General features: G+C 42.0%; 46 protein-coding genes, 2 pseudogenes and 1 riboswitch (1 of these 49 running past the window's edge). Of the genes and pseudogenes, 21 read left to right on the top strand and 27 right to left on the bottom strand.

Annotated elements, in window-relative coordinates; translation table 11 throughout:
• From GEZ84_RS01335 to GEZ84_RS01300, 8 genes and pseudogenes are all read left to right on the top strand, one after another.
• On the top strand, nt 1–73 hold the 3' portion of the coding sequence (locus tag GEZ84_RS01335) for a nucleotidyltransferase family protein (RefSeq protein ID WP_153223045.1). The gene continues 500 nt to the left of window position 1, outside the view; the window shows 73 of its 573 coding nt (coding positions 501–573); its start codon lies off the left edge, out of view; it ends in the stop codon at nt 71–73.
• 343 nt (nt 74–416) lie between these two features.
• A complete protein-coding gene (locus tag GEZ84_RS01330; RefSeq protein ID WP_153223044.1) occupies nt 417–1175 on the top strand; it encodes an isoprenyl transferase in 759 nt (252 codons plus the stop codon).
• A gap of 8 nt (nt 1176–1183) precedes the next feature.
• Nucleotides 1184–1987 carry a phosphatidate cytidylyltransferase gene (locus GEZ84_RS01325; RefSeq protein WP_000189860.1) on the top strand — a complete coding sequence of 268 codons (804 nt, stop codon included), beginning with the start codon at nt 1184–1186 and terminating at the stop codon, nt 1985–1987.
• 21 nt (nt 1988–2008) lie between these two features.
• The gene (rseP, locus tag GEZ84_RS01320) at nt 2009–3268 is read left to right on the top strand and encodes an RIP metalloprotease RseP (protein ID WP_153223043.1); all 1260 of its coding nucleotides are present in this window, start codon (nt 2009–2011) and stop codon (nt 3266–3268) included.
• A gap of 12 nt (nt 3269–3280) precedes the next feature.
• On the top strand, nt 3281–5134 hold the full coding sequence (locus GEZ84_RS01315; protein ID WP_153223041.1) for a proline--tRNA ligase: 1854 nt from the start codon (nt 3281–3283) through the stop codon (nt 5132–5134).
• A 98-nt stretch (nt 5135–5232) separates the two neighbouring features.
• Complete coding sequence (gene bglA / locus GEZ84_RS01310; protein ID WP_153223039.1) at nt 5233–6612, top strand: 6-phospho-beta-glucosidase; 1380 nt, start codon at nt 5233–5235, stop codon at nt 6610–6612.
• A gap of 192 nt (nt 6613–6804) precedes the next feature.
• The gene (gene glmS, locus GEZ84_RS01305; RefSeq protein WP_153223037.1) at nt 6805–8613 is read left to right on the top strand and encodes a glutamine--fructose-6-phosphate transaminase (isomerizing); all 1809 of its coding nucleotides are present in this window, start codon (nt 6805–6807) and stop codon (nt 8611–8613) included.
• A 294-nt stretch (nt 8614–8907) separates the two neighbouring features.
• Nucleotides 8908–9681: pseudogene (locus tag GEZ84_RS01300) on the top strand (LLM class flavin-dependent oxidoreductase); the annotation flags it as partial.
• A gap of 97 nt (nt 9682–9778) precedes the next feature.
• Here GEZ84_RS01300 and GEZ84_RS01295 read toward each other — a convergent pair.
• Both GEZ84_RS01295 and GEZ84_RS01290 read right to left on the bottom strand, forming a co-directional pair.
• Nucleotides 9779–13483 carry a pullulanase gene (locus GEZ84_RS01295; protein ID WP_153223034.1) on the bottom strand — a complete coding sequence of 1235 codons (3705 nt, stop codon included), beginning with the start codon at nt 13481–13483 and terminating at the stop codon, nt 9779–9781.
• Nucleotides 13484–13589: 106 nt separating this feature from the next.
• On the bottom strand, nt 13590–15074 hold the full coding sequence (locus tag GEZ84_RS01290; protein WP_153223032.1) for a M protein trans-acting positive regulator PRD domain-containing protein: 1485 nt from the start codon (nt 15072–15074) through the stop codon (nt 13590–13592).
• A 506-nt stretch (nt 15075–15580) separates the two neighbouring features.
• Between GEZ84_RS01290 and rpoB the strand changes: the two genes are divergently transcribed.
• From rpoB to GEZ84_RS01270, 4 genes are all read left to right on the top strand, one after another.
• Entirely contained in the window at nt 15581–19186 is a 3606-nt protein-coding gene (gene rpoB / locus GEZ84_RS01285; RefSeq protein ID WP_153223030.1) for a DNA-directed RNA polymerase subunit beta, read from the top strand.
• Nucleotides 19187–19224: 38 nt separating this feature from the next.
• Nucleotides 19225–22902, top strand: coding sequence for a DNA-directed RNA polymerase subunit beta' (rpoC, locus tag GEZ84_RS01280; RefSeq protein ID WP_000228740.1), 3678 nt, complete (start codon nt 19225–19227; stop codon nt 22900–22902).
• A gap of 259 nt (nt 22903–23161) precedes the next feature.
• Nucleotides 23162–23575, top strand: a complete 414-nt coding sequence (gene ndk / locus GEZ84_RS01275; protein WP_153223029.1) for a nucleoside-diphosphate kinase — start codon at nt 23162–23164, stop codon at nt 23573–23575.
• A gap of 233 nt (nt 23576–23808) precedes the next feature.
• Complete coding sequence (locus GEZ84_RS01270; protein ID WP_153223027.1) at nt 23809–24429, top strand: hypothetical protein; 621 nt, start codon at nt 23809–23811, stop codon at nt 24427–24429.
• A gap of 392 nt (nt 24430–24821) precedes the next feature.
• Here the strand turns inward: GEZ84_RS01270 and GEZ84_RS01265 are convergent, their stop codons facing one another.
• Nucleotides 24822–25988, bottom strand: a complete 1167-nt coding sequence (locus GEZ84_RS01265; RefSeq protein WP_153223026.1) for an IS30 family transposase — start codon at nt 25986–25988, stop codon at nt 24822–24824.
• 210 nt (nt 25989–26198) lie between these two features.
• Here GEZ84_RS01265 and efp point away from each other — a divergent pair, with 210 nt between their 5' ends.
• From efp to nusB, 3 genes are read left to right on the top strand one after another with little or no spacing between them, the layout of a single operon-like run.
• Nucleotides 26199–26759 (top strand): elongation factor P, encoded by a 561-nt coding sequence (gene efp / locus GEZ84_RS01260; RefSeq protein WP_000568643.1) that lies wholly within the window; start codon nt 26199–26201, stop codon nt 26757–26759.
• Between the two features lie 21 nt (nt 26760–26780).
• Nucleotides 26781–27170, top strand: a complete 390-nt coding sequence (locus GEZ84_RS01255) for an Asp23/Gls24 family envelope stress response protein (protein WP_023938546.1) — start codon at nt 26781–26783, stop codon at nt 27168–27170.
• Nucleotides 27163–27582 (top strand): transcription antitermination factor NusB, encoded by a 420-nt coding sequence (gene nusB, locus GEZ84_RS01250; protein ID WP_153223024.1) that lies wholly within the window; start codon nt 27163–27165, stop codon nt 27580–27582. Before GEZ84_RS01255 ends, nusB begins: the two co-directional genes overlap by 8 nt.
• Before the next feature lie 52 nt (nt 27583–27634).
• Here nusB and GEZ84_RS01245 read toward each other — a convergent pair whose 3' ends face one another.
• The 15 genes from GEZ84_RS01245 to GEZ84_RS01175 all read right to left on the bottom strand — a co-directional run bounded on the left by GEZ84_RS01245 (nt 27635) and on the right by GEZ84_RS01175 (nt 39278).
• Nucleotides 27635–28360 carry a CPBP family intramembrane glutamic endopeptidase gene (locus GEZ84_RS01245; RefSeq protein WP_153223022.1) on the bottom strand — a complete coding sequence of 242 codons (726 nt, stop codon included), beginning with the start codon at nt 28358–28360 and terminating at the stop codon, nt 27635–27637.
• Nucleotides 28361–28378: 18 nt separating this feature from the next.
• Nucleotides 28379–28561, bottom strand: a complete 183-nt coding sequence (locus tag GEZ84_RS01240) for a hypothetical protein (protein ID WP_153223020.1) — start codon at nt 28559–28561, stop codon at nt 28379–28381.
• Nucleotides 28562–28718: 157 nt separating this feature from the next.
• A complete protein-coding gene (locus GEZ84_RS01235) occupies nt 28719–29486 on the bottom strand; it encodes an acetyl-CoA carboxylase carboxyl transferase subunit alpha (protein ID WP_153223018.1) in 768 nt (255 codons plus the stop codon).
• On the bottom strand, nt 29483–30349 hold the full coding sequence (gene accD / locus GEZ84_RS01230; protein WP_153223016.1) for an acetyl-CoA carboxylase, carboxyltransferase subunit beta: 867 nt from the start codon (nt 30347–30349) through the stop codon (nt 29483–29485). The genes GEZ84_RS01235 and accD overlap by 4 nt, the downstream gene beginning before the upstream one ends.
• 36 nt (nt 30350–30385) lie before the next feature.
• The gene (gene accC, locus GEZ84_RS01225; RefSeq protein WP_153223014.1) at nt 30386–31753 is read right to left on the bottom strand and encodes an acetyl-CoA carboxylase biotin carboxylase subunit; all 1368 of its coding nucleotides are present in this window, start codon (nt 31751–31753) and stop codon (nt 30386–30388) included.
• An 11-nt stretch (nt 31754–31764) separates the two neighbouring features.
• A complete protein-coding gene (fabZ, locus tag GEZ84_RS01220; protein WP_049532125.1) occupies nt 31765–32187 on the bottom strand; it encodes a 3-hydroxyacyl-ACP dehydratase FabZ in 423 nt (140 codons plus the stop codon).
• Entirely contained in the window at nt 32184–32669 is a 486-nt protein-coding gene (gene accB, locus GEZ84_RS01215) for an acetyl-CoA carboxylase biotin carboxyl carrier protein (RefSeq protein ID WP_153223012.1), read from the bottom strand. The genes fabZ and accB overlap by 4 nt, the downstream gene beginning before the upstream one ends.
• A 2-nt stretch (nt 32670–32671) precedes the next feature.
• Complete coding sequence (gene fabF, locus GEZ84_RS01210; RefSeq protein ID WP_153223010.1) at nt 32672–33907, bottom strand: beta-ketoacyl-ACP synthase II; 1236 nt, start codon at nt 33905–33907, stop codon at nt 32672–32674.
• Nucleotides 33908–33928: 21 nt separating this feature from the next.
• Nucleotides 33929–34660 carry a 3-oxoacyl-[acyl-carrier-protein] reductase gene (gene fabG / locus GEZ84_RS01205; RefSeq protein ID WP_153223007.1) on the bottom strand — a complete coding sequence of 244 codons (732 nt, stop codon included), beginning with the start codon at nt 34658–34660 and terminating at the stop codon, nt 33929–33931.
• Between the two features lie 40 nt (nt 34661–34700).
• Nucleotides 34701–35624 (bottom strand): ACP S-malonyltransferase, encoded by a 924-nt coding sequence (fabD, locus tag GEZ84_RS01200; protein ID WP_153223005.1) that lies wholly within the window; start codon nt 35622–35624, stop codon nt 34701–34703.
• A complete protein-coding gene (fabK, locus tag GEZ84_RS01195; protein ID WP_000857446.1) occupies nt 35617–36591 on the bottom strand; it encodes an enoyl-[acyl-carrier-protein] reductase FabK in 975 nt (324 codons plus the stop codon). Before fabK ends, fabD begins: the two co-directional genes overlap by 8 nt.
• Before the next feature lie 116 nt (nt 36592–36707).
• Nucleotides 36708–36932, bottom strand: coding sequence for an acyl carrier protein (locus tag GEZ84_RS01190; protein ID WP_000257838.1), 225 nt, complete (start codon nt 36930–36932; stop codon nt 36708–36710).
• Nucleotides 36933–36990: 58 nt separating this feature from the next.
• Nucleotides 36991–37965 carry a beta-ketoacyl-ACP synthase III gene (locus GEZ84_RS01185; protein ID WP_153223003.1) on the bottom strand — a complete coding sequence of 325 codons (975 nt, stop codon included), beginning with the start codon at nt 37963–37965 and terminating at the stop codon, nt 36991–36993.
• Nucleotides 37965–38399 (bottom strand): MarR family winged helix-turn-helix transcriptional regulator, encoded by a 435-nt coding sequence (locus tag GEZ84_RS01180; RefSeq protein ID WP_000386355.1) that lies wholly within the window; start codon nt 38397–38399, stop codon nt 37965–37967. Before GEZ84_RS01180 ends, GEZ84_RS01185 begins: the two co-directional genes overlap by 1 nt.
• 93 nt (nt 38400–38492) lie before the next feature.
• Nucleotides 38493–39278: an enoyl-CoA hydratase gene (locus GEZ84_RS01175; RefSeq protein ID WP_153223001.1), complete on the bottom strand. Its 786-nt coding sequence runs from the start codon at nt 39276–39278 to the stop codon at nt 38493–38495.
• 209 nt (nt 39279–39487) lie between these two features.
• Here GEZ84_RS01175 and GEZ84_RS01170 point away from each other — a divergent pair, with 209 nt between their 5' ends.
• From GEZ84_RS01170 to serS, 3 genes are all read left to right on the top strand, one after another.
• A complete protein-coding gene (locus GEZ84_RS01170; RefSeq protein ID WP_153222999.1) occupies nt 39488–40852 on the top strand; it encodes an aspartate kinase in 1365 nt (454 codons plus the stop codon).
• Between the two features lie 2 nt (nt 40853–40854).
• Nucleotides 40855–41226 carry a DUF956 family protein gene (locus GEZ84_RS01165; protein WP_000079349.1) on the top strand — a complete coding sequence of 124 codons (372 nt, stop codon included), beginning with the start codon at nt 40855–40857 and terminating at the stop codon, nt 41224–41226.
• 213 nt (nt 41227–41439) lie between these two features.
• On the top strand, nt 41440–42714 hold the full coding sequence (gene serS / locus GEZ84_RS01160) for a serine--tRNA ligase (RefSeq protein WP_153222997.1): 1275 nt from the start codon (nt 41440–41442) through the stop codon (nt 42712–42714).
• A gap of 24 nt (nt 42715–42738) precedes the next feature.
• On the opposite strand, the gene GEZ84_RS01155 is transcribed toward serS, so the two are convergent.
• The 8 genes and pseudogenes from GEZ84_RS01155 to zapA form a co-directional block, all read right to left on the bottom strand.
• Nucleotides 42739–43638: a TDT family transporter gene (locus GEZ84_RS01155; RefSeq protein WP_153222994.1), complete on the bottom strand. Its 900-nt coding sequence runs from the start codon at nt 43636–43638 to the stop codon at nt 42739–42741.
• Nucleotides 43639–43748: 110 nt separating this feature from the next.
• The gene (locus tag GEZ84_RS01150) at nt 43749–44297 is read right to left on the bottom strand and encodes a carboxymuconolactone decarboxylase family protein (protein ID WP_004256949.1); all 549 of its coding nucleotides are present in this window, start codon (nt 44295–44297) and stop codon (nt 43749–43751) included.
• Between the two features lie 131 nt (nt 44298–44428).
• Entirely contained in the window at nt 44429–45751 is a 1323-nt protein-coding gene (locus GEZ84_RS01145) for an alanine/glycine:cation symporter family protein (RefSeq protein WP_153222992.1), read from the bottom strand.
• A 90-nt stretch (nt 45752–45841) separates the two neighbouring features.
• Nucleotides 45842–45930: riboswitch (glycine riboswitch) on the bottom strand.
• Between the two features lie 231 nt (nt 45931–46161).
• Nucleotides 46162–47396: pseudogene (locus GEZ84_RS01140) on the bottom strand (glycosyltransferase).
• Nucleotides 47393–48277: an acyltransferase gene (locus tag GEZ84_RS01135; protein WP_194252003.1), complete on the bottom strand. Its 885-nt coding sequence runs from the start codon at nt 48275–48277 to the stop codon at nt 47393–47395. The pseudogene GEZ84_RS01140 and the gene GEZ84_RS01135 overlap by 4 nt, the downstream one beginning before the upstream one ends.
• A 50-nt stretch (nt 48278–48327) precedes the next feature.
• Nucleotides 48328–50664: an endonuclease MutS2 gene (locus GEZ84_RS01130; protein ID WP_153222990.1), complete on the bottom strand. Its 2337-nt coding sequence runs from the start codon at nt 50662–50664 to the stop codon at nt 48328–48330.
• 298 nt (nt 50665–50962) lie between these two features.
• Entirely contained in the window at nt 50963–51511 is a 549-nt protein-coding gene (locus GEZ84_RS01120) for a CvpA family protein (RefSeq protein ID WP_153222986.1), read from the bottom strand.
• A complete protein-coding gene (gene zapA / locus GEZ84_RS01115; RefSeq protein WP_000002019.1) occupies nt 51508–51810 on the bottom strand; it encodes a cell division protein ZapA in 303 nt (100 codons plus the stop codon). Before zapA ends, GEZ84_RS01120 begins: the two co-directional genes overlap by 4 nt.
• A gap of 86 nt (nt 51811–51896) precedes the next feature.
• On the opposite strand from zapA, the gene rnhC reads away from it, so the two are divergent.
• From rnhC to GEZ84_RS01100, 3 genes are all read left to right on the top strand, one after another.
• Complete coding sequence (gene rnhC, locus GEZ84_RS01110; protein ID WP_153222984.1) at nt 51897–52778, top strand: ribonuclease HIII; 882 nt, start codon at nt 51897–51899, stop codon at nt 52776–52778.
• Between the two features lie 3 nt (nt 52779–52781).
• A complete protein-coding gene (gene lepB, locus GEZ84_RS01105; RefSeq protein ID WP_049523793.1) occupies nt 52782–53396 on the top strand; it encodes a signal peptidase I in 615 nt (204 codons plus the stop codon).
• A 243-nt stretch (nt 53397–53639) separates the two neighbouring features.
• Nucleotides 53640–56006, top strand: a complete 2367-nt coding sequence (locus tag GEZ84_RS01100; RefSeq protein ID WP_153222982.1) for an ATP-dependent RecD-like DNA helicase — start codon at nt 53640–53642, stop codon at nt 56004–56006.
• A 152-nt stretch (nt 56007–56158) separates the two neighbouring features.
• On the opposite strand, the gene tig is transcribed toward GEZ84_RS01100, so the two are convergent.
• Nucleotides 56159–57442, bottom strand: a complete 1284-nt coding sequence (gene tig / locus GEZ84_RS01095) for a trigger factor (protein ID WP_153222980.1) — start codon at nt 57440–57442, stop codon at nt 56159–56161.
• Nucleotides 57443–57671 lie beyond the last annotated feature (229 nt).

Genomic DNA, 57671 nt, shown 5'->3' with positions numbered 1-57671 from the left:
ACTCTATCAAGCACGTCTATCCAAGAAAAATTGGCAGGAAAAATGGAAAAATTTGATTTTTAAAAATACTTAAGGAAACTTTAAGCTAGGGAGTGTATACTAAGTTCATAAGTTAAGAAGATTTTAACTTAAACTCCTAAAACTTTTTCATAATAATCTCCCTATAAAAATAGAGTCGCCCAATCAGGCGGCTTATTTTTTTGGAAATGGGCTTTGTGCCTGAGAATAATACTCAATGAAAATCAAAGTGCAAACTAGGAAGCTAACTGCAGGTTGCTCAAAACACTGTTTTGAGGTTGCAGATAGAACTGACGTGGTTTGAAGAGATTTTCGAAGAGTATAAATAGCTTAGTGATAGAAGAAAATAGGGAAATATGGTATAATGAAACGATAGATTTTTGAATAGGAATAAGATCATGTTTGGATTTTTTAAGAAAGATAAGGCTGTGGAAGTAGAGGTTCCGACGCAGGTTCCTGCTCATATAGGCATCATCATGGATGGGAATGGTCGTTGGGCTAAAAAACGTATGCAACCACGGGTCTTCGGACACAAGGCGGGCATGGAAGCATTGCAAACTGTGACCAAGGCAGCCAACAAACTGGGCGTCAAGGTGATTACGGTCTATGCTTTTTCTACGGAAAATTGGACCCGTCCATATCAGGAAGTCAAGTTTATCATGAACTTGCCAGTAGAATTTTATGACAATTATGTCCCTGAATTGCATGCGAATAATGTTAAGATTCAAATGATTGGGGAGACAGACCGCCTGCCTAAGCAAACTTTTGAAGCTTTAACCAAGGCTGGGGAATTGACTAAGAACAACACGGGTTTGATTCTTAATTTTGCCCTCAACTATGGTGGACGAGCTGAGATTACACAGGCTCTTAAGTTGATTTCACAGGATGTTTTAGATGCCAAAATCAACCCAGGTGACATCACAGAGGAATTAATTGGCAACTATCTCTTCACCCAGCATTTGCCTAAGGACTTACGAGACCCAGACTTGATTATCCGTACTAGTGGAGAATTACGTTTGAGCAATTTCCTTCCATGGCAGGGAGCCTACAGTGAGCTCTATTTTACGGACACCTTGTGGCCTGATTTTGACGAGGCGGCCTTGCAGGAAGCCATTCTTGCCTACAATCGTCGTCATCGCCGATTTGGAGGAGTTTAGGAGGAAATATGACACAGGATTTACAGAAAAGAACCTTGTTTGCAGGGATTGCTCTGGCTATTTTCCTACCGATTTTAATGATTGGGGGACTCTTGCTTCAGATAGCAATTGGAATCATAGCCATGCTAGCCATGCATGAACTTTTGAAGATGAGAGGTCTAGAGACCATGACGATGGAGGGCCTCTTAACCCTCTTTGCAACCTTTGCCTTGACCATTCCCTTGGAGAATTATCTGACTTTTTTACCAGTTGATGGGAATGTGGTTGCTTATAGTGTGTTGATTTCAATCATGTTAGGAACGACTGTTTTTAGCAAGTCTTATACGATTGAGGACGCTGTTTTCCCTCTTGCTATGAGTTTTTATGTTGGCTTTGGATTTAATGCTTTACTAGATGCTCGCGTTGCAGGTTTAGATAAGGCTCTCTTGGCCTTGTGTATTGTTTGGGCGACAGACAGTGGTGCCTATCTTGTTGGGATGAACTATGGTAAACGAAAATTAGCTCCGACAGTTTCTCCAAATAAAACCTTTGAGGGTGCCTTGGGTGGTATTTTAGGTGCGATTTTAGTAACCATCATCTTTATGATAGTTGACAGTACAGTTGCTCTTCCCTATGGAATTTACAAGATGTCAGTCTTTGCTATTTTCTTTAGTATTGCTGGACAATTTGGTGATTTACTAGAAAGTTCGATCAAGCGTCACTTTGGTGTCAAGGATTCTGGGAAATTTATCCCTGGACATGGTGGTGTTTTGGATCGTTTCGACAGTATGTTGCTTGTATTTCCAATCATGCACTTGTTTGGACTCTTTTAATCAAAAGACGGAGGAAATACTATGCTCGGAATTTTAACCTTTATTCTGGTTTTCGGGATTATTGTGGTGGTGCACGAGTTCGGGCACTTCTACTTTGCCAAGAAATCAGGAATTCTAGTGCGTGAATTTGCCATCGGTATGGGACCCAAAATCTTTGCTCACATTGGCAAGGATGGGACGGCCTATACCATTCGAATCTTGCCTCTGGGTGGCTATGTTCGCATGGCCGGTTGGGGTGATGATACAACTGAAATCAAGACGGGAACTCCTGTCAGTTTGACACTTGCTGAGGACGGTAAGGTTAAACGTATCAATCTTTCAGGTAAAAAATTGGATCAAACAGCTCTTCCTATGCAGGTGACCCAGTTTGACTTTGAAGACAAGCTCTTTATCAAAGGCTTGGTTTTGGAAGAAGAAAAAACATTTGCAGTGGATCATGATGCAACGGTTGTGGAAGCAGATGGAACAGAAGTTCGGATTGCACCTTTAGATGTTCAATATCAAAATGCGACTATCTGGGGCAAACTGATTACCAACTTTGCAGGACCTATGAACAACTTTATCTTAGGGGTTGTTGTTTTCTGGATTTTAATCTTCATGCAGGGTGGTGTTAGAGATGTTGCTACCAATCAGTTCCATGTCATGCCTCAAGGGGCTTTGGCTAAGGTAGGAGTGCCAGAAACGGCACAGATTACTAAAATTGGTTCACATGAGATTATCAACTGGGAAAGCTTGATTCAGGCTGTTGAAGCAGAAACCAAAGATAAGACGGCCCCGACCTTGGATGTGACTATCTCTGAAAATGGTAGTGACAAACAAGTAACGGTTACCCCAGAAGAAAATCAAGGTCGTTACCTTCTAGGTGTTCAACCGGGAATTAAGTCAGATTTTCTATCCATGTTTGTAGGTGGTTTTACAACCGCTGCCGACTCAGCTCTCCGAATTCTCTCAGCTCTGAAAAATCTGATTTTCCAACCGGATTTGAACAAGCTAGGTGGACCTGTTGCCATCTTTAAGGCAAGTAGTGATGCTGCTAAAAATGGAATTGAAAATGTCTTGTACTTCTTGGCAATGATTTCCATCAATATCGGGATTTTTAATCTTATTCCGATTCCAGCCCTGGATGGTGGTAAGATTGTGCTCAATATCCTAGAAGCTATCCGCCGCAAACCATTGAAACAAGAAATTGAAACCTATGTCACCTTGGTCGGAGTGGTCATCATGGTTGTCTTGATGATTGCTGTGACTTGGAATGACATTATGCGACTCTTTTTTAGATAATCGAGGAATATTATGAAACAAAGTAAAATGCCTATCCCAACGCTTCGCGAAATGCCAAGCGATGCTCAAGTTATCAGCCACGCTCTTATGTTGCGTGCTGGTTATGTTCGCCAAGTATCTGCAGGTGTTTATTCTTACCTACCACTTGCCAACCGTGTGATTGAAAAAGCCAAAAATATCATGCGCCAAGAATTCGACAAGATTGGTGCTGTTGAGATGTTGGCTCCTGCCCTTCTTAGTGCAGAATTGTGGCGTGAATCAGGTCGTTACGAAACTTATGGTGAAGACCTTTACAAACTAAAAAACCGTGAAAAATCAGACTTTATCCTAGGTCCAACTCACGAAGAAACATTTACAGCTATTGTCCGTGATTCTGTTAAGTCTTACAAGCAATTGCCACTTAACCTTTATCAAATCCAGCCTAAGTATCGTGATGAAAAACGTCCGCGTAATGGACTGCTCCGTACACGTGAGTTCATAATGAAGGATGCTTACAGTTTCCACGCTAACTATGATAGCTTGGACAGTGTTTACGATGAGTACAAGGCTGCTTATGAGCGTATTTTCACTCGTAGTGGTTTAGATTTCAAGGCTATCATCGGTGACGGTGGAGCCATGGGTGGTAAGGACAGCCAAGAATTTATGGCCATTACACCTGCTCGTACAGACCTTGACCGCTGGGTTGTCTTGGACAAGTCAGTTGCCTCATTTGACGAAATTCCTGCAGAAGTGCAAGAAGAAATCAAGGCAGAATTGCTTAAATGGATGGTCTCTGGTGAAGATACCATTGCTTACTCAAGTGAGTCTAGCTATGCGGCTAACTTGGAAATGGCAACAAACGAGTACAAACCAAGCAACCGTGTTGTCGCTGAAGAAGAAGTGACTTGTGTTGCAACACCAGATGTTAAATCAATCGATGAAGTTGCCGCCTTCCTCAACGTTCCAGAAGAACAAACGATTAAAACCCTCTTCTACATGGCAGACGGTGAGCTTGTTGCCGCCCTTCTAGTTGGAAATGATCAGCTTAATGAAGTTAAGTTGAAAAACCACTTGGGAGCAGATTTCTTTGACGTTGCTAGCGAAGAAGAAGTGGCAAATGTTGTTCAAGCAGGATTTGGTTCACTTGGCCCAGTTGGTTTGCCAGAGAATGTTAAAATCATTGCAGATCGTAAAGTGCAAGATGTTCGTAATGCAGTTGTGGGTGCTAACGAAGATGGCTACCACTTGACTGGTGTGAACCCAGGTCGTGATTTTACTGCAGAATATGTGGATATCCGTGAAGTTCGTGAGGGTGAAATTTCACCAGATGGACAAGGTGTCCTTAACTTTGCGCGTGGTATTGAAATTGGTCACATCTTCAAACTCGGCACTCGCTACTCAGCAAGCATGGGAGCAGATGTTTTGGATGAAAATGGCCGTGCTGTGCCAATTATCATGGGATGTTACGGTATCGGTGTCAGCCGTCTCCTTTCAGCAGTGATGGAGCAACACGCTCGCCTCTTTGTTAATAAAACGCCAAAAGGTGAATACCGTTACGCTTGGGGAATCAACTTCCCTAAAGAATTGGCACCATTTGATGTGCACTTGATTACTGTCAATGTTAAGGATGAAGAAGCGCAAGCCTTGACAGAAAAGCTTGAAGCAAGCTTGATGGGAGCTGGTTACGAAGTCTTGACAGACGACCGTAATGAACGTGTCGGAGTTAAATTCAGCGATAGTGACTTGATTGGATTGCCAATCCGTATCACTGTTGGGAAGAAAGCAGCCGATGGCATCGTAGAAGTGAAGATTAAAGCGACTGGTGACACCATCGAAGTTCATGCAGATAACTTGCTTGAAACGCTTGAAATTCTCAGCAAGAAATAAAAACTATAATCAGAAGAAAAACAAGGAAAAAATGTAACTAGTTTTTACCTTGTTTTTTCTGTATAATGGGAAAAATGAGTAGATAAAGAGGTAAATGTATGCTAAGATTTCCAAAGGATTTTGTCTGGGGATCCTCTACTTCTGGACCACAGACAGAAGGGCGTGTAGCTGGTGACGGTAAAGGAGATAATCTCTGGGATTATTGGTATCAAGTGGAGCCAAATCGTTACTATAATGGAATTGGTCCAGATAAGACATCGACCTTTTATGAAAATTGGGAAAAGGATATCGAGCTACTGGTAGAAACTGGTCATACAGCCTTTCGGACTTCTATTCAATGGTCACGGATTTTTCCACAAGGGCGTGGAAAAGTCAATGCTCAAGGTGTGGATTTCTATCGTAAGGTTTTTGAGGCTATTAAGGCTAAAGGAATTCGTCTTTTAGTCAATCTCTATCATTTTGATCTGCCTTTTGCTCTTCAAGAAGATGGTGATGGTTGGGAAAATAAGGCGACTGTCTCAGCCTATGAAGACTATGCTCGTTTTTGTTTTGAGACTTATGGAGATTTAGTAGATCAGTGGATTACCTTTAACGAGCCAATCGTTCCTGTAGAATTTGGCTATTTTTACGATGCCCATTATCCACATAAGGTGGATGCAGAGGTGGCAGTTAAAGTAGCCTATCATACACAATTGGCTAGCAGTCGTGCGATCAAGGCCTGTCATGAACTCTTGCCTGATTCCAAGATTGGGATTGTCCTCAACTTGACACCAGCTTATCCACGTAGCCAGCATCCTGCTGATGTCAAGGCTGCTCGTATTGCGGACCTTTTTCAGACCCAATCTTTCTTAGATCCGTCTGTTTTGGGGACTTATCCACAGGAGTTGGTAGAAATCTTGCATGAACACGGGCTCTTGCCTGATGCTACAGATGCAGAGTTGGAACTCATTCGTGACAATACAGTGGACTTCCTCGGTGTCAACTACTATCAACCTTTGCGTGTTATGGCGCCTCGATTTGCTAAGCATCCAGAGAGTCCACTCTTACCAGAACATTTTTACGAGCCTTATGTGATGCCTGGACGTAAAATTAATCCTCACCGTGGCTGGGAGATTTATGAGCAGGGGATTTATGACATTGCCCAAAATATCAAGGAAAATTATGGCAATATTGAGTGGATGTTGACAGAGAATGGTATGGGTGTTGAGGGGGAAGAAAAATTCCGTCAAGATGGAATAATTCAAGATGATTATCGTATTGACTTTGTAAAAGGTCATCTTGGTGAACTTCACCGTGCTATTGAAGATGGAGCCAATTGTAAGGGTTACTTGATTTGGACCTTTATCGATTGCTGGTCATGGCTCAATAGTTATAAAAATCGCTATGGTTTGGTCGAATTAGACTTGGAAACGCAAGAACGTCGTCTGAAGAAATCAGGGTACTGGTTCAAGGAATTAAGCGATAATAATGGATTTTAAAAAGGACTCTGACTGATTATCCTAATTGGTCAGAGTTTTTTGGTTACAAAAAAGTTAATTTGAACTATACCAATTTTTACTATTGACAAGTGAAAGAAACAAGTATATACTGTTTTTGCTAATTCTACAAAAGAGGAATTAGACTATACCAATTTTAAGGAGAAAGCACAGCTGGTCTGTGTCGTATATACTATGTGTGGAATTGTTGGTGTTGTTGGAAACACAAATGCAACTGATATTTTGATTCAAGGGCTTGAAAAGCTCGAATACCGTGGCTATGATTCTGCGGGGATTTTTGTCCTAGGTGGTGCTGAAAACCATCTAGTCAAGGCGGTTGGTCGTATTGCAGAATTGTCTGCCAAGACAGCTGGTGTTGAGGGAACAACTGGTATCGGACATACTCGTTGGGCAACTCACGGGAAACCAACTGAGGACAATGCTCACCCACATCGCTCTGAGACAGAACGTTTTATCTTGGTTCACAATGGAGTGATTGAAAACTATCTTGAAATCAAGGAAGAATACCTTGCAGGTCACCACTTCAAGGGGCAAACAGATACGGAAATCGCCGTTCACTTGATTGGAAAATTTGCGGAAGAAGAAGGTTTGTCAGTTCTTGAAGCCTTCAAAAAAGCCCTTCACATCATCCGTGGTTCTTATGCTTTTGCCTTGGTAGATTCACAAAATCCTGAAGTTATCTACGTGGCTAAGAATAAATCACCACTTTTGATTGGTCTTGGACAAGGCTATAACATGGTCTGCTCAGACGCCATGGCTATGATTCGTGAAACCAACCAATACATGGAAATTCATGACCAAGAGTTGGTCATCGTCAAGGCTGATAGCGTGGAAGTTCGAGACTATGATGGTAACAGTCGTGAACGTGCTAGCTATACTGCTGAGCTTGATTTGTCAGATATCGGTAAGGGAACTTACCCTTACTACATGCTTAAGGAAATTGATGAGCAACCAACGGTTATGCGTAAACTCATCCAAGCCTACACAGATGAGGCTGGTCAAGTAGTGGTAGATCCAGCTATCATCCAGGCTGTTCAAGACGCAGACCGTATCTACATCCTTGCAGCTGGAACATCTTACCATGCAGGATTTGCTTCTAAGAAGATGCTGGAAGAATTGACTGATACACCAGTGGAACTGGGAATTTCATCTGAGTGGGGCTATGGTATGCCACTTCTCAGCAAAAAACCACTTTTCATCTTTATCAGTCAATCTGGTGAAACAGCGGATAGCCGTCAGGTTTTGGTTAAGGCTAATGAAATGGGAATCCCAAGCTTGACAGTGACAAACGTACCAGGTTCAACTCTTTCACGTGAAGCCAATCATACCATGCTTCTTCATGCAGGTCCTGAAATTGCCGTGGCATCAACCAAGGCTTATACAGCACAAATTGCAGCCCTTGCCTTTCTTGCAAAAGCAGTAGGAGAAGCAAATGGCAATGTCAAAGCGCAAGACTTTGATTTGGTTCATGAGTTGTCAATCGTAGCTCAGTCTATCGAATCAACTCTTTCAGAGAAAGAAGACATTGAAGCTAAGGTTCGTGAGCTTCTTGAAACAACTCGCAACGCCTTTTATATCGGGCGTGGTCAAGATTACTATGTAGCTATGGAAGCAAGCCTTAAACTCAAAGAGATTTCTTACATCCAGTGTGAAGGCTTTGCGGCAGGAGAACTTAAGCACGGAACTATTGCCTTGATTGAAGAAGGAACGCCTGTCTTGGCTCTCTTGTCAGATCCAGTCCTTGCCAACCACACTCGTGGAAATATCCAAGAGGTCGCAGCTCGTGGTGCCAAAGTCCTCACTATAGCAGAAGAAAATGTTGCCAAAGATACAGACGACATCGTTCTTACGACCGTCCACCCTTACCTCTCACCAATTTCAATGGTTGTGCCAACGCAATTGGTCGCTTACTTTGCAACCCTCCACCGTGGGCTTGATGTGGACAAACCACGTAACCTTGCTAAGTCAGTAACGGTAGAATAAGCTAAAAAAGTCTAGTTATATAGGCTTTTTCCTGTGAGCAGATTGGTTGCTTGTACTCAAGTTTCGTGTTATACTCTTCGAAAATCTCTTCAAACCACGTCAGCTTCCATCTGCAGCCTCAAAACAGTATTTTGAGCTGACTTCGTCAGTTCTATCCACAACCTCAAAACACTGTTTTGAGCAGCCTGCGGCTAGCTTCCTAGTTTGCTCTTTGATTTTCATTGAGTATTAGAATAATTTTTCAAATTGCAGGAAAGAAATAGACGGGAAGAATCACAATGGTAGAATTGGGAATTTCAACAATATGCGACCATCGATGCTTTGTCAAATGGACGAGCGGAGATTATGGCTGGAAGGGGTTCTTTCACGGAATCATTTCCCTTGTTTGGCTATGATTTAAAGAACTACGAAGCCCTCTTTGATGAGAAATTGGACTTGCTCCAGTTAGTCAATGAGAAGACCAAGATAGACTGGCAAGGTCGCTTGACCCAAACAATCTCTAGCAAAGAAGTTTATCCTCGTCCAGTTCAGGACAAATTGCCCTTGTGGATAGCGACAGGTGGTCATGTCGAATCAACAGTGAAGATTGCTCAGGCAGGCTTACCGATTGTCTATGCCATTATTGGCGGTAACCCTTGTTATTTTAAAAAGTTGATTCAGGCTTATCGTGAGATTGGGAGCGAAGCGGGCTATGCCAGTCATGAACTAAAGGTTGGAGCCCATTCTTGGGATTGGATTGCTGAAGATGGCGAGCAGGCTGTGAAAGATTATTTCCATCCGACCAAGCAAGTAGTGGATGCTATTTCCAAAGATCGGCCGCATTGGCAGGAATTACGTTATGAGCAATATTTGGAGCAGGTAGAACCAAATGGCGCCATGTTTGTGGGTAATCCAGATCAGGTGGCAGAAAAATTGATTCGCATGATTGAGGATTTAGATTTGGACCGCTTTATGCTCCATCTACCGCTTGGCTCCATGCCTCATGACCAGGTTCTGAGAGCTATTGAACTCTTCGGCACACAAGTGGCACCAAAAGTACGGGCGTACTTTGCCATGAAAGAGGCTTAATAAAAAACTACTCAAGTTTATTATGACGACAAATGTTGTACAAAAATCAATCCCCCGAGCGTCAAGGCTTGGGGGATTGTTCTATAGGAGGGCTAGATTAGTTCTCTTTTTTGTTTTTCAGTAAGAACCCGAGACCTAGGAGAGCAAGGAGACTAATTCCTGCAAGAGTAAGAAGAGATTTGCTCTCAGTTCCTGTGTTTGGAAGGACTTTCTGAGAGAGAGTCTCTGTAGCAGTTTCTTGGGTTTCAGGATTTGCTGCTAGGTTTTGGGCTTGACCTTGTTCTTGTTCGACATTCAAGCTAGAAAGATCAAATTCTGTTCTTTCTTCCATAGCTGGGGCAACGATGGCACCACCTTGAGCGATTCGAAGAACAGTAGCTGTAAGGGCATTTAATTTCAAGCCTTTTTCAGTCCATTCAAGGCCTTGAGGGTTGGCAATTCCGACTGGTCCTGCTTGGTTCTCATCTGCCAAAACTTCAGCATTTCTGAGATATGCAAAGGCAGTTCCCAAATTAAATTCGCGAGCTTTTTCATCCGCATTGACAAAGACTGCGTAGATATCTCCGTTTGGAGCAGTAATTTGGTAGCCAATCACTACATCCTCTTTTTCCACGCCATTTTGTCCTGGAACAGTGATGAGGTGGACACGGTCTTTGATATCTTGGAGACTCTTAAGTCGGAAGGCATCTGTAGATTGACGAAGGGCAATCAAACCTTTCATATAGTCACGGCTCTTGACATTTTCAGGATATGCTTTTCTATCTGTAGCTTTAGTCCAGTCAAATTTATTGACAGCATCGCTAGAATCGTAAGAGTCATGGATGAAGTAAGGATAGTCAAACGGATTGCCATCCTTATCACGCAACAAGTGAGATTTGTTTGGTTGTTTGTCCTCTGCTACAGGAGTCTTGTAGGCTGGGTCACGGAATTGTTTGGTACGTCCATATTCCTGACCAGAGTGGATAAACGGAGTTCCTTGAGCAGTCAAGACCATGAGATTTCCAAGTCGCAAACGACGGTGGATTTCAGCATAGTTCTCGGCCTTGCTTGGGTCTTTTTTGATAGATTGGGCGATGATGTCAAAGAGGGTCAAGTTATCATGGGCTGCGATGTATTGGATGACATCTCCAGGACTGTCTGCTTCAAAGTTGGTTGGTTGAGCAATGAGGTTTTTGAAGATAGTGTTGATATCACGCTTGCCACCTGTGATAAAGGCAGGTTGACCTTCGTTTGGATAACCAGACTTGAGGTTGTTACGGATGTCATCTGAGAAGACAGCAACCGTATCGGTATGTTTCATCCAATCTTGGTCAGCAGCTCTGGTAGGCATATTTTCATCACCAGCATAGGTTCTCCAACCTTCACCCAGCATGATGAGGTTAGGATTGAGGGCGCGTGCAGCCTTGTAAGCTTCTTCGATAGAAGCTGCATCGTGGTCTCCCATCATATCGAAACGGAAACCATCCACTTTGTAGGTATCAACTAGATATTTGATAGAATCAACTAGGAGGCGTTTGGTCATATGGTGAGTTGTCCCCAAACGTCCACCACCAAAGCTAGTTCGAGGTGTTCCATCAGCATCCATAAAGTGGTAGTAGTTTGGTTCTAAAACTTCAAAGATATCGACTTTGGCTGTATGGTTATAAACTACGTCCAGGATAGCTCCCATACCACGTTTGTGGATTTCATTGATGAGGTTTTTGAATTCTGCGATTCGTTTTTCTGGATTCTTCGGATCGCTTGAGTACATACCAGTCAATGAGAAGTAGTTTTGAGGGTCATATCCCCAGTTGTAGTTGCTGTTGCTTGAAGCATAGTCAGATAAGCGTTCATGGTTCTTCAATTCATTGACAAAGTAGTAAGACAAGACTGGAAGGAGCTGGATGTGGGTTACACCCAAGTCTTTGAGGTAGTCTAGTTTTTCGATAAAGGCTTCAAAAGTACCAAATGGCTTAGTCAAATCTTTTGCAATGGCAGGATCTGAAGTGAAGTCACGCACATGAGCTTCATAGATGACAGCATCTTCACGAGTCTTGAAGTTGCGAATCTTACCATAAGTCAAGTCTTGAGGTCCTAGTTTAGCTGGATTTACAAAGGCGGCTTTAGCCACTTTATGGGCATCGTCAATCTTAGCATCGTCACTATTCCAAGCAGCGAGGGATTTAGCGTAAGGATCGAGTGCAAGAACAGTTTTACCTTGACGCTCGATTTGGTATTGATAATAGTAGCCAGTGTAGTTGCTGATTCCAAGACCTGAGTTTGCATCCAAAGTTTGTTTCCAGGTTCCTCTTTCCCCTTTTTCAAGAGCGACAGTTCCAACCACTTTTTCAGGGTCATTTTTGTCGTAGACAACAACAGAAACCTTATCAGCACTTGGTGACCAAAGAGTTAAATCAACCTGTTTTCCTTCTTTTTTTAGGTCAGCTCCCAGTTTGCCATCATAACTGTAAGTCTCATCTTTCAGACGCCAGCTTGTTTTGGTAGTGAATTGGTCGGAATTGTAGCTAACAGTATAAGGATGTTTTGTGTCCGAGAAATCTCCACTGTAGGTCACTTTCTTGCCAGCCTCATCGATTGTAACATCAGTGATAGTTACTTTGTTTCCTAGATGATTAGTGATGTTGGAGTGTTTGAGGATATCTTCTTTTTTAGCACCGACAAGTGTTGAAAAACTGCTTTCAATGCTAGAAGTTCCTACGTGTTGGGCTCCTGTCATACGTATATCATGGACATAGTATGGATTTGTGTAAATAGATTCGTCATCGTCTTTTAGGAAAATTTGGCTATGATTTTTCAAATCGGTGAACTTATAATCTTCTTTACGGATTTTCACGTCGTCTCCTTGTTTGCTCTCATCTAGTAATAAAAAGCCGAATTCTTTTGCGGCATCCTTAAGAGGAATGTCAATATAGCGACCGTATTTACCTGTAGCCGTAAAGTCTGTTCCGTCAGGCCATTGAGCGCTACTTGGATTTTTCACATCTCCCCAGTACCAGAGTGATTTCTTGTCATAGTTGCCATCCGTGCGGTAGTAGTTGACACGAATAGTTCCTGCAGGTTGTGGTTCGTAAGAGAAAACCTTGTAATCTTGGTCCAACCAAGCCTCGTTCATTTTTGGAGCTAGTTTTTCTGCCGATTTATCACCAGTTAGATTTTTTCCAGCTGTATTATTGATGAGGAAGCTAATTTTCTTGGCTTGTTCTCCCTTTAATTTGACATCTAGGTAATAGCCATAGTCATCTTTTTTGGCATCCTTAAAGGACAAGGCTCCGTTAGGCCAGTTTTCAGAAGGTTTTTCAACATCGTCCCAAGTCCATAGTCCTTGAGCATCCTTGTTTTCTTCAGGCAGCTTTTTGACATGGATACGGAAGTAGTTGTCTTCGATTGGCTCTTCTGCCTTAGTTTCAGTTGTTGTTGGACTCGTAGAAGTAGTTGACTCATTTGAACGATCTTGTCCAGTTTGTGGTGCTGAATCAGCAGGGCTTGCAGCAGGAGTGGTTGCCTCTGTTGCAGGTTTTTCTTCTTTTTTCTCTAGGGAAGCGTTTGCATTTTTAAGTGAAGAAATATCGCTTTCCTTCTTATCAGAGTTAACTGCTGTATCAGTAAGAGGTTGGGCAAGGACAGTAGTAGTTTCATTACTAGTTCCCTTATTGCTTGTAGTATTTTCGTTGGCTGAGATAGTTGGTGTAGCCATAGCAAGCAGGACAAGGCTTGCACCGATAAGGACAGAACCAGTTCCATTTTTGAGGGAACGGATGCTGTAGACCATTTTTTTCTCAGTGTGAGATGGTGTTTTTCTCATAATCATTCTCCTATAAATGAATTTCTCTATCAGTATAGCATGTAGTAAAAAAATATGCAAGCGTTTTCTTGAGATTGAAACAAAAGAAAAATCGCAACAGATTTTGTTACGATTTGGTCAGCTTTTCTTTATGAATTTGAGAAGCCAGAAGGTGGAGATGGTGGAATAATTTTGACGTAGAGAAGTTACGACTGTAGATAAGTGGTTTCGGAGAGTTGGTGACAGGAAAGGTAGTGATAACAATATCGTGTGGGATTTGATTGAGAATTGAGAATGAAATAGTAGATTCTTCCCAAGAATCAAAGAGATAGAGATTATTGCCGTAGTGAGCAAGGGTGTCGATAAGGTTTTGTGCGTGATGGCTATCCAAATGACTAATGACTAAAACACGTATTTTGGGAAGTTTTTGAAGTAATTGGACTAAAATTCGTTGCCCTTGGATAGAAAAGGTGTAGACCATCTCTTGTTGCTTACTTGGCTTACTGTTTAGTCCCATCTCAGTCAGATAAGATTGAAATTTGTGTTGACTTACTTCAAATAGCTTTGGAAATTCCACTTGATAACTGCTTAAAATTTGGGATTTCTGTCTGTCGAGAGACTGGTTACTGAGTAGATGAAAGAAATCAGATTGGGCAGTGTAGTGAAGGAGCCAAATTAATTCCTCGCGATTTTCAATCTGTAGGTGAAATTCTTTAGCCAGTTCTTCTAGAATTTGGCTCAATAAACGATAGGATTTTTGGATATGATTAATGTCTCCTAACGCTCCACTACTAGGATTAGTTACGATTTGAGAAGACTTTACTGGTTTTGAAAATAGCTGTTCCAGTGTTTCCATTGTCGGTTCAAAGCAGAGTTTTTTAGCCATCTTCTTAATATTTTCTTCAAACTGTGTAATTTGCATGAGAGAACTGTAGTGACTGGTTAAAAGGGGAGTAGGATTTTCAATGAAGTGACTTTTATTAAACCGCTCTAGATTGATAGCTAGGATATATTTGATTTGCCGTAAGCTACTGAGGTTGGGTGAAACTTGTTGGGCGTCCAAAAATAGCTGAATCAAGTGAGTGAGTGATTCTTCAGAAATAGAAGGGAAGGGCCAATCTAGAAAGTCGTAACTTTGGCTAAAGTAGTCTAGATAAAAGGCACGAATGTCCTCTTCTGTTCCATCCATGACTAAAGGGGAAGGTTGGATGCTGATGCCATAGTGTTGGGGAAGCTTCGTATTTAGATGCTGGATGATTTCCTGAACTCGTTCGTAACTAATCACAAGTTCTTGACACATTTGGTCAAGTGATTGTTCCTCATTGAAAAACAGACGGTTCAAAAAAGAGTAAGTTTCAGACTGTTTAAAAATCGCAATCCTGGGATCCAAGGTATTTTGAAAGTCAAACTGCAACTGAATACCTTCTTTTGTTGATCGAATAAGGAGTTTCGGAAATAATTGTTCAAGCTTAAAAAGGTGCTCTTGCAATTCTTCTATTGAATAATTCAGCTTTTCAGCCAAGACTGAGAGTTCTGTCCAATCATGGTGTTTGGTTAACTCTTCCAGTAAGAATAGCAAATCTTGTTCAGTCTTAGAAAGCAAGATATTCATCATAATCCTCCATATATATTTATACATATATATTAAAAGAAAAGACTAGTAAAGTCAAGAAAAACAACCTATGCTAAAATAGCAAAACAGAGATTTATTATATTTTTTATAAAATAGGTATAGGAAAAATGCCATTTACAAAGAGCAAATGGAACTCATCACATTTTTAAAAGTAAAACTCAGTTTTCTATAGGAAAAGATTTTGTCAAAAAATCGTCAATCCTCTTGAAAAATCTAGCTAAATAGGGTATAATATGAGTAATCATTTGTCGTAGGTTTTGTCTGAAATATTGTCCAGACAAGGCTCACAGCAGTTAAATCTTCTGAAAAAGTCAGATTTAGCTGCTCTTTTTGTGCTTTTTTTCAGGATTTCGAGTATTTGTAACAAAGACTTAAAGATTCTGAAAATTCATCAAGAGGACACGGTGATAGGGGTTTTACAACCATATGACGATTAGAAAGCCTGATTGATAAGGCTTGGAACTTATTTACAAAGGAGAATCATCTTGGCAGGACATGACGTTCAATACGGGAAACATCGTACCCGTCGTAGTTTTTCAAGAATCAAAGAAGTTCTTGACTTACCAAATTTGATTGAAATTCAAACTGATTCATTCAAAGCTTTCCTAGACCATGGTCTTAAGGAAGTGTTTGAAGATGTATTGCCGATTTCAAACTTCACAGACACCATGGAGTTGGAATTTGTTGGATATGAAATCAAGGAACCAAAATACACGCTAGAAGAAGCTCGTATCCACGATGCTAGCTACTCAGCACCAATTTTTGTAACCTTCCGCTTGATCAATAAAGAAACAGGCGAAATCAAGACCCAAGAAGTTTTCTTTGGTGATTTCCCAATCATGACAGAAATGGGGACTTTCATCATCAATGGTGGTGAACGTATCATCGTATCTCAGTTGGTCCGCTCACCAGGTGTTTACTTTAACGACAAAGTAGATAAAAACGGTAAAGTGGGCTACGGTTCAACGGTTATCCCTAACCGTGGAGCTTGGTTGGAACTTGAAAGCGACTCAAAAGATATCGCCTACACTCGTATCGACCGTACTCGTAAGATTCCATTTACGACCTTGGTTCGTGCGCTTGGTTTCTCAGGTGATGATGAAATCTTTGATATCTTTGGTGACAGCGAATTGGTTCGCAACACTGTTGAAAAAGATATCCACAAGAATCCAATGGACTCTCGTACCGACGAAGCCTTGAAAGAAATTTACGAACGCCTTCGTCCGGGTGAACCTAAGACTGCTGAAAGCTCACGTAGCTTGCTTGTAGCTCGTTTCTTTGACCCACGTCGCTATGACCTAGCAGCAGTTGGTCGTTACAAAATCAATAAAAAACTCAATGTTAAGACACGCTTGCTTAACCAAACTATTGCTGAGCCATTGGTAGACCCTGAAACAGGCGAAATCTTGGTAGAAACTGGAACAATCATGACTCGTAGCGTGATTGAAAGCATTGAAAGCCATTTGGATGGCGATTTGAACAAGATTGTCTACATTCCAAATGATGCAGCGGTTGTGACTGAGCCAGTTGTTCTTCAAAAATTCAAGGTTGTTGCTCCAACTGATCCAGATCGTGTTGTAACGATTATCGGTAATGCTAATCCAGATGACAAGGTTCGTATCGTCACTCCAGCAGATATCCTTGCTGAGATGAGCTACTTCCTCAACTTGGCTGAAGGACTTGGACGTGTAGATGATATCGATCACCTTGGAAACCGTCGTATCCGTGCGGTTGGTGAATTGCTTGCCAACCAAGTACGTCTTGGACTTTCTCGTATGGAACGTAATGTCCGCGAACGTATGTCTGTTCAGGACAATGAAGTCTTGACGCCACAACAAATCATCAATATCCGTCCTGTAACAGCTGCTGTTAAAGAATTCTTTGGTTCATCACAGTTGTCACAGTTCATGGACCAACACAACCCACTTTCTGAGTTGTCTCACAAACGCCGTTTGTCAGCCTTAGGACCTGGTGGTTTGACACGTGACCGTGCTGGATATGAAGTGCGTGACGTGCACTACACTCACTACGGACGTATGTGTCCAATCGAGACACCTGAAGGACCTAACATCGGTTTGATTAACAACTTGTCATCTTACGGGCACTTGAATAAATATGGTTTTGTTCAAACACCATACCGTAAGGTTGACCGTGAAACGGGTGTTGTCACCAATGAAATCGTTTGGTTGACAGCTGATGAAGAAGATGAATTTACTGTAGCACAGGCTAATTCTCGTCTGAATGAAGATGGAACCTTTGCTGAGAAAGTTGTCATGGGACGTCACCAAGGGGTCAACCAAGAGTATCCAGCTAATGTTGTTGACTACATGGACGTATCACCAAAACAGGTAGTTGCCGTTGCGACAGCATGTATTCCTTTCTTGGAAAACGATGACTCCAACCGTGCCCTCATGGGAGCCAACATGCAACGTCAGGCTGTTCCATTGATTAATCCTAAAGCACCTTACGTTGGTACTGGTATGGAATACCAAGCAGCCCACGATTCAGGAGCTGCTGTGATTGCTCAGTATGACGGTAAAGTTACCTATGCAGATGCTGACAAGGTAGAAGTTCGTCGTGAAGATGGTTCATTGGACGTTTACCACATCCAAAAATTCCGTCGTTCAAACTCAGGTACTGCTTACAATCAACGTACTCTCGTAAAAGTTGGAGATGTCGTTGAAAAAGGCGATTTCATTGCTGACGGACCTTCTATGGAAAATGGAGAAATGGCGCTTGGACAAAACCCAATCGTTGCCTACATGACTTGGGAAGGTTACAACTTCGAGGATGCCGTTATCATGAGCGAACGCTTGGTTAAAGACGATGTCTATACATCTGTCCACCTTGAAGAATACGAATCAGAAACGCGCGATACAAAGCTTGGGCCTGAAGAAATTACTCGTGAAATTCCAAACGTTGGTGAAGATGCCCTTAAAGACCTTGACGAAATGGGTATTATCCGTATCGGTGCTGAGGTTAAAGAAGGCGATATCCTTGTAGGTAAAGTAACACCTAAGGGTGAGAAAGACCTTTCAGCTGAAGAACGTCTCTTGCACGCTATCTTCGGAGACAAGTCTCGTGAAGTGCGTGATACTTCTCTTCGTGTACCACATGGTGCCGATGGTGTCGTTCGTGATGTTAAGATCTTTACACGTGCAAATGGAGATGAGTTGCAATCAGGTGTCAACATGCTGGTTCGCGTCTACATCGCTCAAAAACGTAAGATCAAGGTCGGAGATAAGATGGCCGGACGTCACGGAAATAAAGGGGTTGTCTCTCGTATCGTTCCTGTAGAAGACATGCCTTACCTTCCAGATGGAACTCCAGTCGATATCATGTTGAACCCACTTGGGGTGCCATCACGTATGAATATCGGTCAGGTTATGGAGCTTCACCTTGGTATGGCAGCCCGTACTCTTGGTATCCACATCGCAACACCAGTCTTTGACGGAGCAAGTTCTGAAGATCTTTGGTCAACCGTTAAGGAAGCAGGTATGGACAGCGATGCCAAGACAATCCTTTACGATGGACGTACTGGGGAACCGTTTGATAACCGTGTGTCAGTTGGTGTCATGTACATGATCAAACTCCACCACATGGTTGATGATAAATTGCACGCGCGTTCAGTCGGACCATACTCAACCGTTACTCAACAACCACTCGGAGGTAAAGCTCAGTTTGGTGGACAACGTTTCGGTGAGATGGAGGTTTGGGCTCTTGAAGCCTACGGTGCGTCAAATGTCCTTCAAGAAATCTTGACTTACAAGTCTGACGATATTAACGGACGTTTGAAAGCTTATGAAGCTATTACAAAAGGAAAACCAATTCCAAAACCAGGTGTTCCAGAATCCTTCCGAGTTCTTGTAAAAGAATTGCAATCACTTGGTCTTGACATGCGTGTCCTAGACGAAGATGACCAAGAAGTGGAACTTCGCGACTTGGATGAAGGAATGGACGAAGATGTCATCCACGTAGATGACCTTGAAAAAGCCCGCGAAAAAGCAGCTCAAGAGGCTAAAGCAGCCTTTGAAGCTGAAGAAGCTGAGAAAGCAGCAAAAGCGGAAGCAACAGAAGAAGCTGCTGAGTAAGAAAAAGCAGTTCACTTAGAATAGAAAGGGAAGAAATAGTGGTTGATGTAAATCGTTTTAAAAGTATGCAAATCACCCTAGCTTCTCCAAGCAAAGTCCGTTCATGGTCTTATGGAGAAGTCAAAAAACCTGAAACAATCAATTACCGTACCTTGAAACCAGAACGTGAAGGACTCTTTGATGAAGTTATCTTTGGTCCTACAAAAGACTGGGAATGTGCTTGTGGTAAGTACAAACGCATTCGTTACAGAGGAATTGTTTGTGACCGCTGTGGGGTTGAAGTAACGCGTACGAAAGTTCGTCGTGAGCGCATGGGACATATCGAATTGAAAGCTCCTGTATCTCACATCTGGTACTTCAAGGGGATTCCAAGCCGTATGGGCTTGACCCTTGATATGAGCCCTCGTGCCCTCGAGGAAGTTATCTACTTTGCGGCTTATGTGGTGATTGATCCTAAGGATACACCACTTGAGCACAAGTCTATCATGACAGAGCGCGAATACCGTGAGCGCTTGCGTGAGTATGGTTATGGATCGTTCGTTGCCAAAATGGGTGCCGAAGCCATCCAAGACCTTTTGAAACAAGTAGATCTTGAAAAAGAAATTGCTGAACTCAAAGAAGAGTTGAAAACAGCGACTGGACAAAAACGTGTCAAAGCCATCCGTCGTTTGGATGTATTGGATGCCTTTTACAAGTCTGGAAACAAACCTGAATGGATGATTCTCAACATCCTTCCGGTTATTCCACCAGATCTTCGTCCAATGTTGCAGTTGGATGGTGGTCGTTTTGCCTCATCTGACTTGAATGACCTTTACCGTCGTGTTATCAACCGTAACAACCGTTTGGCTCGCTTGCTTGAGTTGAATGCACCAGGTATCATCGTTCAAAATGAGAAGCGTATGCTTCAAGAAGCGGTTGACGCTTTGATTGACAACGGTCGTCGTGGTCGTCCAATTACAGGACCAGGTAGCCGTCCTCTTAAATCATTGAGCCACATGCTTAAAGGTAAACAAGGACGCTTCCGTCAAAACTTGCTCGGTAAACGTGTTGACTTCTCAGGACGTTCCGTTATCGCCGTTGGTCCAACTCTTAAGATGTACCAGTGTGGTGTGCCACGTGAAATGGCTATCGAGCTCTTTAAACCATTCGTCATGCGTGAAATCGTTGCGCGTGATATTGTACAAAACGTCAAAGCAGCTAAACGCTTGGTGGAACGCGGAGATGAGCGTATCTGGGATATCCTTGAAGAAGTGATCAAAGAACACCCAGTACTTTTGAACCGCGCACCGACCCTTCACCGTTTGGGTATCCAAGCCTTCGAGCCAGTCTTGATTGATGGTAAGGCCCTTCGCTTGCACCCACTTGTCTGTGAAGCCTACAATGCCGACTTTGACGGAGACCAAATGGCCATCCACGTACCGCTTTCAGAAGAAGCCCAAGCAGAAGCTCGTATCTTGATGCTAGCTGCTGAGCACATCTTGAACCCCAAAGATGGTAAACCAGTTGTTACTCCATCTCAGGACATGGTTTTGGGTAACTACTACTTGACCATGGAAGAAGCTGGTCGTGAAGGTGAAGGAATGGTCTTCAAAGACCGTGACGAAGCGGTTATGGCTTATCGTAATGGTTATGTTCACCTCCACTCACGTGTTGGTATCGCAACAGACAGCCTCAACAAGCCTTGGACAGAAGAGCAAAAACACAAGGTCTTGCTTACAACAGTTGGTAAAATCCTCTTCAACGACATCATGCCAGAGGGTCTACCATACTTGCAAGAACCAAACAATGCCAACTTGACAGAAGGCGTCCCAGCTAAATACTTCTTGCCACTTGGTGGAGATATCAAGGAAGCAATCAGCAAACTTGAACTCAACCCTCCATTCAAGAAGAAAAACCTTGGAAATATCATCGCTGAAATCTTCAAACGTTTCCGTACGACAGAAACTTCTGCCCTACTTGACCGTATGAAGAACCTCGGTTACCACCACTCAACTCTTGCAGGATTGACAGTGGGTATTGCCGATATCCCAGTCGTTGATGACAAGGCTGAAATCATTGAAGAATCACACAAACGTGTAGAACAAATCACAAAACAATTCCGTCGTGGTATGATCACAGACGACGAGCGTTACAATGCTGTTACAGCTGAATGGCGTGCTGCCCGTGAAAAACTTGAGAAACGTTTGATTGCCAACCAAGATCCTAAGAACCCAATCGTTATGATGATGGACTCTGGAGCCCGTGGTAACATCTCAAACTTCTCACAGCTAGCTGGTATGCGTGGTCTGATGGCGGCTCCAAACGGACGTATCATGGAATTGCCAATCCTTTCAAACTTCCGCGAAGGTTTGTCAGTACTCGAAATGTTCTTCTCAACTCACGGTGCCCGTAAAGGTATGACCGATACGGCCCTTAAGACAGCCGACTCAGGTTACTTGACTCGTCGTTTGGTTGACGTTGCCCAAGACGTTATCATCCGTGAGGACGACTGTGGAACAGACCGTGGCCTCTTGATCCGCTCTATCGCAGAAGGAAAAGAAATGATCGAGTCACTCGAAGAGCGTCTCAATGGTCGTTACACTAAGAAAACTGTTAAACATCCAGAAACTGGTGCAGTGATTATCGGTCCAAATGAGTTGATTACAGAAGACAAGGCGCGTGAAATTGTCAACGCTGGTGTGGAAGAAGTGACTATCCGCTCTGTATTTACATGTAACACTCGTCATGGTGTTTGCCGTCACTGTTACGGTATCAACTTGGCGACTGGTGATGCAGTTGAAGTTGGTGAAGCAGTTGGTACAATCGCTGCCCAATCTATCGGGGAACCTGGTACACAGCTTACAATGCGTACCTTCCACACGGGTGGGGTTGCCTCAAATACCGATATCACTCAGGGTCTTCCTCGTGTCCAAGAAATCTTTGAAGCCCGTAATCCTAAAGGGGAAGCGGTTATCACAGAGGTTAAAGGACAAGTTACGGCTATCGAAGAAGATGCATCAACTCGTACTAAGAAAGTCTTTGTTAAGGGTGAAACTGGCGAAGGTGAATATGTCGTTCCATTTACAGCTCGTATGCGTGTCGAAGTTGGGGATCAAGTAGCGCGTGGTGCTGCTCTGACAGAAGGTTCTATCCAACCAAAACGTCTCCTTGCAGTTCGTGATGTCTTGTCAGTAGAAACTTACCTTCTTGGTGAAGTACAAAAAGTTTACCGTAGCCAAGGGGTAGAAATCGGTGACAAACACATCGAGGTAATGGTTCGTCAAATGATCCGTAAAGTACGTGTCATGGATCCAGGTGACACAGATCTTCTCATGGGTACCCTCATGGATATCAATGACTTTACAGATGCTAACAAAGATGTCCTTATCGCAGGTGGAGTTCCAGCGACAGGTCGTCCAGTCCTTATGGGAATTACCAAAGCCTCACTTGAAACCAACAGTTTCTTGTCAGCGGCTTCCTTCCAGGAAACAACTCGTGTCCTTACAGATGCGGCTATCCGTGGTAAGAAAGACCATCTTCTTGGACTCAAGGAAAATGTTATCATCGGTAAGATCATCCCAGCAGGTACTGGTATGGCTCGCTATCGTAACCTTGAACCACATGCTATCAACGAAGAAGAATACCTTAATCCTCCAGTAGAGGAAGAAGGAAATGAAGAAACAACAGAAGTAGTTGTGGATACTGCCGTTGAAACTGTGGAAGAAACAGTAGAATAAAAGAGATGAGAGAGCCTTCGGGTTCTCTTTCTATTTTCTGAAAATTTTCTCCATTTTTTCCATGAAATGTGGTAAAATAATACTCAATGAAAATCAAAGAGCAAACTAGGAAACTAGCCGCAGGTTGCTCAAAGCACTGCTTTGAGGTTGTAGATAGAACTGATGAAGTCAGTCACATATATACGGCAAGGCGACGTTGACGTGGTTTAAAGAGATTTTCGAAGAGTATAAAAGAAAGAAGCTGACAAAGGAGACGATTATGGAACAAACATTTTTTATCATTAAACCAGACGGTGTAAAAAGAGGGCTAGTGGGTGAAGTGTTGAAACGCATCGAACAACGTGGATTGACAATCGAAAAATTGGAGTTGCGTACAAAGATTTCAGAAGAGCTGATTGACCAGCACTATCAGGACTTGGTTGGTCAAAATTTTTACCCACCGATTCGTGAATTCATGACTTCAGACCCAGTTCTTGTGGGTGTCATTTCAGGTCCCAAAGTAATCGAAATTTGGCGGACCATGATGGGTGCAACTCGTCCAGAAGAAGCTTTACCAGGAACGATTCGAGGTGATTTTGCAAAAGCTGCTGGTGAAAATGAGGTTATCCAAAATGTTGTACATGGTTCAGATTCAGAAGAGTCAGCTAAGCGAGAAATTGCTCTTTGGTTTTAAGAGTGGATTGGCTCAATCAATTGGTTAAAAAGCTCATTTGAATAGAAAGTATAGTCAATTAGTTTAAGATATGACGCATGATATCAAACTTTTTAGTTTCTGATATGGTGCGTTTTTTGATTTCAAGTTTAGCCTTTCGTGTTTGTTTAGCGTCTAAAAGAGACATTTGAGAAGATTGGAAACAGTTATTTCTTTTCTCTGAGTATAATAATTGGTAGGAGGGGAGAGAAAAGATGAAATCAATGAGAATCTTATTTTTGTTAGTTTTAATTCAAATCAGTTTGAGTAGCTGTTTCCTATGGAAAGAATGCATCTTGTCCTTTAAACAAAGTACAGCTTTTTTCATCGGAAGTATAGTCTTCGTTTCAGGAATCTGTGCTGGAGTAAATTATCTTTATACCCGTAAGCAAGAAGTCCATAGTGTTCTAGCCCGTAAGAAATCAGTGAAGCTTCTTTACAGTATCCTACTCTTAATTAATTTGTTAGGAGCTGTTCTTGTCCTGTCAGATAACTTGTTCATCAAAAATACGCTGCAGCAAGAGTTAGTTGACTTTTTATTGCCATCCTTTTTCTTTCTATTTGGGCTAGATTTGCTGATTTTTTTACCCTTGAAAAAATACATGCGCGATTTGCTTGCTATGCTAGATAGAAAAAAGACAGTTTTGGTGACTATTATAGCAACAATTCTCTTCTTAAGAAATCCAATGACCATTGTCTCGCTTCTGATTTATATTGGACTGGGTTTGTTTTTTGCAGCCTATCTTGTCCCAAATTCGGTTAAGAAGGAAGTTTCCTTTTATGGTCATATTTTCCGAGATCTTGTATTGGTCATTGCTACTCTCATTTTCTTTTAGAGAAAGCCTATTTTTATGGATGTTATGATGGTAATACTCTTCAAAAATCTCTTCAAACTACGTCAGCTCTATCTGCAACCTCAAAACAGTGTTTTGAGTAGCCTACGTCTAGCTTCCTAGTTTGCTCTTTGATTTTCATTGGTAAATTCCCAAACTAACTTCCACTGCTAATCCAAGTGGAAGTTAGTCTGATAAAAATCATAAAAACCAGTGGAAATCCGTGTCAGGGTAAGTTCCACTGGTTTTACTAATGCTTGATTTCATCGCTTTTGTAGCCGAAAGGTATCGAAAAAAAGAGCGCACAAAATCCCCTCATCTGAAGGCGTTTCAGATTAAGTTCCGCTATGGTGGAAGTTAGTGTGAGACGTTTGAATGGGGGTTTAGGTTAGTTTTTAGATTTTATGTTGGAGTAATGTAGAAGACTGGCAGACATCTTCTGCAGGTATTTTAGAAATACCGAGAAGCTTAGGAATCTCTTCTCCATAAGTAAAGGCAAAAAGTTCATAGGCTGACTTTCCATTCAAAGCAGCCCGTTTGACACTGTTGACATGCGAACAAACGAGATTGACGTCCTCTTGAGTTAAGTTGTCAAAGGAAGTTCCCTTAGGTAAAATGTCGCGAATCAGCGTGTGATTTTTCTCAATTCTGCCTTTCTGGTCAGAGCGATTAGGGGCACAAAAGAAAAGTTTACTTTCTCCTCGAACATCCATTTCGATGTCATCAACCCTGGCAAACTCTCCACCATTATCTGTGAGGATGACAGGAAAGAGTAGGAAGAAATCTTTGTCAGCTTGGTGAAGAGTGTTCTTGAGCTTATAGAGGTGTTTGGTAACCTCAAGGGCAGTTTTATTATCCATAAGTCTAGCGAAGATAAAGTTACAGAAAGAGAGATTGAAGGTGAGTAGGACTTTACCTCCTATCCTGCCCATAACGGTGTCCATTTCCAGCCAGTAGTTCAGTTGGTTAAGAGCTAAATAATTTTGGAAATCCTCATAGGAACGTCCTTTTTTAGCTTCTTTAGGGATGGAAGGTAACTTACTTTTCCGTCTTTCTTTGAATTTAACGGCTCTGGCTAAATCAATCGGAGCGATAGATAGGTATCCTTTTCGGATGTGTCGATAGACAGTTGAGGAGCTGACGTCAAGGTTGTGAGTTTTGAGAATATGATAGATGTGTTGTCCCTTTTTAACCCCATCAGAAATGACTTTATCTATGTCCCAGAAGGTCTTGGAATTAAGGGGAGTGCCTTCACGAGCTTCAACAAGAGTTTGTTCGTATTGTTTTTGAGCTTGTTTAGCGAGGTAGAAGATTTTCTGATAGCCACAATTTTGTCTTCTTTTAGGGCAACCGTTACAGACAAAGGGAGCCTTATCGATTAGAGAGCAAGGAAGGTTATGGCATGTAGACTCTCGGACTTGTCTGTTTCGTTTGACTTCTTTGGAAACAGTGGTCGGGTCTTTTAGAATGGATTGTCCGATAGCTTTGAAGGTTTCACCGCGCTCTAAGCCTAATTGGATATCATTACGGTCTGAAAGGGTACGGTGTTTATGTTTTGTCATAGTGAACCTCATTTCTAACTCAAACGTCTCACACTTAATTCCACCATAAAAATCCGTTTTAGACTAATTTCCACTTCGATTGGGCAAGTGGAAGTTACTTTGAAAAGTTACCTTTCGCTCCTACCAAATCCCAATAACTATTTTGGCTTTATTTCCAGAAGATTTTATGGTAAAATGAAGAGTAATAATATTTATTAAAGAGGTAAAAACATGATTGAAGCAAGCAAATTGAAAGCTGGTATGACATTTGAAACTGCAGACGGAAAACTGATCCGCGTTTTGGAAGCTAGCCACCACAAACCAGGTAAAGGGAACACAATCATGCGTATGAAATTACGTGATGTCCGTACTGGTTCTACATTTGACACAAGCTACCGTCCAGAAGAAAAATTCGAACAAGCTATTATCGAAACTGTGCCAGCTCAATACTTGTACAAAATGGATGAAACTGCCTACTTCATGAACACTGAAACTTACGACCAATACGAAATCCCAGTCGTAAACGTTGAAAATGAATTGCTTTACATCCTTGAAAACTCTGATGTGAAAATCCAATTCTACGGAACTGAAGTAATCGGTGTAACTGTACCTACTACAGTTGAGTTGACAGTTGCTGAAACACAACCATCTATCAAAGGTGCTACTGTTACAGGTTCTGGTAAACCAGCAACTATGGAAACTGGACTTGTTGTCAACGTTCCAGACTTCATCGAAGCTGGACAAAAATTGATCATCAACACTGCAGAAGGAACTTACGTTTCTCGTGCCTAATCTCTAGAAAGAGGTCATTCTATGGGAATTGAAGAACAATTTGGCGAAATCGTTATCGCTCCACGTGTACTTGAAAAAATCATTGCCATCGCAACTGCTAAAGTTGATGGTGTCCACTCATTTTCAAATAAATCCGTATCTGATACCCTATCAAAACTCTCTCTTGGACGCGGCGTCTACTTAAAAGAAAGCAACGAAGAACTAACTGCTGACATCTATCTCTACCTTGAGTACGGTGTGAAGGTACCAAAAGTTGCTCTTGCTATTCAAAAAGCGGTCAAAGATGCTGTCCATGATATGGCTGATGTGGAACTTTCTGCTGTCAATATCCATGTTACAGGAATCGTTCCAGATAAAACGCCAAAACCTGAGTTGAAAGATTTATTTAACGAGGACTTCCTCAATGACTAGTCCATTATTAGAATCTAGACGCGAACTTCGTAAATGCGCTTTTCAAGCTCTTATGAGCCTTGAGTTCGGCACAGATATGGAAACAGCTTGCCACTTTGCCTACACGCATGATCGTGAAGATGCAGATGTGCAAATCCCAGCCTTTCTTCTGAACTTGGTTTCTGGTGTTCAAACTCAAAAAGACGAGTTGGATAAACAAATCAACCAGCACCTCAAGTCAGGCTGGACAGTTGAACGCTTGACCTTGGTCGAAAAAAACTTACTACGCTTGGGTATCTTTGAAATCACATCATTTGATACACCTCAGCTAGTAGCAGTCAATGAAGCCATTGAACTTGCCAAAAATTTTTCAGATCAAAAATCAGCCCGCTTTATCAACGGACTGCTTAGTCAATTTGTAACTGAAGAATAGTAGATAGAAAACAGTGTTTGACAACTATCAAACACTGTTTTCTTTGCTTCCACTATCTTAAAAAGTGGTAATAGACATAATTATAAACAAAAATCCAGATGGGTTTTGCATAAATGAGAAAGTTAAAAAAACTATGGCACAGGATGGTGATTTTTAAGTTCTTTGTCCACCGATATACTAGGGCATAGAAGAGACCGCCTAAACTATAAATAATCAAACTGATAGGATCTCGGTGAGTTAGGATCAAATGACTAAGTCCAAATATAAGAGCAGATAGAATAACATCCAGATAGTACTTGGACTGGTGGAAAAAGGTATTCATAAAATACCCTCTATGAATCAGTTCCTCCAATATAGGTGCTACAACTACTGTTAAAATGAAACTAAGAACAGTTGATAGAAAAGTTGGTTGCCCATTGGAGTATAGGACCGAAAGTAGGTCTTGAAAGATATACTTGTTATCAATTAGGTGATGAAATTGCATCTGAAAAGCATCCACCAATTGACGATCAAAATAAGTAGCCACTAGACCAACTACAAGGTAAAAGAATCTTGACTTCTTTGAACCCTTTTTTTCAAAAATATAGAGCATCTCTTTCTTTTTGAGCCAGTAGATAAATAATAGCAAAAGAGCTGTTACTTCAACTGTTAAAAAGATAAAATAGCCATCTATCCCCCATCCTAAAAACTTAGTGATTTGTACAACCCCTAACTCTGGTAGATAAACCGATAGAAATACCAGTGATGTAAAGACTCCTAAATGCCCTAGTTTTTTCATACTCACTCCTTTAATTTATTAATAGCCAATACCATAAGCACGTCTATTCACATGAGTCAGTATTGTACTCCATTCTGTCGCTAAACTATATGCATATGGCGAATCCCAATGTCTATCATCAACCAACCAAATCATTCTACCACCTGAAGTTTGCTCTAAGTTCTCAGATGAAAGAACTGTAAATGTTTCTGTACCTGTCATTGCAAGTACCTCCTTAAAATAAATTTTTGTAAGCTTAGATCTACAGTATACATCTTTTTTGCCTATTTAATAGTCCATCTCCTCAACTGTCAATTTTTTAACCTGAAGTGCATATTTCTATAAAAAATGAGACCTTTCTAGTCTCATTTAGTCATTCTTAGTATTTTCTAAATCGTTGATAACGCTCTTCCAACAACTCTTCTAACGGTTTTTGTGAAAGCATGGCTAGCTCAGCTTGGAGTTCTTTTTTGACACTCTTAATCAGTTCTTTGCTCGAAAATCCTGCTTCAGAAATCACCTTATCCACCACGGCCATCTCTAACAACTCATGTGAAGTGATTTTCATCAGTTCTGCCGCTTCCATGGCACGAGTACCGTCCTTCCATAGAATGGAAGCAAAACCTTCTGGACTGAGAATGGCATAGATGGAATTTTCCAGCATCCAGACACTATCTGCGACTGCTAGAGCCAGAGCCCCACCTGAACCACCTTCACCGATAATGATAGCGATAATCGGAACTTTCAGGTCACTCATTTCCATGAGATTACGAGCAATAGCTTCCCCCTGTCCACGTTCTTCCGCACCGACACCAGGATAGGCACCTGCTGTATTGATAAAGGTGACAACTGGACGGCCAAACTTTTCAGCCTGTTTCATCAATCGCAGAGCCTTGCGGTAGCCTTCTGGATGTGGTTGACCAAAATTCCGTTTTAGATTGTCTTGTAAACTCTTGCCTTTTTGGATACCAACCACTGTTACAGCTTGATCTCCAAGCCAGCCGATACCACCAACAACTGCACCATCATCGCGAAAAGAACGGTCACCATGTAACTGGATAAATTCATCAAAAATGCCTGTCGCAAAGTCCAAGGTTGTTAAGCGACTCTGCTCACGCGCTTCTCTGACTATTTTTGCAATATTCATCTAGGACTCCCTCCATGCAATCTGACTAGGCTAGCAATCGTATCTGGCAAGTCTCTTCTTTTGACAATAGCATCCACAAAGCCATGTTCCAATAGGAATTCTGCCTTTTGGAACCCCTCAGGCAAGCTTTCACGAACCGTATTTTCAATCACACGACGCCCAGCAAAACCAACCAAGCTCTGTGGTTCAGCCAGAATGATATCTCCTTCCATAGCGAAAGAAGCTGTTACACCACCTGTCGTTGGATCTGTCAAAATAGTCAGGTAAAAGAGACCTGCATTTGAATGGCGTTTAACTGCCGCAGAAATCTTGGCCATCTGCATGAGACTCATGATTCCTTCCTGCATACGGGCTCCACCAGAGGCTGTGAAAAGAACAACTGGTAATTGTTCAACAGTCGCATACTCAAACAAACGAGTGATTTTTTCCCCTACAACTGTACCCATAGAAGCCATGATAAAGTTGGAATCCATTATCCCAAGAGCCACAGTCTGACCTTTAATAAGAGCAGTTCCTGTCACAACAGCTTCATCCAGCCCTGTTTTTTCACGCATAGCTGCTAGTTTCTTTTGATAACCAGGGAAATGCAAGGGATCCTTGCTTTCAATCCCTGTAAACAATTCCTTGAAGGTGCCCATATCAATTGTCAAAGCCAAGCGTTCTTGGGCAGAAATACGAAATGTATAGCTACAGTGCGGACAGATACGCTCACTTCCCAAATCCTTCTGATAGATGGTATGCTTACAGCCTGGACACTTAGAAAATAATTCATCTGGAACCTCTGGCTTGGCTTGAGGTTTTTCCCTAACCGAACGATTGGGATTGATTCGAATATACTTATCTTTTTTACTAAATAGAGCCATTGATTCCCCTTTTCGGTTTAAACTCTTAAAGTCATTTTATTCTTTTTCTTGATATTTAGGTAAGAAGGTTTCCATCAAGAAGGAAGTATCATAATCTCCAGCAATGACATTGCGATCTGAGATGAGGTCAAGCTGGAAATCTGCATTGGTCTGCACCCCTTCAATCTCTAGTTCATAGAGGGCACGTTGCATTTTCATCAAAGCATCAAAACGATTCTCTCCATGAACGATGACTTTGGCAATCATACTATCATAATAGGGGGGAATGGTATAGCCTGGATAAACTGCTGAATCCACGCGCAAGCCAACTCCTCCACTCGGCAGATAGAGATTGGTAATCTTGCCTGGACTTGGAGCAAAATTGAAGGCTGGATTTTCAGCATTGATACGACATTCAATAGCATGACCTCGTAGAACAATATCTTCTTGCTTAACAGACAGAGGTTGACCTGCCGCAATGCGAATTTGTTCCTTAACGATATCCACACCTGAAACAAATTCTGTTACTGGATGTTCTACTTGTACACGAGTATTCATCTCCATAAAATAGAATTTACCGCTGGATTCATCAAGCAGAAACTCAATGGTCCCTGCATTCTCATAGCCAACAGACTCTGCCGCTCGAACAGCAGCAGCACCAATTTCATGGCGTAGCGTTTTTCCGATTGCAATCGAAGGACTTTCTTCCAAAACCTTTTGATTATTCCGTTGAAGAGAACAATCCCGTTCACCCAAGTGAATCACATGTCCATGCTCATCTCCTAGGATTTGAACCTCGATGTGACGAGCTGGATAGATAACCCGTTCTATATACATGGCACCATTGCCATAATTAGCCTTGGCTTCGCTAGAGGCAGTTTCAAAGGCGGAAACGAGGTCTTCTGGTTTTTCAACCTTACGAATCCCTTTACCACCTCCACCTGCTGAAGCCTTGAGCATAACAGGATAGCCAATTTCTTCAGCAACAATCAAGGCTTCTTCAGAGTTATGCACTTCTCCATCTGAACCTGGTATAACAGGCACGCCTGCTTTAATCATCTGAGCGCGCGCATTGATCTTATCCCCCATCATATCCATGACATGACCAGATGGACCGATAAACTTGATTCCCACCTCTTCACACATGGTTGCAAATTTGGAATTTTCACTGAGAAATCCAAAACCTGGGTGAATAGCTTCTGCCTCAGTCAAGACTGCAGCTGATAGAACCGCATTAATATTGAGATAAGACTCCGTTGCCTTGCCAGGACCGATACAAACTGCCTCATCTGCCAAAAGCGTATGAAGAGCTTCCTTATCAGCAGTTGAATAAACCGCCACCGTCGCAATCCCCAATTCACGCGCCGCACGGATAATACGAACCGCAATTTCACCACGATTGGCAATTAAAATTTTTCGAAACATGGAGAACCTCCTTAGTTCCCTATTGCAAAGGTAAGAGTACCACTAGCTGCAAGCTTGCCATCCACTTCAGCCTTTGCTTCAACCACAGCAATCGTACCACGACGTTTTACAAAAGTCGCTGTCATAATCAATTGGTCGCCTGGTACAACTTGCTTCTTAAATTTAACCTTGTCCATACCAGCGTAAAAGACCAGTTTCCCCTTATTTTCAGGTTTTGACAACTCCAACACACCAGCTGTTTGCGCCAAGGCTTCCATGATCAGAACACCTGGCATAACTGGGTATTGAGGAAAATGGCCGTTAAAGAAGGGCTCATTGATGGTCACATTTTTGATGGCAACAATGGTATCCTCGCTCACTTCCAAGACACGGTCTACTAATAGCATAGGATAACGGTGGGGAAGAGCTTCTTTGATTCCTTGAATATCGATCATTTGATACGTACCAATCCTTTACCAAACTCAACCATTTCTTCATTAGAAACGAGAATTTCCGTTACCACACCATCCTTAGGAGCTGGGATTTCATTCATGACTTTCATAGCTTCGATAATGACCAATGTTTGACCTTTTTTAACACTATCACCAACTGTTACAAAGGCAGGTTTATCTGGACCAGCAGCCAAGTAAGCCACTCCAACAAGTGGGCTTTCTACAACATCTCCCTCAGCAGCCACACTTGTTTCAGCTGGAGCTGGAACTTCTTCTGCTACAGTTTCTGCTGGAGCAGATGTAGGAGCTACTGGACTCGGTGTTGCTAGAAGAGGTGCTGGGGCTACTTGAGGTATAACTTCAGATACCAGTCTCGCTTCATTCTTGCTAAACTCCAACTCATCCGTCCCATTCTTATAAGAAAACTCTCTCAAACTTGATTGGTCAAATTGAGCCATCAAGTCTTTAATATCGTTTAAATTCATACTTATTTATTCTCCCAACGTTTGAAAGCAAGAACTGCATTGTGGCCACCAAAACCAAAGGTATTTGAAATAGCGTATGGAATTTCTTGCTCCAAGCCTTGCCCATAAACGACATTGGCTTCGATATAATCTGATACTTCACTTGTCCCAGCTGTCATTGGTACAAAGTTATGACGCATAGCTTCGATGGTTACGATAGCTTCTACCGCACCTGCAGCCCCCAGCAAATGTCCTGTAAAAGACTTGGTTGATGATACAGGTACTTCCTTACCAAGAACAGCCACGATCGCACCACTTTCTCCTTTTTCATTAGCAGGAGTTGACGTTCCGTGAGCATTGACATAGGCTACTTGCTCTGGAGAAATCTCAGCTTCCTCCAAGGCTAGTTTGATGGCCTTGATAGCTCCTTGCCCCTCTGGATGAGGAGAAGTCATATGGTAGGCATCACAGGTATGTCCATAACCAACCACTTCAGCAAGGATAGTTGCCCCACGTTTTTCGGCGTGTTCAAGGCTTTCAAGAACCAACATCCCTGAACCTTCTCCCATAACAAAACCATTACGGTCCTTATCAAATGGAATAGAAGCGCGAGCTGGGTCCTCTGTAGTAGAGAGAGCTGTTAGGGCTTGGAAACCAGCGATAGCAAAAGGTGTGATAGAAGCTTCTGAACCACCTACCAACATAACATCTTGGAAACCAAACTTAATGGAGCGGAAAGCATCCCCAATTGCGTCATTTGATGAAGCGCAGGCAGTATTGATGGATTTACAAACACCGTTTGCTCCAAAACGCATAGCAACATTTCCTGAAGCCATATTTGGTAAGGCTTTTGGAAGGGTCAATGGTTTCACACGTTTTGGTCCTTTGTCATGGAGGCGAAGTACTTGATCTTCAATTTCCTTGATTCCACCAATACCAGAGGCAACGATAACACCAAAACGATCTTTATCAAGAGCCTCTACATCCAAATTGGCATGATTGACAGCTTCTTGGGCTGCATATAAGGCATATAAAGAATAGTTATCAAAACGATTGGTATCTTTCTTTACAAAGTATTTATCAAAAGGAAAATCTTGGATTTCTGCCGCATTATGCACATCAAAGTCACTATGATCAAATTTTGTAATTTGATCAATTCCGATTTTTCCAGTTGTCAAACTAGTCCAAAATTCTTCTGGTGTATTTCCGATTGGAGATGTTACTCCATAACCTGTTACTACTACGCGATTTAGTTTCATCTTTTTCACCTCTAGCTTCTGCTACATACTTAAGCCACCATCAATGGCAACTACTTGACCAGTTAGATAATCTTGGCCTGCTAAAAATACTGTCAAATCTGCAACCTGCTCTGCCTGCCCAAATTCTTTCATAGGAATTTGGGCCAACATAGCATCTTTTACCTTGTCTGATAGAACAGCTGTCATATCGGACTCAATCATTCCAGGTGCAATAGCATTAACCCTGATATTGCGATTGGCCACCTCACGCGCTACAGACTTGGTAAAACCAATCAAACCAGCCTTAGAAGCTGCATAGTTAGCTTGACCGATATTTCCCATCAAACCAACAACACTAGACATATTAATGATAGCACCTTCTCTGGCTTTCATCATCGGTTTCAAGACTGATTGTGTCATGTTAAAAGCACCAGTCAAGTTAACCTTGAGCACTTTTTCAAAATCCGCTTCTGTCATCTTGAGCATAAGGGTATCTTGGGTAATTCCTGCATTGTTGACCAAAACATCTACTGAACCTAGCTCTGCAATAGCTTGCTCAACCATACGCTTAGCGTCTGCAAAATCTGACACATCTCCTGAAATAGGAACCACCTTGACACCATAGTTTGAAAACTCAGCTAGCAAGTCTTCTGAGATTGCCCCACGACTGTTTAAGACGATATTGGCTCCTGCTTGAGCAAATTTATGGGCAATGGCAAGACCAATTCCACGACTTGAACCTGTAATAAAGATATTTTTATTTTTTAGTTGCATTCTTTTCTTCTGTTTCCTCTTGTATTTATGGGAGAAGGGATTACTCGTTTTCTAGCAAGGCTTCCAAACTCGCCTGATCTTCAACATTGGCTAGTTTAGCCGTTTTATCAATTTTTTTAACAAAGCCTGACAAGACTTTCCCCGGTCCAATCTCGATAAAGTTGGTTACGCCTGATTCTTGCATAACTGCAATACTTTCATAAAAACGAACTGGTTCCTTGACCTGACGCGTCAAGAGTTGAGCAATGTCTTCTTTTAGCATGATTGCAGCTTCTGTATTACCAACTAGGGGACAAGTAAAATCTGAAAAACTTACTTGAGCAAGAGTTTCAGCTAGTTTCTGGCTAGCAGTCTCAAGAAGAGCGGTATGAAAAGGTCCTGAAACCTTGAGAGGAATCAAGCGTTTGGCACCTGCTTCCTGCAAGAGTTCGACAGCTCGGTCAACTGCAGCCACTTCTCCACCAATCACGATTTGTGCAGGCGTATTATAGTTGGCTGGGGTAACCACTCCCAGTTCAGAGGCTTGCTTACAAGCTTCTTCAATGACCTCTACTGGCGTATTGAGAACTGCGACCATCTTGCCAGAACCAGCAGGAGCTGCTTCTTCCATATAGGCTCCACGCTTAGCAACCAAGGCTACCGCATCTTCAAAATCCAAGGCACCGCTGGCCACCAAGGCAGAATATTCCCCAAGAGACAAACCAGCAAGCATATCAGGCTGATAGCCCTTTTCTTGCAATAAACGATAAATAGCAACCGAAGTCGCTAAAATAGCTGGTTGCGTATAGCGAGTCTGGTTAAGTTTTTCTTCTTCCCTATCAATGAGATGACGCAAATCATAACCGAGTACCTGACTCGCTTGATCAATCGTTTCTTTGACAATAGGGTAGTGATCATATAGATCTCGTCCCATACCTAGATACTGGGCACCTTGGCCAGCAAATAAAAAGGCTGTTTTAGTCATTTCTTACAACTCCTGCCCAACGAGAGGCTTCTTCTTGAATTTTCTTAGCTGCTCCGTAATACAAATCTTTTAGGATTTCTTCAACGGTTTCTTCTTTGGAAACAAGGCCTGCAATTTGACCTGCCATAACAGAGCCACCATCCACATCTCCGTGAACAACCGCTTTGGCTAGAGCACCTGCTCCCATTTGTTCAAAAATTTCCAAATCTGGATTTTCTTGTTTAAAAGCATCTTTTTCAGCTTGTTCAAAATCACGAGTCAACTGATTTTTAATCGCACGAACAGCATGTCCAAAGTGTTGAGCTGAAATCGTAGTATCAATATCTCGAGCTTTTAATATCTTGGCCTTATAATTTGGATGGGCATTAGACTCTTTTGCAACGACAAAACGAGTTCCAACCTGAACCGCCTCTGCACCTAGCATAAAGCCAGCCGCAGCACCTTCACCATCCGCAATCCCTCCTGCAGCAATAACAGGAATAGATACAGCAGCAGCAACCTGGCGCACCAAGGTCATGGTTGTTAATTTCCCAATATGTCCCCCAGCTTCCATTCCTTCTGCAATAACAGCATCCGCACCGATTTTTTCCATGCGTTTAGCTAGGGCAACACTTGGTACAACTGGAATAACTGTAATACCAGCTTCATGGAAACGTTCCATGTATTTGCTTGGATTTCCTGCTCCTGTTGTCACTACCTTAACACCTTCCTCGATAACAAGGTCTACAATATCTTCCACAAAGGGAGACAAAAGCATGATGTTGACACCAAAGGGTTTATCAGTCAATGATTTGATTTTATCAATATTTGCCTTGACAACTTCTTTAGGGGCATTCCCCCCACCGATAATCCCTAGCCCTCCAGCCTTGGAAACAGCCCCTGCCAAATCACCATCAGCAACCCAGGCCATTCCTCCTTGGAAAATAGGATAATCAATGTTCAATAATTCTGTAATACGCGTTTTCATAGTGCCTCCATCGTTTCTTGCTTACGTAATAGTTCGATATCGTCATAATTTGAAAATCAAACTATTGCCTAAACAAGAGGGAGCGGGTTTCCCTACTCCTTCTATCTATATTCTGTTTATTTTGTTTGCTCTTCAACGTAGGCAACCAAGTCACCAACTGTTTTCAAGTCATCTTCTGCTTCGATTTGGATATCAAAAGCATCTTCGATTTCTGAGATTACTTGGAACAAGTCCAATGAATCTGCATCCAAATCATCAAAAGTTGATTCAAGTGTTACTTCTGATGCGTCTTTCCCAAGTTCTTCAACGATAATTTCTTGTACTTTTTCAAATACTGCCATGATAGGACTCCTTTAAAATAAATAGTTTTTTATAACAATGTGTTCACCACATGATTACCTAAATTGTAAGAATGAGCGTGCCCCAGGTCAAGCCTCCACCGAAGCCTGATAGCAGAACAGTCTGACTACCATCTAAACGGATGAGGCCTTGTTCTACACACTCTGAAAGTAAAATCGGGATACTGGCTGCACTGGTATTTCCATATTCCATCATATTGGCTGGAAGTTTGTCTCGGTCGACACCGATTTTCCTAGCCATCTTATCTAAAATACGGTCATTAGCCTGATGAAGTAGCAGATAATCCAAGTCTGTCGCCTCTACAGGAGATTCTTCAATGGTCTGTTTGATAGACTTAGCTACATCTCGAATAGCAAAATCAAAGACTGCGCGTCCATCCATCTTCAAAAATGAATCTGCATTTTCTTGATTTGAAAATGGAGAATGTAGACCTGAATGTCCATAGGTCAGACACTCGCTTCGTGAACCATCGCTATTGAGACTCTCCACTAGGAAATGTTGCTTATCGCTAGCTTCTAGCAAGACACCACCAGCACCATCTCCAAACAAAACAGCTGTTGATCGGTCCGACCAATCGACTGCTTTAGAGAGGGTTTCACTGCCAATCACCAAGCCTTTTTGAAAGCGACCAGAAGCGATAAACTTTTCAGCAGTTGAAAGAGCAAATACAAATCCACTGCAAGCAGCTGTTAGGTCAAAAGCAAAGGCCTTATTAGCACCAATATTAGCTTGAACACGAGCAGCTGTAGAGGGCATCATCGAATCTGGAGTAATGGTAGCTAGGATGATAAAATCCAGATCCTCCCCTGTGATTCCAGCTTTTGCCATCAGTTTCTTAGCAACCTCTGTAGCCAAATCACTAGTAGATTCTGTTTTTGAGATATGCCTTTGTCGTATTCCCGTCCGACTTGAAATCCACTCATCATTGGTATCCATAATCTGAGCCAAATCATGATTTGTAACCACTTGCTCTGGCACATAATGAGCAACCTGGCTTATTTTTGCAAAAGCCATTATCTCAAATCCTCCAAAAATTGATAAAGATTGGTCAAACCTTTGCTCATAACCTCAATTTCTTGCTTACTCATACCATCTATGATTTTTTCAACCATGGCCTTGTGGAAGCGTTTATGTAGCCTATGAACCAAGCGACCTTTCTTTGTCAAATGCAGATGCACCACACGTCGATCATGTTCTGAACGAATGCGTTCAATGTAACCCTTGCGTTCGAGATTATTCAAACTAGTCGTAACTGTCCCAAGAGTCACCATCAACTCTTTTGACACTTGACTTGGTGTCACATCTGGAACTTTCCCAATCACATCAATCGTATGCATTTCTTTGATGGAGATATCCTTGAAACGACTACCTCTCAAGCTAACTTCCTCGATAACGAGGACATTGTTAAATATAGATGTTAAATATTCATTAATTCGTTGGTAGTCCAATCTTTCTTTCCCTCCTTCTCAAAAAAACTTTTACAATCAAAACATTTGACAAAAGAATTATATCAAACTTCAAAGAATGGCGCAAGTATTTTTTTATTTTCCTGTAAATTTAGGTCTTCTTCTCTCCGAATGAGCCCGAACTCCCTCTTTGAAATCCTCTGTTTTGGCCAGTGATTCCTGTAGATGCAGTTCTAAAACAGCATAATCTTGCCAATCTTTAAATTGGCTCTCCCAAACCAACTTCTTGATGGCAGCATAGGAATTAACTGAGCCACGTCTTAATTTTTTAAGAAGCTGTTCTCTGGTCTTTTCTAGTTTGTCAGCTTCAGAAATACGGTAAACCACACCCCACTCTAGAGCTTTTTCTGCGGTTAAAGCCTCTCCTGTCATAGCTAATTGAGCAGCACGCGTCACACCAATACTTCGGCTCAAGAGATGAATTCCTCCTGCATCTGGAGCCAAACCAACTCCAACAAAGGCTTGGATAAATTTAGCCTTATCGGTCGCCAAACAGAAATCTGCCGCAACAGCCATATTAGCTGCAGCACCTGCAACAGCCCCGTCTACCTCCATTAACACAGGTTTGGCTATTTGTTTGATTTTATAAGAAATAGTATTGACCAATTCTGCGATTTTCGTCAATGATGGAATATCATCCTCATCCACTGCCCTCTTCATCTCTACTAAATCTCCCCCAACTGAAAAGACTTTGCCATTCGCATTAATCAAGATAAAATGTACAGCTGGATTCTCTTCTGCCAAAGTTAGGGCTTCTAAAATCTCTTCACACATGGGAATATGAAAACCATTTGCGACCTCAGGACGGTTCAAGGTAATAATTGCCAAATCCTCTTCAAGCTGATAAATAATGTGTTCCATCAGGACTCCTCTTTATTTTATACGCAAGTTAAATTATTTTATTTTCAAAGTATATCTTTTTTATTCTAAAAAAGCAAGAATAAGAATGTAATAAGTGTCTCATCCGATTAGAAAGGCTCGCTTTATACTAGAAAGCATCTTATTTTCTTCATTGAAAAAAGGCTTTCTTTCTGCTATAATCGTATAAAATACTTACTTTAGGAGTTCTTATGAAAGTTGTTAAATTTGGAGGTAGCTCACTTGCCTCTGCTGGTCAATTAGAAAAAGTTTTAAACATCGTCAAAAGCGATCCCGAGCGCCGTTTTGTAGTTGTTTCTGCGCCTGGTAAACGCAATGCTGAAGATACTAAGGTTACGGATGCCTTGATTAAATACTACCGCGACTATGTTGCTGGTAACGATATTAGCAAGAGCCAAAGCTGGATTATCGACCGCTATGCTGCTATGGTTAGCGAATTGGGACTGAAACCAGCTGTTTTAGAAAAAATCTCTAAAAGCATTCGTGCCTTAGCCACTCTTCCTATTGAAGAAAATGAATTTCTCTACGATACCTTCCTAGCAGCGGGTGAAAACAACAATGCTAAATTGATTGCTGCCTATTTTAACCAAAATGGTATTGATGCACGCTATGTGCACCCTAGAGAAGCGGGTATTGTAGTCACAAGTGAACCTGGTCACGCTCGCATCATTCCATCAAGTTATGACAAGATTGAGGAATTGACAAACGCCAATGAAGTCCTTGTCATTCCTGGTTTCTTTGGAGTTACCAAGGAAAATCAAATCTGTACCTTCTCACGTGGAGGATCAGACATTACAGGTTCTATCATTGCTGCAGGGGTTAAAGCTGATCTCTATGAAAACTTTACGGATGTTGATGGTATCTTTGCAGCTCACCCAGGTATTATCCACCAACCACACTCGATCCCTGAGTTGACCTACCGTGAAATGCGTGAGTTGGCCTATGCAGGATTCTCAGTTCTTCATGACGAAGCTCTTCTTCCTGCCTACCGTGGAAAAATTCCTCTGGTTATCAAGAATACCAACAACCCTGACCATCCAGGTACTCGTATCGTTCTAAAACACAGTAGTGATGAATTTCCAGTTGTAGGAATTGCCGGTGATTCTGACTTTGTCAGCATTAATATGTCGAAATACCTCATGAACCGTGAGGTGGGATTTGGACGCAAGGTTCTTCAGATCCTTGAAGATCTTAACATTGGTTGGGAACATATGCCAACTGGTATCGACGATCTTTCAATCATTCTCCGTTCTCGTGAACTAACTCCTATCAAGGAAGAAGAAATCCTGCGTCAATTGGTTCAAAAAGCTGAAGTAGACCATGCAGAAATCGAACACGACCTTTCAATCATTATGATTGTTGGAGAAAAAATGAAGAGTCATATCGGAGTAACTGCTACTGCTACACGTGCTCTATCTGAAAATAAGATTAATATCCAGATGATGTCTCAAGGTTCTAGTGAAGTTTCTATTATGTTTGTTGTCAATAAGGACCAAGAGAAAGCAGCTATTAAAGCCCTCTACAATGCCTTTTTCGGTGAAAGTAAGGAAGACTAATCATGGCCCAATCTCTTAACAAAACAGTGCTCCTCAATACGACAGGCACCTCCTACCTCTCTATAGCTGGGAAAGTTGGGAAATTCCTAGTTGGAGATCAGGCTCTAGAATTTTACCCAGATGTCAATGTCGAACAATTTATCCAGATTCCTTGGAGCCATATCAACCAGATTGGAGCCAATGTCACTGGGCGAAAAATCAGTCGCCACTTCGAAGTCTTTACAGACAGAGGAAAATTCCTCTTTGCATCAAAAGACTCAGGTGCCATTCTCAAAATTGCTCGCGAAAAACTGGGTAATGACAAGGTCGTCAAGCTTCCGACCCTAATTCAGACCATTGGTCAAAAATTTAAAAATCTATTTGCAAAAAAGTAGAAACTTTAGTATAATCATAACAACGGATAAGTAGGTTATCTTCTTCTTTCAGAAAGTCTGCGGATGCTGCGAGCAGATAGGAGAGATAGGTGAAATTCTACCGTTAGTAACAATTACATACACAATCAAGTGCACACCTGTGAAGTTGGATGGAACCGTGGCCCTGCCACTCCAACGCTTTGTCAGGTGTGCTTTTTTCATAAAGGAGTTCTTATGTTAGATATCAAACGTATTCGTACAGACTTTGATGCTGTCGCAGAAAAATTGGCTACACGTGGTGTAGATGCTGCTGTCTTGAATGAAATGAAAGAAATCGACGCTAAACGTCGTGACATCTTGGTCAAGGTTGAAACTCTCAAAGCAGAACGTAACACAGTTTCTGCTGAGATTGCCCAAGCCAAACGCAACAAGGAAAATGCAGATGACAAGATTGCTGCCATGCAAAATCTATCTGCTGAGGTTAAAGCCTTGGATGCTGAATTGGCAGACATCGATGCTAAATTGACAGAATTTACCACTACTCTTCCAAACATCCCAGCTGACAGTGTTCCTGTTGGGGCTGACGAAGACGACAATGTGGAAGTTCGCCGTTGGGGGACTCCACGCGAGTTTGACTTCGAGCCAAAAGCTCACTGGGATCTGGGTGAAGACCTTGGTATCCTTGACTGGGAACGCGGTGGTAAGGTAACAGGGGCTCGCTTCCTATTCTATAAAGGCCTCGGGGCTCGTTTGGAACGTGCTCTCTACAACTTCATGTTGGATGAGCATGGTAAAGAAGGCTATACTGAAGTCATCACGCCTTACATGGTTAACCACGACTCTATGTTTGGTACTGGTCAATATCCAAAATTCAAGGAAGATACTTTTGAACTCAGCGACAGCAATTATGTCCTTATTCCTACAGCTGAAGTTCCTCTGACAAACTACTACCGCGATGAAATCCTGGACGGTAAAGACTTGCCAATCTACTTCACTGCTATGAGTCCATCATTCCGTTCTGAGGCTGGTTCAGCTGGTCGTGATACGCGTGGTTTAATTCGTTTGCACCAATTCCACAAGGTTGAAATGGTGAAATTTGCCAAACCAGAAGAATCTTACGAAGAATTGGAAAAAATGACAGCCAACGCTGAAAATATCCTTCAAAAACTCAACCTTCCATACCGTGTCGTTGCTCTCTCTACTGGAGATATGGGCTTCTCAGCTGCTAAAACTTACGACTTAGAAGTTTGGATTCCAGCACAAAATACCTACCGTGAAATCTCAAGCTGTTCAAACACAGAAGATTTCCAAGCCCGTCGTGCTCAAATCCGTTACCGTGATGAAGCTGATGGAAAGGTTAAATTGCTCCACACCTTAAACGGTTCTGGACTTGCAGTTGGACGTACAGTGGCTGCTATTCTTGAAAACTACCAAAATGAAGATGGTTCTGTGACCATCCCAGAAGTTCTTCGTCCATACATGGGTGGAGCTGAGGTCATCAAACCATAAAAAATAAGGTTTAGCTATTTCTAGCTAGACCTTTTTTCGTAACCAAATCAGATAAGCACCTAATACAAAGAATAAAATAGTTAGGCATACAAGAGTTTCAACCACTACCAGATAATCCAGAAATGGAAGTTTCAAGATTTCCTGAGCCATCTTAAGCGAGGTAGCCGTGATAATGGTAGGGAAGGTGAGGGCTGAGAATGCTGGTTGAAATCCTTGTTTTAAAATATTAGGTAGACGAGTTAAAACCAAGAAAAAGAAGGATTGGGAAGCCAAAATCATGGCGATTAAGAGCCAAGTCGGTAGGTTGACTCCTCCAACTCGAACCAGGGAAGCCAAGAGTAGAGAGAAAGGAGCACAGTAGATTCCTTCTTGTCCAAGCATGGCTAGTGGGAGTGGATGTTTCTTTAAATCACTATAAATAAGCGGGTAGAGATAGAAGGTTAGGAGAAAACCAAAACCCAAGGTGGCATAGGCAATTTCGACAATGCCTACAAGAGGATAGGTCAAAGCTGCCACTGCTATCCCCACATAAAGCACCGTCCAGCTAGGAGTTGCATGACCCCTCCTACCTGGACAAGCAAACTTGATGGTGAAACCAGCAATTAGGGCCAAATCCAAGAGAAATGAAAACCACCAGAGCCCCTGCGCTACCAAAGGAAGATGAGGGAATACGCGAAAGACATAAGTCGATAAAATCATCCCAGCCATGGGAAAAGTTGCCATTCCTGACAAAAGAGGGGGTTTGGTCAATTCTTGCTTGGTTTCCTTCCAATTAAAGAGATGCAAAATCAGAAAGTAAATCCACAAAATCAAACCTGCTAGACTCAACAGATGGGACAGAATCGGTAACGTATCTAAAATAAGATTTCCAGCTCCTGCCAAACCTAGCAAACAACCAGAAAATACCAAGGGGAGTTTTTTCATCCTAACCTCCAATAATCATGTTAGTTTCAGTATAGCATAAAAGCGCTTAAATGAGGGGATAAAAAACGAAGTCCGATTATTTCAGACTTCATTTTTTACTCAGATAAGGCTTAAGCATAAGGTTGTAATTCTGGGTTAATTGGGGTATTAGCTAGGTTGTTGGCATAGTTACAGAGGCTTGCTAGGCTGACACCAAGAACCACATCCAAGGCATTTTGTTGGGTATAGCCAGCTTCTAAAAACTCAGATAAGGCTTCATCTCCTACACGACCCTTGGTATTGATAACTGCCAAGGTAAACTTAGCTAGGGTGTCCAATTTAGGATCTGTTTCAATTGGAGTACGATTGCGAAGGGCTTGAAGAAGGTCATCGTTCATCTGGATTTGTTTGATTGAAAAGGCTGTGTGACCTGCGACGCAGAAGGCACAACCATTTGTCACAGCAGCTGTAATTTGCACGACTTCGCGCTCAACGGGTGTCAGGCTGTTGCGACGGTTGATAGCTCCGACAGTACGGTAAGCCTCTAAAGCAGTCGGTGCATTAGCCAAGAGACCGATTAGGTTGGGAATATAGCCATTGTTATCTTTTTCTACTGTTTCAAGAACTTCTTTCACTTCTGCTGGTGCTGATTCTACTGTATGGATGGTAAATGTTGTCATCATAAAACCTCTTTTCATTTTGTTGAAACCTAGTCTATCACAGATTCTATACCGTGTATAATATATATTTTAAATTGCACTGATAGAAATTTTTTATGACAGCAAAAAATCACACACGATGTGTGATTCCATTATTTATTAAAATACTTTTTAGTTTCAGCAATAACGACTGGTGATAAAACTAAGAGAGCAATCAAGTTTGGTAGTGCCATCAAGGCATTGACAATATCTGCGATAATCCAAACCATATCCAACTCGATAAATCCTCCCAACAAGACCATGAGCACAAAAATCACACGGTAGAGCCAGATAAAACGAACACCAAAGAGGAACTCGAAACAGCGCTCTCCGTAGTAGTTCCAACCTAGAATCGTTGTAAAGGCAAAAAGTACAAGGAAGATGGTCAAGAGGGCAGGCCCAAAATGTGAAAAGACTGTTGAAAAGGCTGACTGAGTCAAAGCCACTCCATTCAAGTCACTATTCCATACTCCAGTCACCAAAATGGTCAAACCAGTCAGAGTACAAATGATGAGGGTATCAATAAAGGTCCCTGTCATGGAAATCAAGCCTTGCTCTACTGGTTCATTTGTCTTAGCCGCAGCTGCTGCAATGGGAGCTGAACCCAGACCAGATTCGTTTGAGAAGACACCACGCGCAACACCATTTTGGATAGCCATCCGAATGCTAGCACCAGCAAATCCACCTACTGCAGCAACTGGACTAAAAGCTGATGTCAAGATTAAAGTGATTGTGGCAGGGAGTTTTCCAATATTGAAGAAAATAACTGTAAGTGTTCCTAAAATATAGATGATAGCCATAAAAGGAACAACAGTAGTTGAAACCTTTGAAATGGACTTGAGCCCGCCAAAGACTGCAATCGCTACAAATACAGACAACACAAGAGCAGTGATGGCTGGTGAAATAGTCGTCGTATTTTGAATAGATTCTGTAATCGAGTTGACCTGTGTGAAGGTCCCGATTCCCAACAAAGCTACTAGCACACCTGCCAGAGCAAAAAAGATGGCAAGTGGTCGCCACTTTTCTCCCATACCCAAAAGTATATAGTGCATGGGACCTCCTGCAACAGCACCGTTATCGTCTTTAGTCCTGTATTTAATAGCTAATAAACCTTCCGCATACTTGGTTGCCATTCCAAAGAAAGCCGCCATCCACATCCAAAAGAGAGCTCCTGGTCCACCGACCTTGATAGCTGTCGCCACCCCGATAATATTTCCCGTACCAACTGTCGCTGCTAGGGCTGTACACAAGGCCGCAAAACTGGATACATCCCCATGCCCCTTATCCTTGGTAAAAATAAGCTGGAAGGCCTTGGGCAGACGCAAAACCTGCAAGAGTCCTAAACGAGCAGTTAGGTAAATCCCTGTTCCGACCAATAAAATCAAGAGGGGTGGGCCCCAAGCAAAAGCATCAATTGATTTAAGCAATTCTAACATTCTATTCTCCTATCTTTTCAACCCCAAAAGAAAGAGCACATGCAAGATACATGTACTCTGGAATGCTTAGATAAATGCTAAAAAGCTGTCTATCCTAGCTCTGTCCTTTTACCTGAGAGTTTGAGCAGTTGCCTGCCTTGCCCCTTCGGTGCCTTTACGGTCTCTCCAGAGTTCCGTCCATTTACAGTCATGGAAAATCAAACGATTCGCCACTTCTATTAAACTTCATTCGGTGTTGGTATTTAATTGATTCTTATTTTACAAAAAATGTTGGCTTTTGTCAATGTGTTTATTAGTAAAAATTAGTTCAACAGTTTTTACTTTATAAATTACCTCGCTATCTCGAAAATAGAGCCATAATTTCAATAGAAATCATGACTTTTTGATAAATTTTAAAATACTATCTAAACTCATTTACCACTCAGTTCTACTCCTAAAAATTTTCGAATTGCTTCTACCATTTTCTCTGGTTCAGTTGACGAAAAAATACGACTTCTTCCACTCGAGTCATGACTTGTATTATCAAACGCAAAAATTGGTTTATTTTTATCACTAATTTCTTCTACAATAGTTCCTACAACTCCTCCATGATTGATATCTAGGTAGAAATCCATCTTATCCAAGGTTTCATTCTTGTTAAAAGGACTAAAGTTTGGATAAATTGAAAGATTCAAAAATCGTTGCATATCAACTACACTATCAGCAAAATTTGTTGGCGCTAATATTGTAAAATGAACTTCCGGTAATTCAGATAGTAGGTATTCTATTGATTCTAGGCTAGCACTATTTGTAAAAATACAAGTATGATAGAGAGGAGCTCTCACTAGATCTCTAAAAGAACGTCTGATGATATCTGTTCCTAATAGTACATCATTCCAATTCAATCCATAATAAAACCACCACAATTTACGAAAACGAGTCAAAGTTAAATGAGTCCATGGTTTAAATTCTGAAGTATAGTGAATAATCTTTGGTTCATAATTTCCATAATACGAAGACTGGTACCATTTACTGTTGCCTGTTAAGTGTAAAAATTGATCCAATCCAACCATGAAATTGTACTCTTTATCCAAATGTAGCCACTGATCACCGAAATACATGTTGAGAACCCCTTGATCCCCATAGACATGTTCATGGTGTTGGGCAGTCAACTCTAGTAGACTTTGCGTTGAATTTTTTTCTCGCCATTTTTTGGCATCAATCAACATCACACCTGAATTAAAGGTTGTTAACCAACCTTCATGATTAAAATCTTGAACAGCTGCGATAGCATATCCTTGTAAATCCATGGTGAATAAGTCATCTAATTTTGCATTGACAATCGTATCCGAGTCTAAATAGAGAACTCTGTCTTCTTGTACTTCATCTGCTATGAAATACCTAAAGAAAGCAGCATAAGACAGGATTGCATTTGGCAAGCGAAAATCACGAAGGTTGTGAGCCGTTTTTTAACGTTGACAATCTCAGAACCAATGACCTTCAAACGATTTCTCATCAACAAAAACCATTCACTAGGCAAATCGTCATTAAATACATAAAATTTCACTTCCTGATTATGAACTGAAATTGACTTTATAACAGTTTCTACCTTATCCATATAACGAATATCAGCTCCAAGAGCAATCACTTTTTGATACAATTTCATTCCTTCTCCCCACTATCAACTTTTTCTAGTTGGTGACGAATGGCCATCACCATATTCTCTTTGTCCTCTATACTAAACACTTGAATTCCTTCATCAGTTCGATGAGCTACTGTGTCAAATGCAAATATCGGTTTTCCTATTGCCAAAGCACGCCCAATAATATCATCAACCTCATTCCAGTGGTTTATATCTAGATAGACATTAGCTAACTCTAAAATGCGATCTGAAATCTCTCTCGATTGGCAATATTCATATAGTTGAAAATTACTAAATCTGGAAAAACTTCTTAAAAAATCTGAAACATTCGTTGGCGCCGCAACATGAAAATCAACTTCAGGTAAACTAGCCAGCAAATACTCCAAGCCTTCCAACTGATTCGAGTAAGTATAAACAAAGGCATGGAATTTGGCAATATTCTTGGGCTTAATCGCTAATGTTTCACTATGAGTGACGATTGAATTATCAGGAATATCCTGGTGGGTGAGACAATTAGCACCTATGATGACATTATCACCAATAGTAACTCCTCTAAGAATAACGGTATTGGCACCAATCCAACAATCCCGCCCAATATGAATAGGAGCGCCGCTCATTGCAGTTTTAAACACATGATAGTTATTGAATTGATGATTCGAATCAAAAATTCGTACTCCATCCCCAAACATTGTATCATGACCAATGGTGATTTCCTCAGTACAGCGGATTGAACAATGGTCATTAAAAAAGACCCTATTCCCTACTTTCAAATTCGCACCACTTGAAACTTCAATACTTGTAAACGAACGAATTGTAATATCTGCTCCCAAATCAAGATGAGCATCTGGAGACACTTCAACATGATGATAATCTCCAACTAACTGTACTATATTTTTCAAATCCATCCTATATTTCTCGATTCTTTTATACACTAAAATTTATAAAAATGATACTTCTATCCTTTAAAGGTCACAATAGTTGCACCACTGCCTCCAGCATTTTGTGGGGCATAGCCGAAACTCTTGACATGTTTGTTTCTTTGTAGGTATTTGGTGACACCTTCACGGATGACACCTGTTCCGATACCATGGATGATATCAACTTGAGCCATATTGTTAAGCAGGGCTTGGTCGATAAAGGCATCTAACTCATTCATGGCTTCTTCATAACGTTTGCCTCGAAGGTCCAGTCTGGCTTGTGGGCCTCGGCCAGATGTCCGTTTAACAACATTGACTTGTTTCTTCTTAACTGGCTTTTCTTGCTGGACTTGAACAAGGTCAAACTCTTTCTCTTCCAAGGTCATCTTAATCAAGCCAACTTGGGCTTCCCAGCGGCCATCCTTGAGTTGACTGGTCAAGGTACCACGCTGACCGTAACTGAGAACCACAATATCATCTCCCACCTTTGGAGCTCGTTTTTTCTTGGCCTTTTGAAGTACCTTGTTTTTGGACAAGTCTACTTTTTCAGGTGCCAATTTTTTCAGCTTGGCCTTGGCTTCAATGATTTCATGGGGCTTGAGTTGAGATTTACTGTGGAGATTTTTGAGAATCTGGTCACTTTCACTCAGAGCCATGTCCACAATCTCAGCAGCCTGTTCACGCGCCTTGTTAAGCTCGGTTTCCTTTTCACGATTGAGCTCGTTGTAGAGTTTTTTGAGAGCACGATTCATCTTGAGATTTTCTTGCTCCACCTCACGGATATTGTCCAAGCGTTTACGACTTTCAAGCGTCTGCTCTTCCAGTTGCTCAATAATACGATTGACATCATTGTCCTGATCGACCTGCTGGCTGGCATCCCCTACGATAACTTCAGATAGTCCTAAACGTTTGGCAATTTCAAAGGCATTGCTTCGACCAGGAACACCCTGCATAAAGCGATAGGTCGGGCGAAGAGTTGCAGTATCAAACTCCATGCTGGCATTTTGCACAAAGGCTGTCTCGATACCATAGGCCTTGAGTTCTGGATAGTGGGTGGTCGCCATAGTCTTGACTTGACGCAGGCGAAGGTCCTCCAGAATGGCCATGGCAAGTGCGGCTCCTTCTTGAGGGTCTGTACCAGCCCCCAACTCATCCAAGAGCAAGAGCGAATGCTGGTTGACCTTGCCAAGAATATCCACAATATTGGTCATGTGGCTAGAGAAGGTAGACAAGCTCTGCTCAATAGATTGCTCATCTCCAATATCGGCAAAGATTTCTTCAAAAATACCAACACGACTTCCCCTGTCTGCTAAAATCGGCAAACCAGACTGGGCCATAACCTGCGTCAATCCCAAAGTTTTGAGCATGATGGTCTTCCCACCTGTATTGGGACCTGTAATGACAATGGCTGTTAAATCTTGGCCAAAATGGACATCATTTGCGACAGCATTTTTGACCAAAGGATGGCAGACATGGAGCAATTGAATTTCCTGATTTTCTGACAGATGAGGAACAACTGCTTGCCTTTCTTGGATAAAGCGAACCTTGGCACGAATCAAGTCCAGATGACCGATAATCCAAGCATCATTAGCAATCTCAGCCGCATGAGGGCGGACACGCTCCGAGATTTCTTGGAGAATACGAAGCATTTCATAGCGCTCATCTGCTCGCAGACTAGCAATATCTTCGCTCAGTTTGACCACCTCACGGGGTTCGATATAGACGGTATTTCCACTAGCAGAAATATCATGAACGACACCTGCAATCTTATTGCGGTAGGTATTTTTAACTGGTAAAACCTGACGGCCATTTCTGCTGACAACAATTCCTTCCGTCAACATCTGCGCTTTTTGCTTGAGCAGGTCCTGTAAAACATCGCGTACCTGACTCTCACTATCATGGATTTTTCGACGGATGCGCGCCAATTCTTCACTGGCAAAATTTTCAATGAAACCTGCATCATTAAAGGCTTGGAGATTTCCTTGTAACTGCGGAAAATCGTGTAATTTCTCAAACCAAAGGGCTAACTCTTCCAAGCTGACATTTTCCAGATTGGCATAAAAACTTTGCAGCTCTCGGCTGGAAAGAAGCACGCGCTTCAAGAGGAGGAACTCCTCGATATTGAGATCCGCTCCCATCTCCAATCTCTTGCAGACTCCTGCAATTTCCTTAGTTGAGAGAATAGTGAAATGCGGTTGCTCGACGAAAAGAGCCTGCATTTCCTTCATCTCAGCAAAAGCCTGTTTGATTTTATCTGCTTTGGCAGTCGGAGCCAGCTGTCTCAATTGCTCCAAGCCCTGCTCTGTCAACAAATGAGGTTCAAACAAGGCCTTAACCTTATTGAACTCTAATGTTTCTAATATTTTCTTGTTCATCGTTATTTCCTTGTCTTTGAATGTTTATACTCTTCGAAAATCTCTTCAAACCACGTCAGCGTCGCCTTACCGTATATATCATAGGTATAGGTAACTGACTTCGTCAGTCTTATCCACAACCTCAAAACAGTGTTTTGAGCTGACTTCGTCAGTTCTATCAACAACCTCAAAGCAGTGCTTTGAGCAACCTGCGGCTAGATTCCTAGTTTGCTCTTTGATTTTCATTGGGTATTAGGTGTAGTAACTTTTTACATTCAGTCAATCTGTAAACAAAGGGCTAGGAAAACTCCTGCCCTTTTTATCCGATTAAATTTGTCACCCAGATTTGTTTGAGCCAACTGGTTGTTACTGGTATGCTCTGGATGATGTGTTTTGCAACGATACTCTTTTCAAGAGGATTTTGTATAGCTTCCATGGGAATGGTCGCCAAGATTGTCAAGGCCATTTGCAAGACAAATAAGGTCACCAACATGGACAAGATCCCTGCTGAAACTTGGAACAACTTTCCACCCAGTTTTTTACTAGGAATCAAGTGTAAGAGGAGACCAAGCAAACGGCCGATGCTATAGACAATCCCAAATACAAGCAAGTAGCCGATCCCTGCGTAAAAGACCTTATCCAGCTGAAAGAGTTGATCCGATGGGAAAAAGAAAGTTCCCTGACCTTCCTGCGGATTTGCATAAGGGAGCAATAAATGGAACTGTTCTCCAAGCCCCTTGTAAAACTGGCCAGCCATAAAAGCCGATGCCATGGCTGAAATCAGGTAATAAACCTGTAAGAGCAGGCCTCTCCGATAGCCGATATAAAATCCCCAAGCCAAGACCAATAGAAGAAGGAGTGAAATCATAAGGAATCCTCAATCTTGCTCTGTTCTTGCTTGCAAGTCACAAGCTTGTGACGGAGTTCTTCTAGCTCTTGCTCCTTATCGTCAAATTCAATCTCACGGCTGAGCTGAGTTGATAAACAGTTGACTGCCAACAAAAGAGCGATTGTTTCATCGTCTGCACTAGGCATTTGTTCTTTAATTGCTTGGTATTTTTCTGTCGCAACCTTGGCGATTTCCTCCATAAAAAGGTTATCATGCTCGCTTGTCAAGGTTAATGATTTTTTCCCGAATGTAAATTTGAATCGATTTAGATTTGCCATAAAATTCACCTCACGATATTATACCAAAATTCGCTAACTTTGTCAGTTTTTACAAATTTGCCTGCTTTTATGGTACAATAGAAACTATGGCAAGTATAACACTCACACCAAGCGAAAAGGAGATTCAGGCTTTTCTTGAACACTATCAAACTAGTCTGGCTCCCAGCAAAAATCCCTATATCCGCTACTTTTTACGACTACCTCAAGCTACCGTTTCTATCTATACTTCTGGAAAGGTCTTGCTTCAGGGGGAAGGAGCCGAGAAATATGCTATTTTCTTTGGCTATCACGTTGTAGAGGAAACCAGCGGACAAAATCTTCCTTTGATTGGGACGGATGAGGTTGGAAATGGTTCCTACTTTGGTGGGCTTGCAGTTGTGGCTTCCTTTGTCACACCTGACCAGCACGACTTCTTGCGAAAACTCGGTGTGGGGGATTCTAAAACTCTGACCGACCAAAAGATTCGTCAGATTGCCCCTATCCTCAAAGAAAAAATCCAGCACCAGGCACTGCTTCTCTCACCAAGCAAGTACAACGAGGTCATCGGGGACCGCTACAACGCTGTTTCGGTTAAGGTTGCCCTCCATAATCAGGCTATCTATCTCCTCCTTCAAAAAGGCATTCAGCCTGAGAAAATTGTGATTGATGCCTTTACCAGTGCTAAAAATTATGACAAGTACTTGGCACAAGAGGCCAATCGTTTCAGCAATCCTATCAGCTTAGAAGAAAAGGCTGAGGGCAAATACTTGGCTGTCGCAGTTTCTTCTATCATTGCGCGTGATCTCTTTCTGGAAAATCTTGAAAATCTGGGACGAGAACTGGGCTATCAACTTCCAAGTGGAGCTGGAACGGCTTCTGATAAGGTGGCTAGCCAGATTTTGCAAGCCTATGGTATGCAAGGACTTAACTTCTGCGCCAAACTGCACTTTAAAAATACTGAAAAAGCGAAAAAACGCTTAGAAAGGTAAGTTATGAATTCATTTAAACATTTCTTAAAAGAGTGGGGATTATTCCTCCTGATTCTGTCATTACTAGCTTTAAGTCGTATCTTTTTTTGGAGCAATGTCCGCGTAGAAGGCCATTCCATGGATCCAACTCTAGCGGATGGCGAAATCCTCTTTGTTGTCAAACACCTCCCTATTGACCGTTTTGATATCGTGGTTGCCCATGAGGAAGATGGCAATAAGGACATCGTCAAGCGTGTCATCGGAATGCCTGGCGATACTATTCGTTACGAAAACGATAAACTTTACATCAATGATAAAGAGACAGACGAACCTTACCTAGCTGACTACATCAAACGTTTCAAGGACGACAAACTCCAAAGCACATACTCAGGCAAGGGATTTGAAGGAAATAAAGGCACTTTCTTTAGGAGTATTGCTCAAAAAGCCCAAGCCTTCACAGTTGATGTCAACTATAACACCAACTTCAGCTTTACTGTCCCAGAAGGAGAATACCTCCTCCTCGGAGATGACCGCTTGGTTTCGAGCGACAGCCGCCACGTAGGTACCTTCAAAGCAAAAGATATCACAGGGGAAGCTAAATTCCGCTTCTGGCCAATCACCCGTATCGGAACATTTTAAGAGACCTAAGAGGCCGAGAAGCAAGAATCTCAGCCTCTTCTTCTATCGTGAGACGATGATTATTCACTACCCAGTCTAACTAGGATAAAAACAAAGTTATACTCAATGAAAATCAAAGAGCAAACTAGGAAGCTAGCCGCAGGCTGCTCAAAATACTGTTTTGAGGTTGCAGATGGAAGCTGACGTGGTTTGAAGAGATTTTCGAAGAGTATTAACTCTCACCTATTTATGCAAAGGAATCTTATGGAAGTTTATTTTTCAGGAACCATTGAACGGATTATTTTTGAAAATCCCAGCAATTTTTATCGCATCCTCCTCCTAGAAATCGAAGATACGGACGCAGAGGATTTTGATGATTTTGAAATTATTGTCACGGGTACCATGGCTGATGTGATTGAGGGCGAAGACTATACTTTTTGGGGACAAATTATCCAGCACTCCAAGTATGGGGAACAACTGCAAATTAGCCGTTATGAACGCGCAAAACCAACTAGCAAGGGCTTGGTCAAGTACTTTTCAAGTAGCCATTTCAAGGGGATTGGTCTCAAGACAGCTCAAAAAATCGTGGACACCTATGGCGACAATACCATTGACGAAATTTTGCAACACCCAGAAAAGCTAGAAGGCATCTCAGGACTCTCTGCCAAAAATCGCGAGGCTTTCGTCTCTACTCTCCGTCTCAACTACGGAACCGAGATGGTTTTGGCCAAACTAGCCAACTACGGCATTCCCAATAAATTAGCCTTTCAGATTCAAGACTTTTACAAGGAAGAAACTCTTGATGTGGTTGAAAATTATCCCTACCAGTTGGTTGAGGATATCAAGGGTTTGGGCTTTACCATTGCTGACCAATTAGCAGAGGAACTTGGCATCGAAAGTCAGGCTCCTGAGCGCTTTCGTGCAGGTCTAGTACATAGTCTTTTTCAGGCCTGTATGGAAACAGGGGACACCTATGTTGAAGCACGGGACTTGCTGGAACAAACTCTTACTCTTCTTGAATCTTCTCGCCCCGTGGAACTGGATCCCAGCCAAGTGGCCCAAGAACTCTCCTACCTGATTGAAGAAGACAAGGTTCAGCAGGTTGATACCAAGATTTTTGACAACAGCCTCTTTTTCGCTGAGGAAGGCATCCGCAGTCACTTGGTTCGTATCCTTGAAAAAGGAAAGCAGAAGAGTCAGGATTTAGAAACCATTCAAAAACATATCTCTACTGTTGAAGAAGAGCTGGGGATTGAGTATGATAGCATTCAAAAACAGGCTATCTGCGATGCTATCCAGAATAAGGTCTTTATCCTGACAGGTGGGCCTGGTACTGGTAAGACAACTGTTATCAATGGTATCATCGCTGTTCATGCCCTTTTGGAAGGACTTGACCTCAGGAAGAAAAGCAACCTGCCGATTCTTCTTGCTGCTCCAACTGGCCGAGCCGCTCGGCGCATGAATGAATTGACAGGCTTGCCTAGCGCGACCATACACCGTCATTTAGGAATGACAGGTGACGATGATACCAGTCATCTGGAAGATTATCTGGATGCCGACTTTATCATCGTAGATGAATTTTCCATGGTGGATACTTGGCTGGCCAATCAACTCTTCTCCAACATCTCTTCTAACAGTAAAATTCTCATCGTGGGCGACAGCGACCAGTTGCCTTCTGTCAGCCCTGGACAGGTTCTAGCGGATTTGCTTCATATTCCCTTGATTCCTCAGACTCGCTTGGAAAAAATTTACCGACAAAGCGAAGAATCAACCATCGTCACCCTAGCAAGTCAGATTCGGCAGGGAATCTTGCCAGCTGATTTCACCCAGAAAAAAGCTGACCGTTCCTACTTTGAAATTGCTAGTGGGCATATTCCTGCTACTATTGAAAAGATTTTAGGCGCAGCCCTCAGAAGTGGTATCCCTGCTCGTGATATTCAGGTTCTAGCTCCCATGTACCGAGGAACAGCAGGGATTGATGCTATCAACCAGCTCATGCAAGACCTGCTCAATCCACCACAAAAAGACCAACTTAGTTTTGAAGCTCCCCAGTGCCACTATCGTAAGGGAGACAAGGTCATTCATTTGGTCAACGATGCTGAAATCAATGTCTTTAATGGAGATTTGGGAGCTATCACAGACCTGATTCCTAGTAAATACACCGAGTCGAAACAAGACGAGATTGTCATTGATTTTGATGGCGACGAAATCTCTTACCCACGTAACGAATGGTACAAGATTCGCTTGGCCTATGCCATGAGTATCCATAAGTCTCAGGGAAGCGAGTTCCCTGTTGTCATCCTACCGATTACCAGTGCTAGCAGGCGTATGCTGGAGCGCAATCTCATCTACACAGCCATTACACGCGCCAAAAGCAAGCTTATCTTACTAGGCGAATTACAGGCCTTCGACTATGCTACCCAACACATCGGAACTGCCCGAAAAACCTATCTGATTGAACGCTTCAGTGATCTACTGGAGAATGTTGAAGAAAAGCAACAAGCATTCTCTGAAACAGCCACATCAAATACCTCTGAACAATCCTACATCTTAACCGAAGAAAACTGGGACAGCATCCCAGCCATGATTGGGATTACAGACGCAGACCTCAAAGAGATTTTTGGAAAATAGTGCATCAGAAAACCCACCAATTCAGGTGGGATTTTTGTTTATGAATACTCAGTGAAAATCAAAGAGCAAACTAGGAAGATAGCCGCAAGCTGTACTTGAGTACGGTAAGGCGACGCTGACGTGGTTTGAAGAGATTTTCGAAGAGTATAAGATTATTTAACGGTTGCTGTGCTTGTAATCAATTCAACAGCTTTTTTGATTGTGATGTCGTGTTTCAACATATCAGCTGAAAGCAAGCTTTGTACTTGTGCAACTTCCATGTTGTAATCTGCAGCCAATTGCTCAATTTCTTTTTGGATTTCTTCGTCAGTAGCGTCAAATCCTTCAGCTTTCGCAACTGCTTCGATAACAAGGTTAGTCTTCGTACGTGACTCAGCTTCTGCTTGGTATTGATTGTGAAGGTCTTCTTGAGTAGTTCCAGTGATTTGGAAATACATATCAGGGTTGATACCTTGACGTTGCAAGTTTCCAAGGAATTCGTTTACTGAACGGTGAACTTCTTCGTGAATCATTTCTTCTGGAAGTTCTACGATTTCAGCATTTTCTACAGCTTTATCAATTGCTGCACCTTCAACTGCATCTTTGTAAGCTTCTTCTTTAGCAGCAGCCAATTCGTTACGGTATTTTTCTTTCAATTCAGCAAGTGTTTCAACTTCTTCGTCGATGTCTTTTGCAAGCTCATCGTCAAGAGCTGGAACTTCTTTAGCTTTTACTTCGTGGATAGTTGTCACGAATTTAGCTTCTTTACCTGCAAGGTCTTCTGCTTGGTAGTCTTCTGGGAATGTTACGATAACATCAACAGTTTCACCAGCTGAGTGACCTACCAATTGGTCTTCGAAACCTGGGATGAATTGACCTGAACCAAGTCCAAGTGAGAAGTTTTCACCTTTTCCACCGTCAAATTCAACACCGTCGATAGAACCAACGAAGTCGATGACAACAGTGTCGCCGTTTTCAGCAGCAGCTTCTTTGATAACCAATTCAGCCAAGTTGTTGCGTTCGCGTTCGATACGCTCTTCAACGTCAGCGTCAGTTACTTCTTTTTCTACATCTACTGATACTTCAAGGTTTTTGTAGTCACCTAATTTTACTTCAGGTTTTGTAACGACTTCAGCTGTGATAACCCAGTCTTGACCTTTTTCCATTGAAGTCACGTCAATTTTTGGTTGAGCAACCACTTCAAGACCAGCTTCTTTTACAGCTGCTTCATAAGCGTTTGGCAAAAGAGCGTTCATAACGTCTTGATAAAGTGATTCTTCACCAAATTTTTTGTCGAAGATAGGACGTGGAAGGTGACCTTTACGGAAACCTGGAACATTAAGAGATTTCTTCACTGAGTTGAAGACACGATCAAATTCTGGTTTAATTTGGTCTTGAGAGATAGTGAAAGTCAAGACACCACGGTTTGTTTCTTTGTTTTCAAATGATACAGACATTCTGTCATTTCTCCTTAAAATTTTTTAAATACAGTCTATTATAACATAAATGGACGACTTTTTTCAAGTAATGAATGCGCTTTTCAATGATAGGAAAGGTACGGTAACTTCTCAAAGTAACTTCCACTTGCCCAACCGAAGTGGAAATTAGTCTAAAACGGATTTTTATGGTGGAATTAAGTATGAGACGTTTGAGTTAGAAATGAGGTCCACTATGACAAAACATAAA

It is taken from the genome of Streptococcus mitis, from assembly GCF_009496155.1.
Lineage (GTDB): Bacteria > Bacillota > Bacilli > Lactobacillales > Streptococcaceae > Streptococcus > Streptococcus mitis_BQ.
Note: the sequence above shows the minus strand (reverse complement) of the source record. Positions and strands in the feature narration are given on the sequence as shown.

Coding starts and splice junctions, on each gene's coding strand:
- GEZ84_RS01330 (WP_153223044.1), top strand. CDS start 417: ATGTTTGGATTTTTTAAGAAAGATAAGGCTGTGGAAGTAGAGGTTCCG.
- GEZ84_RS01325 (WP_000189860.1), top strand. CDS start 1,184: ATGACACAGGATTTACAGAAAAGAACCTTGTTTGCAGGGATTGCTCTG.
- rseP (WP_153223043.1), top strand. CDS start 2,009: ATGCTCGGAATTTTAACCTTTATTCTGGTTTTCGGGATTATTGTGGTG.
- GEZ84_RS01315 (WP_153223041.1), top strand. CDS start 3,281: ATGAAACAAAGTAAAATGCCTATCCCAACGCTTCGCGAAATGCCAAGC.
- bglA (WP_153223039.1), top strand. CDS start 5,233: ATGCTAAGATTTCCAAAGGATTTTGTCTGGGGATCCTCTACTTCTGGA.
- glmS (WP_153223037.1), top strand. CDS start 6,805: ATGTGTGGAATTGTTGGTGTTGTTGGAAACACAAATGCAACTGATATT.
- GEZ84_RS01295 (WP_153223034.1), bottom strand. CDS start 13,483: ATGAGAAAAACACCATCTCACACTGAGAAAAAAATGGTCTACAGCATC.
- GEZ84_RS01290 (WP_153223032.1), bottom strand. CDS start 15,074: ATGAATATCTTGCTTTCTAAGACTGAACAAGATTTGCTATTCTTACTG.
- ndk (WP_153223029.1), top strand. CDS start 23,162: ATGGAACAAACATTTTTTATCATTAAACCAGACGGTGTAAAAAGAGGG.
- GEZ84_RS01270 (WP_153223027.1), top strand. CDS start 23,809: ATGAAATCAATGAGAATCTTATTTTTGTTAGTTTTAATTCAAATCAGT.
- GEZ84_RS01265 (WP_153223026.1), bottom strand. CDS start 25,988: ATGACAAAACATAAACACCGTACCCTTTCAGACCGTAATGATATCCAA.
- efp (WP_000568643.1), top strand. CDS start 26,199: ATGATTGAAGCAAGCAAATTGAAAGCTGGTATGACATTTGAAACTGCA.
- GEZ84_RS01255 (WP_023938546.1), top strand. CDS start 26,781: ATGGGAATTGAAGAACAATTTGGCGAAATCGTTATCGCTCCACGTGTA.
- nusB (WP_153223024.1), top strand. CDS start 27,163: ATGACTAGTCCATTATTAGAATCTAGACGCGAACTTCGTAAATGCGCT.
- GEZ84_RS01245 (WP_153223022.1), bottom strand. CDS start 28,360: ATGAAAAAACTAGGGCATTTAGGAGTCTTTACATCACTGGTATTTCTA.
- GEZ84_RS01240 (WP_153223020.1), bottom strand. CDS start 28,561: ATGACAGGTACAGAAACATTTACAGTTCTTTCATCTGAGAACTTAGAG.
- GEZ84_RS01235 (WP_153223018.1), bottom strand. CDS start 29,486: ATGAATATTGCAAAAATAGTCAGAGAAGCGCGTGAGCAGAGTCGCTTA.
- accD (WP_153223016.1), bottom strand. CDS start 30,349: ATGGCTCTATTTAGTAAAAAAGATAAGTATATTCGAATCAATCCCAAT.
- accC (WP_153223014.1), bottom strand. CDS start 31,753: ATGTTTCGAAAAATTTTAATTGCCAATCGTGGTGAAATTGCGGTTCGT.
- fabZ (WP_049532125.1), bottom strand. CDS start 32,187: ATGATCGATATTCAAGGAATCAAAGAAGCTCTTCCCCACCGTTATCCT.
- accB (WP_153223012.1), bottom strand. CDS start 32,669: ATGAATTTAAACGATATTAAAGACTTGATGGCTCAATTTGACCAATCA.
- fabF (WP_153223010.1), bottom strand. CDS start 33,907: ATGAAACTAAATCGCGTAGTAGTAACAGGTTATGGAGTAACATCTCCA.
- fabG (WP_153223007.1), bottom strand. CDS start 34,660: ATGCAACTAAAAAATAAAAATATCTTTATTACAGGTTCAAGTCGTGGA.
- fabD (WP_153223005.1), bottom strand. CDS start 35,624: ATGACTAAAACAGCCTTTTTATTTGCTGGCCAAGGTGCCCAGTATCTA.
- fabK (WP_000857446.1), bottom strand. CDS start 36,591: ATGAAAACGCGTATTACAGAATTATTGAACATTGATTATCCTATTTTC.
- GEZ84_RS01190 (WP_000257838.1), bottom strand. CDS start 36,932: ATGGCAGTATTTGAAAAAGTACAAGAAATTATCGTTGAAGAACTTGGG.
- GEZ84_RS01185 (WP_153223003.1), bottom strand. CDS start 37,965: ATGGCTTTTGCAAAAATAAGCCAGGTTGCTCATTATGTGCCAGAGCAA.
- GEZ84_RS01175 (WP_153223001.1), bottom strand. CDS start 39,278: ATGGAACACATTATTTATCAGCTTGAAGAGGATTTGGCAATTATTACC.
- GEZ84_RS01170 (WP_153222999.1), top strand. CDS start 39,488: ATGAAAGTTGTTAAATTTGGAGGTAGCTCACTTGCCTCTGCTGGTCAA.
- GEZ84_RS01165 (WP_000079349.1), top strand. CDS start 40,855: ATGGCCCAATCTCTTAACAAAACAGTGCTCCTCAATACGACAGGCACC.
- serS (WP_153222997.1), top strand. CDS start 41,440: ATGTTAGATATCAAACGTATTCGTACAGACTTTGATGCTGTCGCAGAA.
- GEZ84_RS01155 (WP_153222994.1), bottom strand. CDS start 43,638: ATGAAAAAACTCCCCTTGGTATTTTCTGGTTGTTTGCTAGGTTTGGCA.
- GEZ84_RS01150 (WP_004256949.1), bottom strand. CDS start 44,297: ATGACAACATTTACCATCCATACAGTAGAATCAGCACCAGCAGAAGTG.
- GEZ84_RS01145 (WP_153222992.1), bottom strand. CDS start 45,751: ATGTTAGAATTGCTTAAATCAATTGATGCTTTTGCTTGGGGCCCACCC.
- GEZ84_RS01135 (WP_194252003.1), bottom strand. CDS start 48,277: ATGGATTTGAAAAATATAGTACAGTTAGTTGGAGATTATCATCATGTT.
- GEZ84_RS01130 (WP_153222990.1), bottom strand. CDS start 50,664: ATGAACAAGAAAATATTAGAAACATTAGAGTTCAATAAGGTTAAGGCC.
- GEZ84_RS01120 (WP_153222986.1), bottom strand. CDS start 51,511: ATGATTTCACTCCTTCTTCTATTGGTCTTGGCTTGGGGATTTTATATC.
- zapA (WP_000002019.1), bottom strand. CDS start 51,810: ATGGCAAATCTAAATCGATTCAAATTTACATTCGGGAAAAAATCATTA.
- rnhC (WP_153222984.1), top strand. CDS start 51,897: ATGGCAAGTATAACACTCACACCAAGCGAAAAGGAGATTCAGGCTTTT.
- lepB (WP_049523793.1), top strand. CDS start 52,782: ATGAATTCATTTAAACATTTCTTAAAAGAGTGGGGATTATTCCTCCTG.
- GEZ84_RS01100 (WP_153222982.1), top strand. CDS start 53,640: ATGGAAGTTTATTTTTCAGGAACCATTGAACGGATTATTTTTGAAAAT.
- tig (WP_153222980.1), bottom strand. CDS start 57,442: ATGTCTGTATCATTTGAAAACAAAGAAACAAACCGTGGTGTCTTGACT.